Here is a 56,753-nt window from a genome sequence, read left to right as displayed (position 1 = left end):
GTCTCTGGCTGCGTTCTCTCGCCTTCAATGGGGGCTGGTACCTGGGCTCGACGGTCCTTGCGATCGTCGGCATGCCGCTGCTGCTCGCGCCGCGCCGCTGGGTCGTCGCCTGGGCGCGGCTGTGGATCGCCTTCGTGCTGTGGTGGCTGCGCGTGACCGTCGGTCTCACGCACCGGGTGGTCGGCGCCGAGAACCTGCCCAAAGGGCCGGTGATCATCGCCTGCAAGCACCAGTCGAGCTGGGAGACGCTCGCCTTCACGTTGCTGTTCGATGACATCGCCGTCGTGCTCAAGCGCGAGCTGCTGTTCATCCCGGTCGTCGGCTGGGCGATGGCGCGTGCCGGCAACATCGCGGTGGCGCGTGGCGACGGCGCGGCGGCGCTGCGCGGCATGGTCAAGCAGGCCAAGGCGGTGATCGCCGGGGGCCGCTCGATCGTGATCTTCCCCGAGGGCACGCGGGTGGCGCCGGGCGACCAGCGGCCCTACCAGGTCGGCACCGCCGCGCTCTACCGCCAGCTCGGCGTGCCGGTGGTGCCGATGGCGTTGAACTCGGGCCTGTTCTGGGGGCGCCGCAAGTGGGTCAAGCGGCCGGGCACGCTCACGCTCGAGATCCTGCCGCCGATCCCGCCCGGCCTGCCGCGCGACGCCTTCATGGAGAGGCTGCGCGGCGAGATCGAAGGCGCGACGGCGCGGTTGGTGGAGAATCCCTCGCAATTATCCCCTTGACGCATGTAGCCCCAAGGACTAGATAGATGGGTATGGCCAAGCCGAAGCCCATGACCATCCGCCAGTTCTTCGCGATCTACCCGGATGACGACGTTTGCCTCGATCATGTGATGCGCGCCCGCTACGGCGAGCGCCACATCTGCGACCGCTGCAAGAAGTCGGCGCACTACTACCGGATCAAGGCGCGGCAGGCGTACGAGTGCGAATACTGCGGCCTGCACCTGTACCCGTGCGTCGGGACGCCCTTCCACAAGTCGCGGACGCCCCTGCAATATTGGTTCTTCGCCATGTACCTGTTCTGCGCCTCGCGGAACGGCGTGGCGGCCAAGGAGCTGCAGCGGCAGTTGGGCGTGACCTACAAGTGCGCCTTCCGCATGGGCCATAAGATCAGGGAGTTCATGGCGGAGGCGGACGGCAACGCGCCGCTCGGCGGGCTGGGCAACATCGTCGAGGCGGACGAGACGTTCATCGGCGGCAAGGACAAGCTGGGCGAGGACGACAAGCACATCGTGATCGGCGCGGTCGAGCGCGGCGGCGAAGTCCAGACCGACGTGGTTCCGGATCGGCGCGGCATGACCGTTCTGCCGAAGCTGCGCCGCATGCTGGTTCCGGGCGCGCGAGTGGTGACGGACGACAATGCGATCTACGACGCGCTGCCGACCAACGGCTACCCGCATGCGTCGGTCAACCATTCCAAGGGCGAGTACGTTCGCGGCCCCATCCACACGAACACCATTGAGGCGTTCTGGGCGCAGCTTAAGCGCGGGATCAACGGCACCTACATTCATGTGTCGCAGAAGCACTTGGACAAATACCTCGGTGAGTTCGAGTACCGCTTCAATCTTCGGAAGCAGCCTTACGTGATGTTCGAGATTTTGCTTTGGGCTTTTCGCCGGCCGTCCCTAGTGCCATCGCGCGTGTGAGGCGCTGAAAGCGCTCGCTGGCATCGTCGCGCGTCGGCGTTTCGTCCCGCTCGCGCATGAAGTGGTCCAACCGTTTCTTCTTCCGTGCGTCACGTAGGTTCATTGCTGCGGATAATCCCGTTCGATTTCTTGGAGGGCGGCAATTAGGTCTTCTCGCTTAACGCGGGGCCTCACGTATTCCAATCCTTGCTGGTCCCACGCGCTCCAAAGCACCGTGGCGTCGTCGCGAAGGACGTTTACTGTTGCGTTGCCCGCGACTATCACGCCGTTATTATCGCCACCAACCGCAGCGCTCTGAGAGCCCGACGCAACTGTTGCCGCTCCGCTAGCCAGATCGTGGCGCTGGGCCCGTCCAAAAAAGTAGAGAAGGGCCGCGGCGAGCAGCAGGCACAGCGCTGTGCCAAAGCCGCCCCACATCACCCATGGCCACAGCCATTCCCATTTCGGCCCGGTTAGCAATTGCTGCGCTCCCAAGCCGCCGGCCCCGATGAGGACACTGATAGTCGTTGCGAAGGGGAATGCCCGCATCTGCCTATTGTAGGCCAAATCCGCCTACATGTCCCTAGGGGATAACTGCGGAATCCCTAGGGCGGGAACGAAAAAAGAACACTTGTTGAAAACCGGCGATTCCGCCTATCTTTAGGGGATGGATTGGGCACCGATTTCCCAGCGCATCTGGGACATGAAATACCGGTTCCGCGATGGCTCGGGGGTTGGCGATGCCGATCTCGAAGGCACGTGGTGGCGGGTCGCCCGCGCGCTGGCCACACCCGAGCGCGACCCCGAGACCTGGGCCGCGCGGTTCCACGAGGCCCTGCAGGGCTTCAAGTTCCTGCCGGCCGGGCGGGTGATCGCCGGCGCCGGCACCGGCCGCACCGTCACCCTGTTCAACTGCTTCGTCATGGGGTCGATCCCCGACGACATGGCCGGCATCTTCGAGAACGTGAAGGAAGCCGCGCTGACCATGCAGCAGGGCGGCGGCATCGGGCACGACTTCTCGACCCTCCGGCCTATGGGCGCGCCGGTGAAGGGCGTCGGCGCCGACGCCTCGGGGCCGCTCAGCTTCATGGATGTCTGGGATTCGATGTGCCGCACCATCATGAGCGCGGGCAGCCGCCGCGGCGCGATGATGGCGACCTTGCGCTGCGACCATCCCGACATCGAGGCCTTCGTCGACGCCAAGCGCGATCCGAAGCGGCTGCGCATGTTCAACGTCTCGGTGCTGGTCACCGACGCCTTCATGCAGGCGGTCAGGGACGATGCCGACTGGGACCTCGTGTTCGGCGGCAAGGTCTACAAGACGGTCAAGGCGCGCGCCCTGTGGGAACGCATCATGCGCGCCACCTACGACTATGCCGAGCCCGGCGTGATCTTCATCGATCGCGTGAACAAGCGGAACAACCTCTACTATTGCGAATCGATCCAGGCGACCAACCCGTGTGTCACGGCCGAAACCTGGGTGCATACGACTGATGGGCCGCGCCAGGTGCGCGATCTCGTCGGCCGGCCTTTCGTCGCCCGGGTCGACGGTAAAGGTTTTGCCGGCGCGATCGACGGCTTCTTTTCGACCGGCCTGAAGTCCGTGGTGCGGCTGCGCACCAAGGAAGGGTATGGCCTACGCCTCACGTCCGACCATCGCGTGCGCAGAGTCGCGCAGCTGACGCGTTGGACGAAGGAGCTTGAATGGGTCGCGGCCGGCGAACTTCGAGCGGGCGACAAGATCGTCCTGCACGATCACCGCGACGCCGCGCAATGGTCAGGACCTCGAAATGAGTCCGAAGGTTATTTGCTCGGTCTGCTGTTGGGCGACGGCACATTGAAGGATGACAAGGCGGTCATCAGCGTCTGGCGACCGGCGCAGGTCGCCAACGGCGATGTCGGCCGCGCCGGCGTCGATGGCGTGATGGAAGCGGCCATGGCCGCTGCCTGGACGCTCCCGCATCGAGCGGACTTCACAGGATGGATCGAGGTCAAAGGGCGCAACGAATGGCGGTTGGCACTGGGCGCGGTGAAGGCCCTGGCGCGCGACGTCGGCATGGCTCCCGGACGGAAGACGATCACGTCCGCGATTGAAGGGACCTCTTCGAATTTCCATCGTGGCTTCTTGCGAGGGTTGTTCGACAGCGACGGATCGGTGCAGGGCACGCAAGCCAAAGGCGTCAGCGTTCGCTTGAGCCAGAGCGATCTGGCCGTGCTTGAAGCGGTTCAGCGCATGCTATTGCGCCTGGGGATCGCTTCGACGCTCTACCGCGAGCGCCGTCCGGCCGGTCAACGGCCGATGCCGGATGGAAAGGGCGGTCTGCGTCTCTGCGAGATTGCCGCTCAGCATGAACTGGTGATTTCGGGTGAAGGAGTCGGATTGTTCGCGGAGCAGATTGGATTTGCCGATCACGACAAGGCATGTGGCCTGCAGGCTTTGCTGACGGGATACCGGCGCAAGCTCAATCGCGAGAGGTTCGTCGCTGAAGTCGAAGCGGTCGAACCGGATGGCGAGGCCGAGGTCTACGATGTCCAGATTCCGGGCATCAACGCGTTCGATGCCAATGGCCTCTACGTCCATAACTGTGGCGAGCAGCCGCTGCCGCCGTATGGCGCCTGCCTGCTCGGCTCGATCAATCTGGGCGCGCTGGTCAAGGATCCGTTCACGCCGCAGGCCAAGCTCGACATGGAGGCGCTGGAGAAGCTGGTGCCGGTCGCCGTGCGCATGATGGACAACGTGGTCGACGTGTCGCGCTTCCCGCTGCCGGCGCAGGAGCGCGAGGCCAAGGCCAAGCGCCGCATCGGCCTCGGCGTCACCGGCCTCGCCAATGCGCTGATCTTCTGCGGCGTGCGCTACGGCTCGACCGAGGCGGTGCGGCTGACGCGCCAGTGGCTGGCCGCGGTGCAGCGGCTGTCCTATCTCGGCTCGGCCGACATCGCGGCGGAGAAGGGCAGCTTCCCGATGTACGACCGCGCGCGCTATCTCGCCGGCGAGACGGTGAAGGCGCTGCCCGAGGAGGTGCGCTCGGCGATCGCGCGCTACGGCATCCGCAACGCGCTGCTCAATTCGATCGCGCCGACCGGCACGATCTCGCTGCTCGCCGACAACGTCTCGTCCGGCATCGAGCCGGTGTTCGCCTTCAGTCACGTCCGCCACGTGCTGCAGCCCGATGGGACGCGGCGCGAGGAGAGCGTCGACGATCACGCTTTCCGCCTGTGGCGCAGGCTCAAGGGCACGGCCGAGCCGCCGGCCGACGTCTTCGTCGATGCCCAGACGCTCACGCCCAACGATCACCTCGCCATGCAGGCGGTGGCGCAGGAGTTCGTCGACAGCTCGATCTCCAAGACCATCAACCTGCCGAAGGACATCTCCTTCGAGGCCTTCAAGCACGTCTACGAGGAGGCCTACGCGACCGGCTGCAAGGGCTGCACGACCTACCGGCCCAACGAGGTGACCGGCGCCGTTCTCGAGGTGAAGCCCATCACCGCCGTGGTCGAGGCGCCGCGTGCGGCGCTGCCGGTGCCGGCGACGCACGATAGTGTCGCGAGCCGCGACTCGGTGGTCTACATCGCCCAGCCGCTCGACCGGCCGGAGGACCTGCCGGGCAAGACCTACAAGATCAAATGGCCGGGCAGCGACCATGCGATCTACATCACCGTCAACGACGTCATGCAGGACGGCCGCCGCCGGCCGTTCGAGATCTTCATCAACTCCAAGAACATGGAGCACTACGCCTGGACGGTGGCGCTGACCCGCATGATCTCGGCGGTGTTCCGGCGCGGCGGCGACGTGTCGTTCGTGGTCGAGGAGCTGAAGGCGGTGTTCGACCCGCGCGGCGGGCAGTGGATGGAGGGCCGCTACGTGCCCTCGCTGCTGGCCGCGATCGGCGGCGTGATCGAGCGCCACCTGATCGAGATCGGCTTCCTCAGCCCGGTCGATGCGCCGGGCATCGCGGAGGCGGCCGAGGCGCGGCTCGCGCTCGCCGCCGGTGCGCGCGAGCCGTCGGACGGATCAGGCGGACCCGCCGCGAAGATGGGTCAGTGCCCCAACTGCGGCGCCGCGGCGCTCACCCACCAGGAAGGCTGCGACATCTGCCTCAACTGCGGCTACTCGAGGTGTGGTTAACCGATCTCGAGCGAGATGCCGGCGTCCTTGCTGACCTTGGTCCAGATCGCGGCGAAGGCGCCGACGAAGGTGGCGTACTCGGCCGGCGTCATCGGCTTGTCCTCGGGCAGCAGCACGACCTCCTTGAAGCGCTCGGTGACGTCGGGCGCCTGGTAGGCCTTCAAGAGCTCGGCATGCAGCTTGGCGACAACCTCAGGGGCAAGACCCTTCGGTCCCGAGACGCCGACCCAGGTCGAGGTGGTCATCTAAACCCTGCTCGGCGAAGGTCGGGGCGTCGGGATACATCGCGATGCGCTTCTCCGAGCTGATCGCCAGCACCCGCACCTTGCCGGCGTTGATGTGCGGCACGTTGGTGGTGATCGGGTCGAACATCGAGGGGATGTTGCCCGCCAGCATGTCCTGCAGCGACGGCGCCGAGCCCTTGTAGGGCACGTGCTTCCGCTTCATCCCGGCCAGCGCCGAGAGCTGCTCGCCCATCAGATGGGTGTTGGAGCCGATGCCCGAGCTGCCGAAGGCGATCTCGTCGGGCCTGGCCTTGGCCGCAGCCAGGTAGTCGGCCAGCGTCTTCCAGGGCGAGGCGGCCGGCACGATCAGGACGTTGGGCGTGTGGCCGATCAGGCTGATGTGGCTGAAGTCCTTGACCACGTCGTAGGGCAGCTTTGGGTAGATTCCGGGCGCGATGCCCAGCGGCGAGGCATGGGAGATCACCAGGGTGTAGCCGTCCGGCGCCGCTTTGGCGGCGAGGTCCGAGCCGATGGTGCCGCCGGCGCCGGGCTTGTTCTCGACCACCACCTGGGTGCCGAGCGCCGCCGACAGCTTGGGCGCCAGGATGCGGGAGATCGTGTCGGCCGTGCCGCCCGGCGGGAAGGTGGCGATCAGCCGGATGGTGCCCTTGGCCGGCCAGCCGGGGCTGGCCCTCACCGTCGTGGAAGCTGCCGGGGCCGCCAGGCTCGCGGCTGCGGCGACGAGGACCGTACGGCGGGTGAATTTCATGGCAAGCACTCCCCTTATGATTGGCTTGCCGGGGGCTGCTGCAATGCATATGCCAGCCGGACGGACAATGGCGGAGGCGTGATGCGTCGGGGCGTGATGGCGGCGGTGCTGGCGGTGGGGCTCGGTCTCGGGCTCGTCCCGGCTGCAGGGGCACAGCCGTTGCCGACCAGCCGCAGCGACCTCGCCTACTCGTTCGCCCCGGTGGTCAAGAAGGTGTCGCCGGCGGTCGTCAACATCTACACCACGACCACCGCCCGGGTGCAGCGCCGTCTGCCGTTCCCCTTCCCGGGCATGCCGCAGGACGGCCAGCGGGTGCAGAACTCGCTGGGCTCGGGCGTGCTGGTCAAGGCCGACGGGCTGATCGTCACCAACGCCCATGTCGTGAAGGGTGCCGACGAGATCCGCGTGGTGCTGTCCGACCGCCGCGAGTTCGACGCCAAGCTGGTGACGCAGGACGAGCGCTACGACCTCGCCCTGCTGCGCATCGATACCATGGGCGACAAGTTCCCCCACATCGAGCTGCGCGATTCCGATTCGATCGAGGTCGGCGACGTGGTGCTGGCGATCGGCAACCCGTTCGGCCTCAACCAGACGGTGACCAGCGGCATCATCTCGGCGCTCGCCCGCTCGGCGGGCGGCGTCAACGATTCGAGCTTCTTCATCCAGACCGACGCGGCGATCAATCCGGGCAACTCGGGCGGCGCGCTGGTCAGCCTCGACGGAAGGCTGATCGGCATCAACACCGCGATCTACTCGCAGAGCGGCGGCTCGGTCGGCATCGGCTTTGCCACGCCGTCGAACATCGTGGCGCGCATGGTGGCGATCGGCGAGAACGGCGGGCGCATCGTACGGCCGTGGCTCGGCATCTCGATGCAGCGCGTCACCGCCGATATCGCCGCCGGCCTGAACCTGCCGCGGCCCGCGGGCCTGGTGGTCAAGGATGTCTATGCCGAGGGCCCGGGCGAGACGGCGGGCTTCAAGCGCAACGACGTGATCGTCGCCCTGCGCGAGATGCCGATCGACGACGAGGCGAGCCTGCGCTTCCGGCTAGCGACGCTGGCGGCCGGCGAGCGGGTGCCGGTCAAGGTGATCCGCGCCGGCAAGGAAGTGATCCTCGAGGTCGAGCTGGCGGCGCCGCCGGAGAAGCCGCTGCGCGAGCGCTCGGCCCTCGACGGCCGCCAGCCGCTGTCGGGCGCGACCGTGGTCAACATGTCGCCGGCGGTGGCCGACGAGATGGGCCTGGTCGAATGGAAGCCGGGCGTCGCGGTAATCGAGGTGCAGCCCGGCTCCTATGCCGCGCGTTTCCTTCGAGCGGGTGACATGGTGAGCGCGATCAACGGCCAGGACGTGAAGAACGTCGCCGACCTCAAGCGGCGCATCGCCGCCGGCGTCCAGAGCATGGGCGTCGCCCGCGACGGCATGGTCTCGACCATCCAGTTCCGGTGAGTACACCTCACCCTGAGGAGGCCCGAAGGGCCGTCTCGAAGGGTGGCAACGCGAAGGACCGATGAAGGAAGAGCCTGGCGCCCACGTCTACATGCTTCGTCGTTCCGACGGCAGCTACTACGTTGGCTCGGCGCGTCTCGGACTGGAACGTCGTGTCGGCGAGCACAACCAAGGTGTCTACGGCGGGTACACTTCGACCCGTCGGCCGGTCGTTCTTGTTTGGGCGGAGCAGTTCGAGGCCATCACCGATGCGATCGCTTTCGAACGTCAATTAAAGGGTTGGTCGCGAGCGAAGAAGGAAGCTCTTATTCGTGGAGACTTCGCCGTGATCCAACTTCTGTCGAAGAGAAAGACACCGCATGCACCAGCTTGACTGGTCCCACCCTTTGAGACGCGCCCTGCGGGCGCTCCTCAGGGTGAGGGGTAGGGTGTAATGGCTGAGCTCTTTGCCTCGCTTGCCCCGACGCCTTTGGCCGAGCGGTTGCGGCCGAGGTCGATTGAGGATGTGCTGGGCCAGGATCATCTGCTCGGGCCCGAGGGGCCGCTCGGGCGGATGCTGGCGGCGAAGAAGCTCGCGTCGTCGATCCTGTGGGGCCCGCCGGGATGCGGCAAGACGACGATCGCCCGCCTGCTCGCCGAATCGGTCGACCTGCATTTCGAGCCGCTGTCGGCGGTGTTCTCCGGCGTCGCCGACCTGCGCAAGGTGTTCGAGGCGGCGCGCCAACGGCGCAAGGACGGCAAGGGCACGCTGCTGTTCGTCGACGAGATCCATCGATTCAACAGAGCGCAGCAGGATGGATTCCTGCCGTACGTCGAGGACGGCACGGTCACGCTCGTGGGGGCGACCACGGAGAACCCGTCGTTCGAATTGAACGCCGCGCTGCTGTCGCGCTGCCAGGTTCTGGTGCTGCGCCGGCTCGACGATGCGGCGCTCGATATCGTGCTCGAGCGCGCCGAAGAGGCGCTGGGCAGGAAGCTGCCGATCGACGCGCAGGGCCGGCAGGCGCTGTTCGCCATGGCCGACGGCGACGGCCGCTACCTGATCACGCTGGCCGAGCAGCTCGCGCAACTGAAGGAGAAGGGGCCGCTGCCGCCGGCGCGGCTGGCGACGCTGCTGCAGAAGCGCGCGCCGCTCTACGACAAGGCGCAGGAGGCGCACTACAACCTGATCAGCGCGCTGCACAAGTCGCTGCGCGGGTCGGATGTCGATGCGGCGCTCTACTGGTTCGCGCGCATGCTCGATGGCGGCGAGGATCCCAAGTACATCGCGCGCCGCCTGGTGCGCTTCGCGGTCGAGGACATCGGCATGGCCGATCCCAATGCGCTGACCCAGACGCTCGCGGCGTGGGACACCTACGACCGGCTCGGCTCGCCCGAGGGCGAGCTCGCGATCGCCCAGGCGGTGATCTATCTCGGGACGGCGCCGAAATCGAACGCGGGCTATGTCGCGTTCGGCGCCGCCAAGCGCTCGGCCAAGGAGCACGGCTCGCTGACGCCGCCGATGCACATCCTCAACGCGCCGACCAAGCTGATGAAGGAGATCGGCTACGGCAGCGGCTACCAGTACGACCACGATGCCGAGGAAGGCTTCTCCGGCCAGAACTACTTCCCCGACGGCATGGCGCGCGAGGCGTTCTATCAGCCGGTCGAGCGTGGCTTCGAGCGCGAGATCCTCAAGCGCTTGGAATACTGGAAGAAATTGCGGGACAAGCGGCGCACGAACTCGTGACTAAGTCGCAATCGCATTGACAGTGTAGTGCGAATCATTCTTAAAGGCAGGGTTCCTTGCTAGGGAGAACTCGCTCAATGATCCGCATCGTCATTGCCGCCGTCGTGGCGGCCGCGCTTCCGACCGCCGCTTTCGCCGGGGCCAACTGCAAGGCCAATCCGAAGGCCGAGTGGATGAGCGAGGCCGACGCGCAGGCCAAGATCGTCGCGCAGGGCTACAAGATCGACAAGTTCAAGATCGACGGCAACTGCTACGAGATCTACGGCAGCAACAAGGACGGCAAGAAGGTCGAGATCTACTTCGACACCAAGACGCTCGAAGTCGTGAAGGCCGAGATCAAGGGCTGACCTTGCCGGCCTGGGACCCGGTCGTCCGGCTGTGCCACTGGACGCTCGCGGGCCTCGTCATTTTCGATCTCGTCTACGATGACGGCGGCTACGCCCATCGCATGGTGGGCTATGGAGCGGCCGTCGTCGTCCTGCTGCGGCTCGGCTGGGCCGCGCTCCGCGGCCATAGCCTGAAGCCGTCGATCGCCGAGACGCGCCTCTATGTCCGCCAGCTCCTTGCCGGCAAGCCGCCGCGCTCGCATGGCCACGATCCGCTCGGCCTCTGGATGGTGTGGCTGCTCTGGATCCTGGTGCTGCTGCTGATGGTAAGCGGCTGGATGAGCCGGCTCGACATGTTCTGGGGCGACGAGCGGATCGAGGAGGTCCACACCGTGCTCGCCGACCTGCTGATGACCGCCGTCGCCGTGCACGTGCTTGCCGTCGTGGCCATGAGCGTGATCTGGAAGGAGAACCTGCCGGCCGCCATGGTCAGGGGCCGCAAGCGGCCCCTCTGAGCGTCAGTCAGGCTGTGGTTAAGCCCGGGCGACCCTCATTATGGGCAATGGAACGGGATTCGCGCCCTGATTTCCGGGCCGAAAATTCGCGAGGGGCGGGCGCGGCTGCGGGGGGGGTGGCAGGAATGGGCAAAAACGTTGGCCTGCCTGATACGAAGCGCTGCCAGTCTGATTGGCAGCCGGTGGCAGTCCGGTCGGTGCCTGGAGCATATTCCGTTCGGCTGGAATCAGCCGAACGGAATATGCCTGCTGCAACGACAACCCCCGTGCGCGCATTTCCGAGCAGATGGAACCGCGAGCGGTTCCATCTGCTCGGAAATCGCTCTAGCTGCGCGGCTTGGCCATCGCGGCGACGACCCGACGGTCGCGGCCGTAGACGTCGTCGCGGAACACAGCCGCGCCGTCGCTGCCGATGCCGACCGTGCGATAGGTCACGTGCAGGGGCACCGATTCGGGGAAGCCATAGTGCGCCTGCTGGCCCGCCGCGATCACCTGCTGCACCCGCGCCTTGTCGAAACCCGGCCGGCCCTTGAACACCTTCTCGGCGAAGTCGAGCGGGTTCTGCAGGCGGATGCAGCCGTGGCTGAAGTTGCGGCTGCCCTCGGTGAACAGCCAGCGGTTCGCCGTGTCGTGCATGTAGATGCCGTACTTGTTGGCGAAGCCGAAGAAGATGTAGCCCAGCGCGTTGCTCGCGCCCGGCTCCTGGCGGATGCGGTAGGGGAAGGCCTTGGCATGGATGCCGTTCCAGTCAACGCTGCCGGGATCGAGCTCGGAATCGTTGTCGCTCCAGCTCGAGAAGATCTTGAAGCCGCCCCTGGCGAGCGCCGTCGGATCGCGGCGCAGCAGCGGCAGGTACTCCTCGCCCGCGATCGACTGCGGCACCGTCCAGTAGGGGTTGGTCTGGAAGCCGTACATCGTCGACTGGATCTCGGGCGTCGGATCCTTGGGCGTGCCGACGATCACCAGGCTCTCGAACACCTTCTGGCCGCCGTCGACGAACACCATCGAATAGTCGCCGGCATTGACCAGCACGTAGCGGCTGCCGAGGTCCTCGGGCAGCCAGCGCCGGCGCTCGAGGTTGGCGATCACCTGCTGGATGCGGTCGTCGAGCGAGGTGTTGAGCGAGCGCGTGGTGTTGACGCCGATCACGCCGTCCACGGTCAGCCCTTTGGTCTCTTGGTAGGTCTTCACCACCGTCGCGAGAGCATCGTCGTACAGCTCGGCGACCGCGCCGGCTGGCAGCTCCGGCACCGTGAGGCCGAGCTCGCCGAGCCGCTTGCGCAATACAGGCACGCGGGCGTCGATCATGCCAGGCTTCAGCAGGTCGCCGCCGGGCAGCGGCGTGTAGGCCGCCGAGGCGCGCTGCTTGCGCAGGTCGGCCAGCGCCTTCTGCAACGCCGGGTAGTCGCCCTTCGGCGCCAGCGCGGCGAGGTACGCCGCGAAGTCGGGCGCCGCGGCGGCAGCCTTCAGTAGCTCATCGCGCGAGACCTTGCGCTGCTGGATGTCGATGTCCTTGTCGACGCGGTTGGCGTTGACCCGGCCGGTCGAGAGGTCGCTGGCATAGAGCACGAAGGCGTCGTTCAGCACCGTTTCGTTGCCGGCGGCGCCGGCCTTCTCGACCAGCTCGGGATTGTACCAGTCGGGCTCGAGCCCGTGGTCGCCGGCCGCCCGAATCGCCTGCAGGAGCGCAGCGGCTCGCGGCGCGGTCCAGAAAGGGTCGTCGGCGGCAAAGGAAGGAAGGGCTCCCACCAGGGGAGCGAAAAGCGCCACGAGGGCGCTGAAAAGTACCACCCGCATCACGCGAAAGACTCTAGCCGCGATGCCGGCCGGACTCACGCCGAGACGATATCGTCCTCGCGAATCGCCGCGGGCTGTGGCGGTTTTGTCACGCCGAATCCGTGGGTCGAAAGGAAGGCCAGCAGGTCGGCGGTGGCGCGGCCCTTGAGCGCCGCCGTGCCGCCGCCGGCGCGGGCGCCGCGGGTGACACAATGGATACGTGCCCAGGCTTGGTATTCCGGTTCGGCCATGGCGCGGCCGGCGGCGATCACGAAATGGCGACCGTCGTCCTCGATCCAGTTGTTGCAGCACGACCAGTTCTCGGCGTCGCGGATATCGAACACCGGGCCGAGCGATTCCCAGCCGTGATGGGCGCCGCTATAGACCTTGACCCTGATCCGCCGGTTGCCGGCCGCGCGCATGCGCTCGGCGTATTCCAGGGCGAGCGGCGCCGGCGTGTAGTCGTCGCGGCCGGCCAGCATGAAGTAGATCGGCCGGCCGTGGGTGGTCGGGTCGCGGTGCTGGGCGGTGGCGCCGGGGCAGATCGCGACATGCAGGTCGAACAGGTGCGCGAAGCCGGCACGCCAGCGCTGGCGCACGGCGATCGCAGTGGCGAGGGTCGCACCGCCGCCCTTGGAGACGCCCATGACGCCGATCCGCGCCGGATCGATTCGCGGGTCGGCGCGCAGCAGCGCCAGCGCCGCGAAGGCATCGCCCTCCATCTGCGCCGCCGAGACCAGGGTTTGATCAGCCACCGTGCGGCGCACGCCGCGGCCGGTGAAGCTGTCGACGATCAGGGCGGCGACACCCGCGTCATTGAGCGCCTGTGCATAATAATGCTCGCGATGGCGTTGCACGCCGGCGCTGCTGGTGAGGATCACCATGCAGGGAAAAGGTTGATCTGCCTGCATCGGAAGATGCAGCGCGCCCGACACGCGCGCAGGCCGGCGCGCCGCCGGATGGTCGAAGGTGAGCGTGTCGAACGACACCGATTCCATGGACGCTTTTTACCTTGTCCCTTAGGTTCAGCGCCATGAGCGCTGCCTCATTCCCCCTCCCCCGTCTGACGGGGGAGGGTACGGGAGGGGGAAAGAGCGAAATGTCTGTGAGGCCAACCCCCTCCGGCCTTCGGCCACCAATGCGCTTTTGGCCGCTTCGCGGCCAAAACGCCAACCCGTATGACGGATGCGGGAGTGCGGCGCTATGAGCGACTCTCCGCGGGTCCAGACGCGCGCCGTGTCGGGCGACGAGGCCGGCTTGCGGCTCGACCGCTGGTTTCAGCGCCATTTCCCCGAGCTCAGCCACGGCGCTCTGCAGAAGCTGCTGCGCACCGGCCAGGTCCGGCTCGACGGCAAGCGGGCCGAGGGCAAGGATCGGGTCGAGCCCGGCCAGACCGTCCGCCTGCCGCCCGGCGTCACCGCCACGCCGGCGCCAAAACCGAAAGCCGCGCCGAAGCTTTCCGCCCGCGACAGCGAGGAGATCCAGAGCCTGGTGATCCATCGCGACGACTGGGTGATCGCCCTCAACAAGCCCTCGGGCCTCGCGGTGCAGGGCGGCTCGGGCACCGAGCGCCACGTCGACGGCCTGCTCGACGGCCTGCGCTTCGGCTTCGACGAGCGGCCGCGGCTGGTCCATCGCCTGGACAAGGACACGTCCGGTCTGCTGCTGGTCGCCCGCACCGGCCAGGCGGCCAAGCGGCTGTCGGAGTCCTTCCGCGACCGCGAGACCGAGAAGCTCTACTGGGCGGTCGTGGTCGGCGTACCGCCGCGCGCGGAAGGCGCGATCGACCTGCCGCTTGCCAAACGCCCCGGCGCGCGCGACCTCGAGACCATGCAGGTCGATCACGAGGAGGGTCAGAAGGCGCTGACCCATTTCAGGGTGCTCGACCGCGCCGCCAACCGCGCTGCGCTGCTGGCGCTGTGGCCGCGCACCGGCCGCACCCATCAGTTGCGCGTGCATTGCGCCGAGATCGGCTGCCCGATCCTGGGCGATCGCAAGTACGGCGGCGAGGAGGCGCTGTTGTCGGCCGTCGCCGATTCGCGGCGGCTTCACTTGCACGCGCGGCGGCTGGTGCTGCCGCATCCGTCGGGCAAGGGCACGCTCAAGCTGCAGGCCGAGCCGCCGGCGCACTTCAAGCGGACGCTCGAGTCGTTCGGTTTCTCGACGGCGGGTGATCGGGCGTGAAGCTCAACGTCCACATCCCCTGGCGGCGTGTCCTCTGGATCGTGGCGATCCTGGTGCCGGTGGCGGCGGTCGGCACGATCCTGTGGCTCAGCACCCGCGACCTGTCGCGCTACCAGGCCAAGCTCACCGACCAGATCCGCAAGGTCACCGGGCGCGAGCTGAAGGCGAAGGTGCCGCTGTCGGTGAAGCTCGGCAAGGAGCCGGCGCTGGTCGCCGAGGGCCTCACGCTCAGCAATGCGGAATGGGCGAAGCGGCCCGAGCTCGCCAGGGTGCGCCGCATCACCATGTACCTCGACCCGTTCTCGCTGTTCCTCGGCGAGGCGAAGGTCTCCCGGGTGATCCTGGAAGGCGCCGACATTCTGGTCGAGCAGAACGAGGCCGGCGACACCAACCTCGAGATGCTGCCGCCGCCCGACGGCTCGGGCCCGCATGCCGGCGAGAACCGCTCGCTGCGCATCAAGACCAACCCGGCCTTTCCCTGGATCAACACCATCGAGGTGCGCGATTCGACGCTGACCATCAACGAGGGCCAGGGCCGCCCGTTGGTGACGCTCGACGTCGCCAGCGCCAGCTTCAAGTCGAACGCGCCCAACCAGCCGCTCCAGGTCGAGGCGAAGCTCGGCGCGCCGCGCGCCACGCCCTTGGAGATCGCCGGTACTCTGGGCTCGTTCGACGGTTGGCTGCGCGGCCTGCCGGGCAATATCGATGTCCAGGGCGGCTTCGGCGGCGGCAAGATCGCGATCAAGGGCAGCGTCGGCAGCAAGGGCACCAACCTCCAGATCACCAGCGAGGGGCCGGACGTTGCGGCGTTCGGGCCGTATGTCCGCCTGCCGCTGCCGAGCGGCGGCCCCTATGTGCTCAGCAGCAAGGCCTCGACCCAGCGCAGTGGTCTCAAGGTCGAGGTGCTGCAGCTCAAGGTCGGCCAGTCCGACCTCACGGGCGAGGCGCTGTTCCGCGTCGACCGCAGCGGCACGTCGACCATCACGGTCAATGTTGACGTCAACAAGATCGACCTCGCCGGCCTGAAGGCGGCCCCGGCGCCGGCAGCACCGGCGGGCGCGGTGCCGGCCTCGCGGCGCGTGCTGCCGTCGACGCCGTTCACGGCGAGCTGGCTCGGCCGCAACACCCTCTCGGTCACCGCGCGCGTCGGCGAGCTGTCGGGCCTGTCGGCCAAGGTCGCCAACGGCTCGGTGACGCTGACCTCCGGCGAGAAGCGATTCACCTTCCGCGGCGCCGCTTCGATCGGCAACGGCTCGGCGAGCTTCGATCTCGTCTACGATCCGGCCGGACGTTACGGCATGACGACGCTGACCGGCAGCGCGACCCGTGTGCCGATGAACGACCTCGGCGCGCTGCTGGGCTTCGATCTCGGGCTGAACGATGCCGTCGGCGACATCGATCTCAAGCTGCGCGGTGGCGGCCGCAGCGCCGCGGCGGCGCTGAACGGCGCCAGCGGCACGATCGAGTTCGGCTTCGCCAAGGGCACCTGGCCGGCCGACGGATTGACCGGCTGGCCCGGCGAGCCGATGCGCCTGCTCAATGCGAACGAGGGCGGGGCGGCGTTCAACTGCCTGGCGGGCCGCTTCGAGGTCGGCGCCGGCGTCGCCAACCTGCGGCGGCTGGTGGTCGACACGCCGCGCGCGACCTGGATCGGCGGCGGCTACCTGTCGCTGCGCAACGAGGGCTGGGAGTTCATCGTCGCCCCCGAGGCGCGCGATGCGCACGGCGTGCCGCTCGCCACGCCGATCCGGCTCAAAGGCGGCACGGGCCGTGCGGTTTCCGGCGCGCTCGATCCCGGCCTTTCCAAGCTGCTGATCGGCGCAGGCGCCGTGCCGAGCCTGACCGGCAGCTACAACCAGATCGCCAAGCAGCAGCCCAGCGCCAATGCCTGCGCCCTGTTGGCGCCGCGGGTCGACGGTATGCGGCCCGGCCTGCGCGCGCAGTTGCCGACACCCACCAACCCCGAGCGCGAACGCGCCAACCGGCGGGCCCAGGGGGCCGCGCCGTCGCGCTAGGCCCCTTCCGCCCGCGCGCAGCGGCGTGTAAGGCGTTCGGCCGATGAAGCGGTTCTACAAGGAAACAGCGGTCGATACCGGCGACGGCGGCTTTCGCGTGCTGCTCGACGGCCGGCCGATGCGCACGCCCGCCAAGGCGGTGCTGGTGGTGCCGACCGAGCCGCTGGCCGGCGCGATCGCTGGCGAATGGCGCGACGTGCCCGAGAAGGCCGAGATCAACGTCACGCACCTGCCGCTGACGCGGCTCGCGGCGACCGGCCTCGATCGGGTGACCAGCCAGCGGACCCAGGTGGTCAACGACACCGCCAAGTACGGCGCCTCCGACCTGCTGTGCTATCGCGCGACCGATCCGTCGAGCCTGGTGCAGCGCCAGGATACCCACTGGCAGCCACTGCTCGACTGGGCGCGCGAGCGCTACGGCGCCGAGCTCGCGGTGGCGAGCGGCACCACCTTCGTGACGCAGCCGCATGCCGCCCTCGCGGCGCTGCGCGGCGCGGTGGCGGCGCACGGCGACCTCGCGCTGTCGGCGCTCTACAACCTCACGCATGTCGCGGGCTCGCTGGTGATCGCGCTGGCGGTATCGGAAGGCCGGCTGTCGGCGGCCGATGCGTTCAGCACCGCGCAGCTCGACGAGCTGTTCCAGATCGAGCGATGGGGCGAGGACCCGATCGCGACCCAGCGGCACGACGGCATCCGCCGCGACCTCGATGCCGGGGCGCGCTTCCTCGCGCTGCTCGGCGACGCACGACTGAGAGGATGAGCATGGGCACTGGTACGGGCATGGGCACGACGTTCCGGGAGATCCTGGGCAAGAAGGGACTCGTCGAGGCGATGGCGGCGCACAGCCCCTTGTCGGCGATGCTGGTCGCCGAGGCGGGCTTCGATGCGATCTGGGCCTCGGGCTTCGAGCTGTCGGCGATGTACGGCGTGCCCGATGTCAGCGTGGTGTCGATGACCCAGCATCTCGACATGACGCGCGCCATGGCCGAGCGCTCGGGTATCCCGGTGGTGGCTGACATCGACACCGGCTTCGGCAATGCGATCAACGTGCTCTATGCGGTCGAGCAGTATGAGCGCGCCGGCGCCGCCGCGATCGTGATGGAGGACAAGAGCTTCCCCAAGGTCACGAGCCTGATCGCCGGCGGCCGCCAGGACATGGTCCGCATCGAGGAATTCCAGGGCAAGATCGAAGCCGCGCGCTCCGTGCGCAAGGACAAGGACTTCGTGATCGTCGCGCGCACCGAGGCGCTGATCGCAGGCCTCGGCCAGGACGAGGCGCTGAAACGCGCGCGGGCCTACGAGGCCGCCGGTGCCGACATGATCCTCGTCCACTCCAAGCAGAAGACGCCCGACGAGATCGAGGCCTTCGTGAAGGCGTGGGACGGCAAGGCGCCGATCGCGCTGGTGCCGACGGCGTATCCGCAGATGACCGTGGCGCGCGTGAAGGAGCTCGAGAAGATCGGCCTGCTGATCTGGGGCAATCACGCGATCCGCGCCTCGGTCGGCGCCATGCGCAAGACCTTCGCGCAGATCCGCAAGGACGGCGGCATCCATGGTGTCGAATCGCAGATCCCGACGGTCGACGAGGTGTTCGACCTCCAGGGCATGGGGAAGGTCAAGGACGACGAGAAGCGATTCCTGCGCTAGAACGAATAGCAACGATCCGGGAACCGACAGATGCAAAAGATGCTGGAAGAGCTGGAGAAGCGCCGCAACGCCGCGCGGCTGGGCGGCGGGCAGCGTCGCATCGAGGCGCAGCACGCCAAAGGCAAGCTGACGGCGCGCGAGCGCATCGACGTGCTGCTCGATCCCGGTTCGTTCGAGGAGCTCGACATGTTCGTCGAGCATCGCTCGACCGATTTCGGCATGGAGAGCCAGAAGGTCCCCGGCGACGGCGTCGTGATCGGGCACGGCACGATCAACGGCCGGCTGGTCTATGTCTTCAGCCAGGACTTCACGGTGTTTGGCGGCGCGCTGTCGGCCATGCATGCGACCAAGATCTGCAAGGTGATGGACGCGGCGATGAAGGTCGGCGCGCCGGTGCTGGGCATCAACGACTCGGGCGGCGCCCGCATCCAGGAGGGGGTCGATTCGCTGGCGGGCTACGCCGACGTCTTCCAGCGCAACGTCATGGCCTCGGGCGTGATCCCGCAGATCTCGATGGTGATGGGGCCGTGCGCCGGCGGCGCGGTCTATTCGCCGGCGATGACCGACTTCATCTTCATGGTGAAGGACAGCTCGTACATGTTCGTCACCGGTCCCGACGTCGTGAAGACGGTGACCCACGAGACGGTGACCCAGGAAGAGCTGGGCGGCGCGCTCACCCATACCCAGAAGTCGGGCGTCAGCGACCTCGCATTCGAGAACGACGTCGAGGCCTTGCTGCAGCTCCGCCGCTTCGTCGATTTCCTGCCGGCCAGCAACCGCGAGAAGGCGCCGGTGCGCATCACCCACGATCCGGTCGACCGCGACGATGCTTCGCTCGACACGCTGGTACCGGACAATCCCAACAAGCCCTACGACATCAAGGAGCTGATCCTGAAGGTCGTCGACGAGGGCGACTTCTTCGAGCTGTCGCCCGAATATGCCGGCAACATCGTGGTCGGCTTCGGCCGCATGGACGGCAAGACGGTGGGCTTCGTCGCCAACCAGCCGATGGTGCTGGCCGGCTGCCTCGACATCGATTCCAGCCGCAAGGGCGCGCGCTTCGTGCGCTTCTGCGACGCCTTCAACATCCCGATCGTGACCTTCGTCGACGTGCCGGGCTTTCTGCCGGGCACCGCGCAGGAATACGGCGCGATCATCAAGCACGGCGCCAAGCTGCTCTACGCCTATGCCGAGGCGACGGTGCCCAAGGTGACCGTCATCACCCGCAAGGCCTATGGCGGCGCCTACGACGTCATGGCGTCCAAGCACCTGCGCGGCGACGTCAACTATGCCTGGCCGGGCGCGGAGATCGCGGTGATGGGCGCCAAGGGCGCGGTCGAGATCATCTTCCGCTCCGACATCGGCGACGCTGACAAGATCGCGGCGCGCACCGAGGAATACCGCCAGAAGTTCGCCAATCCGTTCGTCGCCGCCAACCGCGGTTTCATCGACGACGTGATCATGCCGCACGGCACGCGGCGGCGGATCTGCCGGGCGCTGAAGACGCTGGAGAACAAGCGCCTCGACAATCCGTGGCGCAAGCATGGCAACATCCCGCTGTGACGGTGTGGTGATGGCGATCAGCCCCGAAGAGCGGTTCCGTCGCCGGAGGTCGGTGCGGCTGCACGTGATCGTCGCGATGTTCACGCTGATGGTGCTGATTGCCGTCAACGCCCTCTTCACGCGCGCGTATCCGTGGTGGCTTTGGGTATTGATGGTCTGGATGCCGATCATCGCTGGCCATACGGCCTGGTCGATGGGCCTCTTTGACCGCAACAAGGAAGGCTCATGAGCAAGCTGTTCGACAAGATCCTGATCGCCAACCGCGGCGAGATCGCCTGTCGCGTGATCCGCACGGCCAAGCGGCTGGGCATCAAGACGGTCGCGGTCTATTCCGAGGCCGATGCCGACGCCTTGCATGTGCGCCAGGCCGACGAGGCGGTGTTCATCGGCCCGCCGCCCGCGACGCAGTCCTACCTGCTGGTCGACAGGATCGTGGAGGCCTGCAGGAAGACCGGCGCGCAGGCGGTGCATCCGGGCTACGGGTTCCTGTCGGAGAAGCAGGAATTCCAGAAAGCGCTGGCCGATGCCGGCATCGTCTTCATCGGGCCCGACGCGCATGCGATCTACGCCATGGGCGACAAGATCGAGTCCAAGAAGCTCGCGCAGGCCGCCGGCGTCAGCACCGTGCCGGGCCATCTCGCGGCGATCCCCGATGCCGACGAGGCCGTGAAGATCGCGCAGAAGGTCGGCTACCCGGTGATGATCAAGGCTTCGGCCGGCGGCGGCGGCAAGGGCATGCGCATCGCCTACAACGACACCGAGGCCAGGGAAGGCTTCGTGTCGGCGACCAACGAGGCCAAGTCGTCGTTCGCCGACGACCGCGTGTTCATCGAGAAATACGTCGAGGAGCCGCGCCACATCGAGATCCAGCTGATCGCCGACGGCCACGGCAACTGCGTCTACCTCTGGGAGCGCGAGTGCTCGATCCAGCGGCGGCACCAGAAGGTGATAGAGGAGGCGCCGAGCCCGTTCCTCGACGCCAAGACCCGCAAGGCGATGGGCGAGCAGGCGGTCGCGCTGGCCAAGGCCGTGCAATACAAGAGCGCCGGCACTGTCGAGTTCATCGTCGACAAAAACCGGAACTTCTACTTCCTCGAGATGAACACCCGCCTGCAGGTCGAGCATCCGGTGACCGAGCTGATCACCGGCCTCGACCTAGTCGAGCTGATGATCCGCGTCGCCGCCGGCGAGAGGTTGCCGTTCGCGCAGAAGGACGTGAAGCTTGAGGGTTGGGCGGTCGAAGCGCGCGTCTATGCCGAGGATCCGTTCCGCAACTTCCTGCCGTCGACCGGCCGGCTGGTGAAGTACCGCGAGCCGATGCCCGGCTCGGACGTACGCGTCGACACCGGCGTGTACGAGGGCGGCGAGATCTCGATGTTCTACGATCCGATGATCGCCAAGCTCTGCACCTACGGCAAGGACCGGCCTGATGCGATCGACCGCATGCGCCGCGCGCTCGACGAGTTCTACGTTCGTGGCGTGTCGCACAACGTGCCGTTCCTGGCCGCGCTGATGGCCCATCCGCGCTTCCGCGAAGGCAGGCTCACCACAAACTTCATCGCCGAGGAGTTCAAGGGCGGCTTCACTGCCAAACACCTGCCGCCGCGCGACCCCGCGGTGTTGGCCGCCGTCGCCGCCGTGGTCGAGCGCGTACGCGACGAGCGCAGCGGCGTGACCCAGGACACGCGCACGGTGATGCTGAACCGCGAGCCGGTGGCGCTCAATGTCACCGGCAAGGACGGCAACTTCACCGTCAAGGTCGGCGATCGCAGCATCGGCATCCAGACCGGCTGGGTGCCGGGCGAGCCGCTGCTGCACGGCAAGATCGACGGCCAGGACGTGGCGGTGCAGGTCGATGCCGTGGGCTCGGGCTGGCGCCTCGTCCATGAGGGCGGCCAGGCCGACGCGCTGGTGCTGACGCCGCGCCAGGCCGAGCTCTATGCCCTGATGCCGGTCAAGGCGGCGCCCGACACCTCGAAGTTCCTGCTGTCGCCGATGCCGGGCCTGCTGGCCTCGGTCGCGGTGACCGAGGGGCAGGAGGTCAAGGCCGGCGAGCCGCTTGCCGTGGTCGAGGCGATGAAGATGGAGAACGTCCTGCGCGCGGTGCAGGACGGCACGGTCAAGACCCTGCACGCCAAGGCCGGCGACAGCCTCAAGGTCGATCAGAAGATTATCGAGTTCGCCTGAGCCGATGGCATTGCAGGCCCGCCTCACCATCAGCGGCCGGGTGCAGGGTGTGGGCTATCGCGACTGGGCGATCGACACCGGCCTGCGGCTCGGCCTCACCGGCTGGGTGCGCAACCGCCGCGACGGCGCCGTCGAGGCGCTGATCGTCGGCGAGGAAGACGCTGTCGGCCAGATGATCGAAGCCTGCCGCCGCGGCCCCTCGCTCGCCCGCGTCGACGAGATCGACGTCGAGCCGGTCGACCTCGACATCCTGCCCGCAGGCTTTACGCGGCTGCCGACGGAGTGAGGCTCAGTGGACCGCGGGCTTCCAGCCCGCTCATGAGCGCGCAAGATGCACGCGGTCCACGGAAAGCGCTCAGGACGACAATTGGAGCGATTTGCTCTCTGCCGGAGCGCCGAACACCTCGTCGAAGGTCTCGGCCAGGGCCATGTCGAGGTCGGTCATCGTGACCGGCAGGCCGAGATCGACCAGCGAGGTCACGCCGTGCTGCGAGATTCCGCAGGGCACGATGCCGCCATAGTGCGACAGGTCGGGCTCGACGTTGATCGACAGGCCGTGGAACGAGACCCAGTGGCGGATGCGCACGCCAATCGCGGCGATCTTGTCCTCGCGACCGTCGCGCGCGACCCAGACGCCGACCCGGCCGTCCCGCCGCTCGGCGCGCACGTTGAAGCGGGCGAGGGTGCGGATGGTCCAGTCCTCGAGATCGGACACGAAGCGCCGCACGTCCTGCCGGCGGCGGCGCAGGTCGAGCATGGTGTAGACCACCCGCTGACCGGGCCCGTGATAGGTGTACTGGCCGCCGCGGCCCGCGACATGGACCGGGAAGCGAGCCTGCAGCAGATCCGAGGGCCTGCTGCTCGTGCCGGCGGTATAGAGCGGCGGATGCTCCAGCAGCCAGATCAGCTCCTCGGCCCGGCCGGCGCGGATGTCGGCGACCCGTGCTTCCATGGTCGCCAGGGCCTCGTCATAGGGGACGAGCCCGTCCGAGATTCGCCATTCCGGCCGCATCATTGTGCCAAAATCGGTATTTATCGCCGCGGGCGCAAGGGCAGGGGTATCGCTGCGTCTCTCTGTCTTGCCACTCAGGGGGCTATTTGGTATCCCCCGCCGCATCGAACCGGCGCGGCCATGGCGGAATTGGTAGACGCGCTAGCTTGAGGTGCTAGTGCCGCGAGGCGTGGAAGTTCGAGTCTTCTTGGCCGCACCAAACTCGCCGGTTCGATCGAAAAGGTAATGGAGAAGCCGCCCCTCACCGGGGCGGCCCTTTTTGTCTGTTGGGGACGGGTGGAGGCGAGCTTGGCGGATGAGTTGACCGACGGCGCGCTTCGCTATCACCGCATCCCCCGCCCCGGGAAGATCGAGGTCGTCCCGACCAAGCCGCTGGCCACCCAGCGCGACCTGTCGCTTGCCTATTCCCCCGGCGTCGCCGCGGCCTGCAACGAGATCGTGCGCGATCCGGCGACCGCGGCTGAACTCACGGCGCGTGCGAATTTGGTCGGCGTGGTGACCAACGGCACCGCCGTGCTGGGCCTGGGCGCGATCGGCCCGCTCGCCGCCAAGCCGGTGATGGAAGGCAAGGGCGTGCTGTTCAAGAAGTTCGCCGGCATCGACGTCTTCGACATCGAGCTGAACCAGCCCGACCAGGAGAAGCTGGTCGAGGTCATCGCCGCCCTCGAGCCGACCTTCGGCGGCATCAACCTCGAGGACATCAAGGCGCCCGAGTGCTTCTACGTCGAGCAGAAGCTGCGCGAGCGCCTGGCGATCCCGGTGTTCCACGACGACCAGCACGGCACCGCGATCATCGTCGGCGCCGCCATGCTCAACGGCCTGGCGCTGGTCGGCAAGGACATCGCCAGGGTAAAGCTGGTGGTGTCCGGTGCCGGCGCCGCGGCGCTGTCGTGCCTCGGTGTGCTCGAGAAGCTCGGCCTGCCGCGTGAGAACATGTGGGTGACCGACATCGCCGGTGTGGTCTGGAAGGGCCGCAACGAGCTGATGGACCCGTGGAAGGAGCGCTACGCCCGCGACACCGCGGCGCGCACCCTCGGCGAGGTGATCGAGGATGCCGATATCTTCCTCGGCCTGTCGGCGGCCAACGTGCTGAAGCCCGAGATGGCGGCGAAGATGGCGAAGAAGCCGCTGGTCTTCGCCCTGGCCAACCCGAACCCCGAGATCACGCCCGAGGCGCTCGCCGGCGTCCGCGACGACGCCATCATGGCGACCGGCCGCAGCGACTATCCCAACCAGGTCAACAACGTCCTTTGCTTCCCCTACATCTTCAGGGGCGCGCTCGATGTCGGCGCCACCACGGTCAACGACGAGATGAAGATCGCCTGCGTGCGCGCGATCGCCGAATTAGCCCGCAAGGAGCCGTCGGAAGTGGTCGCCCGCGCCTTCGGCGAGACGGTGGGCGGCTTCGGTCCCAACCAGATCATCCCCAAGCCGTTCGACCCTCGCCTGATCGTCGAGCTCGCCCCCGCCGTCGCCAAGGCGGCGATGGATTCGGGCGTCGCGACCCGGCCGATCGCCGATTTCGACGCCTACCGCCAGCAGCTCAGCCAGTTCGTCTTCAAGTCCGGCCTGGTGATGCGGCCGGTGCTCGAGCAGGCGCGCGCCAATCCCAAGCGCGTGATCTTCAGCGCCGGCGAGGACGACCGCGTGCTGCGCGCCACCCAGGTCATCCTCGACGAGAAGGTCGCCCGCCCGATCCTGATCGGCCGGCCGGAGATCATCCGCCGCCGCGCCGAGCGCCTGGGCTTGCGCTTCCGCCCGGGCACCGACTGCGAGCTGATCGATCCGTCGAGCGACGCCCGCTACGACACATACTGGGGTGCCTACCACGCGCTGATGGAGCGCCGCGGCGTCACCATCCCGACGGCGCGCAACCTGGTGCGCTCCAGCCCGACCCTGATCGCCGCGCTCGCCGTCCATCTCGGCGATGCCGACGCCATGATCGCCGGCGCCTATGGCCGTTTTCGCACGCATTTCAATCATGTCCGCGACGTCATCGGGCGGCGCGAGGGCACCAAGCACATGGCGGCGCTCAGCATGCTGGTCATGCCGACGCGCTCGCTGTTCATCGCCGATCCGTACGTCAACGTCGATCCCGACGCCGAGACGCTGGCCGAGATCACCCTGCTGGCCGCCGACGCCGTGCTGCGCTTCGGCATCCAGCCCAAGGTGGCGCTGATCTCGCACTCGCTGTTCGGCAGCTCCGAGCAGCCCTCGGCGGTCAAGATGGCCGAGGCCGTGGCGATCCTGCACAAGCGGGCACCGGCGCTCGAGGTCGACGGCGAGATGCACGGCGACGCCGCGCTCGATCCCGAGATCCGCGACAGCGTGTTCCCCAACTCCCGGCTCAAGAGCGCGGCCAACCTGGTGATCTGCCCCAGCCTCGACTCGGCCAACATCGCCTTCAACCTGCTGAAGAGCGCGGCCGACGGCCTGCATATCGGCCCGATGCTGCTCGGCACCGCGCGGCCCGCCCACGTGCTGACGCCATCGGTGACGGCGCGCGGCATCCTCAACATGACGGCGCTCAGCGTCGTCGAGGCGCAGCGCCTGGCCGAGGCGCGCGAATGAGCAGCGAAGGCGATGCGCTCGACGAGGTGACGCCGGACCTGGTCCGGCAAATCGCGGAAGCGCTCGCCGAGGGCGGCAACCACCAGGCCAAGCATCTGCTGGAGGAGCTGAGCGCGGCCGGCCAGGCCGCCGTGCTCGAGCAGGTCTCCGAGCCGGAGCGCGAGGCGCTGGTCGCCCTGCTGCGGCGCGATCTCGATCCCGAGGTGCTGACCGAGCTCGACGAGACCGTGCGCGACGAGGTCCTCGAGCAGCTCGACAGCAAGGAGATCGCGGCCGCCGCCCGCAACCTCGAGACCGACGACGCCGCCCACCTGCTCGAGGATCTGCCCGACGAGGAGCGGCGGGAGATCCTGGCCGAGCTGACCGCGGAAGAGCGCGACGAGATCGAGACCGCGCTCGCCTATCCCGAGGACAGCGCCGGCCGCATGATGCAGCGCTCGCTGGTCAAGGTGCCGCAGAGCTGGAGCGTCGGCCAGGTCATCGACTACTGCCGCGAGGCCGAAGACCTGCCCGAGGACGTCTACGACCTGTTCGTGGTCGACCGCAGCGGCCGGCTGAAGGGCTCGGTGCCGCTCGGCCGCATGGTGCGCAGCAAGCGTCCGGTGCCGGTGATCGACATCGTCGATCCCGACATCCCGTCGGTGACGGTGACGGCCGACAAGGAGCACGTCGCCCACCTGTTCCGCGACCAGAACCTCGTCTCCTGCCCGGTCGTCGACGACAAGGGCCGCCTGCTCGGCGTGATCATGGTCGACGACGTGGTCGACGTGATCGACGAGGAGGCCGAGGAGGACCTGCTCAAGATGGGCGGCGTCGTCCACGACGACATGCATGCCAACACGGTGCGCACGGTGCGGCTGCGCGGCCTGTGGCTGGCGGTGAACCTCTTGACCGCGGTGATTGCCTCGCTGGTGATCGGCCAGTTCGAGGGCGCGATCGAGAAGATCGTGGCGCTCGCCGTGCTGATGCCGATCGTCGCCTCGATGGGCGGCAATGCCGGCACCCAGACCGTCACCGTGGCGGTGCGGGCGCTCGCCATGGGCGAGCTGACGCCGGCCAACGCGCTGCGCTTCATCGCCAAGGAGATCGCGGTCGGCGGCATGAACGGCATGATCTTCGCCCTGATCATGGGCGCCGCCGTGGTGCTGTGGTACCACGACTGGCGGCTCGGCGCGGTGATCGGCGCGGCGATGATCTGCAATCTCGTCGCCGCGGCGCTGGCCGGCACCCTGATCCCGATCGGGCTGCAGAAGTTCGGCGTCGATCCCGCCGTCTCCTCGACGGTGTTCCTGACGACGGTGACGGACGTGATCGGCTTCCTCGCCTTCCTCGGCTTGGCGACGCTCTTCCTGCTATAGGACTTCCAACGGACTTCCCACGGACTTCCCACCGACGGATCAGCGCGCGAGGGCGAGGCGGTCGTCGGCCGTCGCCGCGCCAGGCCAGCAGCACGGCGCGGGTGGCTGCCGGCAGCGGCGAGCAGGCGGGTCGCCTCGTCGTGCTCGCAATCGACGCAGGATGCGTTTCCGATTGGCGGGAGCGCGGGCGCTTCCCGCCAATCGGAAACCGCTCTATCGTCGCCCGCGGGGGACGGACGATGACGGCGGTCGTGCGAGGAGCACTGTTGCTGCTGCTGCTGGCGGTGCCGGCGTGGGCGCAGAACCAGGTGCCCGCGCCCAAGCCGCTGGAAGCGCTGGTGAAGGCCACGTTGATGACCTTGAACGACGCCAACCTGACCGGCGACTACCGCGTCTTCCATGCGCGGCTGAGCGGGCCGTTCCGCCAGCAATTCACGCCGGATCGCTTGAAGCAGAGCTTCCGCGAGTTCAACGAGAAGAACGTCGACATCGACATCGTCTGCGCGCGGTCGCCGGTCTGCGGCCAGCCGCCCTTCGTCGATCCACAGGGCAAGCTCGTCCTGCGTGGCCTGTTCCCGACCGACCCGACCCGGGTCAGCTTCGAGATGGACTTCGTCGCCTGGGACGGCGACTGGAAGCTGATCAGTATCACCGTCCGGGTGGCGCCGTCGGCTGACGGCCCGCCGGTGCCCGAGCGGCCCCCGTCTGAAAGAGGCAAGAAATCATGATCCCCAATGCCATGCCGCCGTTCGACTTCGGCCTCGGCGAGACCGCCGACGCGCTGCGCGAGCAGGTCCAGCGCTTCTCGGCCGACCAGGTGGCGCCGATCGCGGCGGAGATCGACAAGACCGACCGCTTCCCGCGCGAGCTGTGGCCCAAGATGGGCGAGCTCGGCCTGCATGGCATCACCGTGGAGGAGGAGTATGGCGGCGCGGGGCTGGGCTATCTCGAGCACGTCATCGCCGTCGAGGAGGTGAGCCGCGCCTCGGCCGCGGTCGGCCTCAGCTACGGCGCGCACTCCAACCTCTGCGTCAACCAGATCCGGCGCAACGGCACCGACGACCAGAAGAAGCGCTTCCTGCCCAAGCTGATCTCCGGCGAGCATGTCGGCAGCCTGGCGATGAGCGAATCGGGGGCCGGCTCCGACGTGGTGTCGATGAAGCTGCGCGCCGACAAGAAGGGCGACCGCTACGTGCTGAACGGCACCAAGATGTGGATCACCAACAGCCCCGACGCGCAGGTGATCGTGGTCTATGCCAAGACCGATCCCAGCGCCGGCTCGCGCGGCATCACGGCGTTCATTGTTCCCACCGACGTCAAAGGCTTCAAGGTGGCCCAAAAACTCGACAAGATGGGCATGCGCGGCTCGTCGACCGGCGAGCTGGTGTTCGAGGATTGCGAGATCCCGGCCGAGAACGTGCTGGGCGCGGTCGGCAAGGGCGTCAACGTGCTGATGAGCGGTCTCGACTACGAGCGTGCGGTGCTGGCGGCCGGGCCGATCGGCATCATGCAGGCGGCGATGGACATCGTCGTGCCGTATGTCCATGAGCGCCGCCAGTTCGGCCAGCCGATCGGCGAGTTCCAGCTCGTCCAGGGCAAGCTCGCCGACATGTACACCACGATGAACGCCTGCAAGGCCTATGTGTACGCCGTCGCCAAGGCCTGCGACCGCGGCCAGACCACGCGCAAGGATTCCGCCGGCGCGATCCTCTACGCCGCCGAGAAGGCGACGCTGGTGGCGCTCGACGCCATCCAGCTGCTGGGCGGCAACGGCTACATCAACGACTACCCGACCGGCCGCCTGCTGCGCGACGCCAAGCTCTACGAGATCGGCGCCGGCACCAGCGAGATCCGCCGCATGCTGATCGGCCGCGAGCTGTTCGCCGAGACGGCGTAGCTGGGACCGCGCCACTCCCGTGGCGCTCATGGCATACTCAGCCAATGAAGAAGTTACATTCGTCTCGCCTCAACGTTCTCATGAGCGCCACGGGAGTGGCGCGCTCCCAGCCGTGACGGTTGCTCTGGGCACTTCCATTCGGCACGAATGGGGCCTCGACCCCGATTTCCTGACCGTCAACCACGGCTCTTACGGCGCCACGCCTCTCGCCGTGCGCGCCGAGCAGGATCGCTGGCGCCAGCGCATGGAGGCGCAGCCGACGCGCTTCTTCTTCCTCGAGCTGCCGGGCGCGTTGCGCGAGGCCGCCACGGCACTGGCGCATTTCCTCGGCGCCGACCCGGAGGGCGTCGCGTTCTCGCCCAATGCGACGAGCGGTGCGAACGCCGTGCTGCGATCGATGCGCTTTGCGGCGGGAGACGAGGTCCTTCACGTCAGCCATGTCTACAACGCCGTCCGTAACACCATCGCCTACGTCGCCGAGCAGGCCGGCGCGAAGGCGGTGATCGCCGACATCCCGTTTCCGCGTCCCGAGCCCGCTTCCATCGTGAAGAGCATCGAGCGGGCGATCACCAGGCGCACCCGCATCGCCGTGATCGACCACATCACCTCGCCCAGCGGGCTGGTGCTGCCGGTCGAGGATATCGTCCGGCTGTGCCATGCCGCCGGCGTGCCGGTCCTGATCGATGGCGCTCATGGGCCGGGCCAGGTTCCGCTCGATCTGCAGGGGCTCGGCGTCGACTGGTACGTCGGCACCTGCCACAAATGGCTGTGTGCCCCGAAGGGCTGCGGCTTCATCTATGCTCGCGCCGACCGCCGGGACGACCTGCATCCGGTGACCATCTCGCACGGCTACGGCGGCGGCTTCACCGCGGAGTTCGACTGGACGGGCACGATGGATCCGTCTGCCTTCTTGTCGCTGCCGGCCTCGATCGCCTTCTACGAGAAGCTGGGCGGTGCGGCGTTGCGAGAGCGCAATCGCAAGCTTGCGGCCGAGGCGGCGACGCTGGTCGCCGGCGCCTTGAAGACCGAGGTCGGCGCATTGCCCGAGATGGCGGGCAGCATGGGGCTCGTCCGCTTGCCGATCGCGCTCGCATCGAAGCGGTCGGAGGCGGTGAGGGTGCGGCAGGCGCTTCAGGCGGCCAGCACCGACGCGCCGGCCCATCCGCTGGATGGAGCGCTGTGGCTGCGCCTGTCGGCCTACGCCTACAACGAAATCGGCGACTACGAGCGCCTCGCGGAATTGCTGCCGGAAGTGCTGAAGCGATTGGGCGATTGACGCTGGCGGTCTTTCGGTACACGCTGTGTATCAAAGATCATGCCCCGTTACCTCACTGAGCAGGACATCGCCGACTTTCGCAACGAGTTGTGCAAGGTCGCCACCGAGCGGTTCGCGCGCCACGGCTACGAGGGCGTCACCATGCGCCAGCTCGCCGAGGCGCTGGGCTGCAGCCCCAAGACGCCCTATCGCTACTTCAAGGACAAGGCCGACATCCTGGCGACGGTGCGGGCACAGGCCTTCGCCAAGTTCGCCGACGCGCTCGATACGGCGGCCAAGGGGCCGGCCGATGGCCGCGGGCGGCGCATCGTCGAGGCCTATATCGGCTTTGCGCTCAAGAACCCCCATGCCTATCGCATCATGTTCGACATCGACGCGCCGATCGACGAATCGCATGCCGAGCTGCACGGCGCGGCCGAGCGGGCGGCGCGCTTCATCACCCGAGGCGCCGAGGAGATGGCCCAGGCCGGCATCATCGACGCCGATCCGGTGCTGTTCGGCTACGCCCAGTGGGCGGCGCTGCACGGCATTGTCATGCTGCACCAGTCGGGCATGCTGGAGCACGGACCGGACTACAAGAAGCTGGCGGCGTTCCTCGGGCCGACGCTGGTGAAGGGAGCAAAGGGCAGGAAATGACCGGCGTCACCTCGGGCGAGCGTTTCAGAAACTGGACGGAGATCGCGGCCAATGCCGCGCGTGCGGCTGGCGGCTTCGCAGGCCTAGGCATCGGCGAGGACGACAGCGTGGCGCTGATGCTGCGCAACGACTTCGCGACCTTCGAGGTCAACATGGCGGCGGGCCAGCTCGGCGCCTACGCCGTGCCGATCAACTGGCATTTCACCGCCGAGGAGGCGGGCTACATCCTCGGCGACTGCCGCGCCAAGGCGCTGGTCATCCATGCCGACCTGCTTCCGCAGGTCGCGGCCGGCGTGCCGGCGGGCACCAAGGTGCTGGTCGTGCCGACGCCGATCGAGATCTGCGACGCCTACGCCGTGCCGACCGAGAAGCGCGGCGCCCCCGAAGGCGTCGAGCTGTGGGACGCCTTCGTGGCGCGCAGCGCGCCCAACACGGCGCCGCCCAAGGCCTCGCGCGGCAGCATGATCTACACCTCGGGCACGACCGGCCGGCCCAAGGGCGTCAAGCGAGAGCCCTCGACCCCCGAGCAGCAGGCCAAGGGCGCCGCCGAGATCGGCAAGCACTGGGGCCTGGTGAGCGATCCCTCGACGGTGGTGATGATGAACGGGCCGATGTACCACTCCGCGCCCGCCGCCTATGGCATGCAGAGCGCGCGGCTCGGGCTGCACATCGTGCTGCAGCCGCGCTTCGAGGCCGAGGACATGCTGCGGCTGATCGCCCGGCACAAGGTCAGCCACATGCACATCGTGCCGACGATGTTCGTGCGGCTGCTGCGCCTGCCCGCCGAGGTGAAGGCGAAGTACGACCTGTCGTCGCTGCGCTGGATCACCCATGGCGCCGCGCCCTGCGCGCCGGCGGTGAAGCGGCAGATGATCGATTGGTGGGGATCGGTGATCAACGAGTACTACGGCGCCACCGAGACCGGCATCGTGGTGTGGCACGATTCGGCCGAGGCGCTGAAGAAGCCCGGCACCGTGGGCCGCGTCGTCGCCGGCGCCACTATGCGGATCGTCGACGAGCAGGGCCGCGACGTGAAGCCGGGGGAGGTCGGCGAGATCTACCTGCGCGGGCCGCTCTACAGCGAGTTCACCTACAACAACGACGACGCCAAGCGGCGCGAGATCGCGCTGGGCGACCTCGTGACCGTGGGCGACATGGGCTACCAGGACCAAGACGGCTACCTGTTCCTGTGCGACCGCAAGCGCGACATGATCATCTCGGGCGGGGTCAACATCTATCCGGCCGAGATCGAATCCATCCTGATCCAGATGCCGGGCGTGCGCGACTGCGCGGTGTTCGGCATCCCCGACGAGGAGTTCGGCGAGCAGATCTGCGCCCATGTCGAGCCGCTGCCGGACGCGGCACTCGACGCGGCGGCGGTGCGCGGCTACCTCGGCCAGCACCTGGCGCGCTACAAGGTGCCGAAGGTGGTCGAGCTCAGCGCCAGCCTGCCGCGCGAGGATTCGGGCAAGATCTTCAAACGCAAGCTCCGCAGCCCATATTGGGAGAAGTCTGGAAGGTCGATCTAGCGAATCACTTCCTCCCCTTCGCGGAATCCGCGAAGGGGAGGAGAGCTGATAGAGGTTCTTCAATGGCGGACGACGACGTCACCCTGTCGGGCGAGCTCAAGGACAAGCTGATCGACAGCAAGCAGAAGTGGGCGGCCGACGGCCGGCTGCTCACCGGCACGACGGCACTGCCGTCCGAGCGCCTGCCGCCCGGCCAGCGGCTGGTCGAGACCTGGCCGGTGCTCGACCTCGGCATCCAGCCCGAGATCCCCCTGCATGCTTGGCGGCTGTTCGTCGACGGTGATGTCGAGAACCCGGCCACCCTGAAATGGGAGGAGTTCAGGGCGCTGCCCAAGGTCGAGCTGACGACCGACATCCACTGCGTCACGGCGTGGTCGCGCTACGACAACAAGTGGGAAGGCGTTTCCGCGCGCACGCTGATCGACCGGGTCAAGCCCAAGGCCGACGCGCAGCACGTGATCTTCCATTCCTACGACACCTACAAGACCAACGTGCCGCTGGCCGATTTCGCGACCGACGACGTGTTGCTGGCCTGGAGCTGGAACGGCCAGCCGATCAGCCGGGAACACGGCGGACCGCTCCGCGTCGTTCTCCCGAAGCTCTATTTCTGGAAGAGCGCCAAGTGGATCAAGCGCGTCGAGTTCTCGGTGCTCGACAAACCGGGATTCTGGGAAGTGCGCGGCTACCACAATTACGGCGATCCCTGGCGCGAGCAGAGATACGACGATGAGGCCTCAGAAGGCCTATAGGAGATGTGACATGGCATCGGCGCACGATTTCACCTTCCCCGGCATCGACCACAAGCCGATCGACCTCAAGCAGTACAGGGGCCGGCCGGTGCTGGTGGTCAATGTCGCCTCGTTCTGCGGGTTCACGCCGCAGTACAAGGAGCTGCAGAAGCTGCACGAGACCTACGGACCCAAGGGGCTGGTAGTGCTCGGCGTGCCGTCGAACGACTTCGGCGCGCAGGAGCCCAAGACCGAGCCCGAGATCGCAAAGTTCTGCGAGACCAACTACGGCGTCAGCTTCCCGATGACGGCCAAGCAGAAGGTGGTCGGCGCCGATGCGCACGGCCTCTATCAGTGGATCTCGGGTGAGGCGGGAGAGGCGGCGGCGCACCGGTGGAACTTCCACAAGTACCTGATCGACAAGGAGGGCAAGCTCGCCGGCTCCTGGCCGAGCAAGGTCAGCCCGACGTCGTCGGAGATCACCGGCCAGATCGATATGATGCTCGCAGGCTGACGGGACGTCCTCTCGCCTGGAGCGAAATTGGTCTCGTTGGAATCGCGCGAAGCAACCCTCCCCATTCATATGGGGAGGTGTTGGCGTCTTAGGCCGACGGAGGGGTCATAGGCAGCAGTTGCATTGTCGCCCGTGACCCCTCCGTCGCCAACGCGTTTTCGAACTCCGTTCGAAAAGGCGCAGACGGCGCCACCTCCCCATATGAATGGGGGGAAGGCCTTGCTTCGACTTCAGATGATCGCGCCCTAATGCCCGGCGAGCGCCCGCCGCATGTTGGTGCGGGCGGGCTGCTCGAACCGCTCGAAGAACCGGTCGGTCGCGAACAGGCGCGGCTTGGCCAGCATGGTGGTGTAGAAGGCGTTGCGCGCCTGCCAGAAGGCGGCCTCGTCGGCGAACAGGTGCAGGTACTCGCGGCGAATGCCCAGCGCGTACCGGCAGAAAGCCTCCCACGGCGCGGCGAGCCGCCACAAATCGAGATCGCAGACCCGCGCGGCTTCGGCGGGCGGCGGTTCGGCATGGGTGGTCGCCTCGATGATGCGGGCGGCGCGCTCGAGGACGGACTCGGCGAGCGCGAGATCGGGGTGGTCGAGCGCCAGCGTGTCCACGGTCGCGGCCATCAGCGCCGCCGACTTCCGTTCGTTGTCGCCGCGGGGCGCGCCGGGCACGTACACGGCGTCGTGGAACAGCAGCGCGAGCTGCTCGGCCTCGTCGAGATCGGGCGTGTGTTCGCGCGTGAGCGCGATCAGCTCGTCGAGATGGGCGGCATTGTGATAGGCGCGATGCGGCTGCGCGTAGTGCAGGCGCGCGGCGTCGACGAGGGTACGGTGCGCGAGCAATCTCATGACGCTCACCTCGATCACACGGTCCGAGCGCGGATCATACCGGCACCCGAGCGCGGTCAGTCAATAGCCTCGCGGATCGCCGGCCTGGTCACGGCGCCAGGATGTTCCGGATCGTCCTGAAGACGTCGTGGAACATCGCTGTGGTCAGCCGCCCGGTGTTCGTGTTGTAGCGCGAGCAATGATAGCTGTCGGCGAGATGCAAGCCGGTCGGCAGCTCGTGCAGGCGGCCGTGGATGAAGGGATAGCTGCCGGCCGGCCGCACCGTCAGCGCGCGCAGGATCTGGTCATGCGCGCCCTTGCCGAGCGCCAGCAGCACCTTGACGTTCGGCATCGCCGCCAGCTCGGCCTGCAGGAAGGGCCGGCAGGCGGTGAACTCGACCGGCAAGGGCTTGTTCTCCGGCGGCAAGCAGCGCACGGCGTTGCAGATGCGGGCATCGACCAGACGCAGGCCGTCGTTGGGATCGGCCTTGTAGGTGCCCTCGGCGAAACCGAACTCGAGCAGCGTCGAATAGAGCAGGTCGCCCGCATAGTCGCCGGTGAACGGCCGCCCGGTGCGGTTGGCGCCCTTCATGCCGGGCGCCAGGCCGACGATCAGCAGCCCGGCGTCGATCGAGCCGAACGAACGGACGGGCGCGTTGTTCCAGTCAGGATACTTGCCCTGCAGCGCGTGGCGGAAGGCCACGAGCCTGACGCAGCGCGGACAATCGAGAGGCGGTTCCTCGAACGGCGAGACGGCCACTTGTCGGACAGGGGGTCGATCAGGCCGTCCGCATCAGCTGGCCGGTGATGTCCTCGGTGCCGGCGTCGCCTTGGCCGGCGGGGCGCGGCGTGCGCTCGCCCGGATTGCGCGCGATCAGCGGCGCCAGCTCGGCGAGCTCGATGAAGTCGTCGGCCTGGCGGCGCAGCTCGTCGGCCACCATCGGCGGCGAAGACTTGATGGTGCTGACCACCGAGACGCGCAGGCCCCGGCGCTGCACCGCCTCGACCAGGCGGCGGAAGTCGCCGTCGCCGGAGAACAGGATCACATGGTCCAGATGCTCGGCCATCTCGAGCACGTCGATGGCCAGCTCGATGTCCATGTTGCCCTTGAGTTTGCGGCGGCCCATGGCGTCGGTGAATTCCTTGGTCGGCTTGGTGACCATGGTGTAGCCGTTGTAGTCCAGCCAATCGATCAGCGGCCGGATCGGCGAATACTCCTGATCCTCGACCAGCGCGGTGTAGTAATAGGCGCGGACCAGGCGGCCCTTCTCGCGGAACACCTTCAGCAGCCGGCGATAGTCGATGTCGAAACCCAGGGAGCGCGCGGCGGAGTAGAGGTTGGCGCCGTCAATGAACAGGGCCGTGCGCTCATTTTCGTAAAAATTACCTTTCATGACGTAATTGTCCTTTTCGATTTATATACAGAGGGGGCGAAAAATTATTATTGAGCAGTAGGAACCCAGTAACCCACACCCTTCCTACTGCGCATGAAGTCTAGGCCGCTATTACATTGATTACAAGGGGTTGCCGGAATCTTTGCATGCATAACTCAATATTCCTAGGCGCAGGGGCAAATCTTCCGCACGAGCGCTACGGCTCGCCCCGCCAGACCCTGGAGGCGGCCTTTGTGGAACTGGGCCGGCGGGGGGTGCGGACGGTGCGCCGGTCACCCTGGTACCGCACAGCGCCGGTGCCGGCGTCGGACCAGCCGTGGTTCTGGAATGCCGTCGTCGAAGCGGCTTCGGACCTGCCGGCGGATGCGCTGCTGGCCGAGCTGCATGCCGTCGAGGCGGCGTTCGGCCGGGCGCGGACGGTGCCCAACGCCGCCCGCCCGATCGACCTCGATCTGCTGGATTATTGCGGGGAAATCGCCCCGGGCGGACCGGGGAAGGCAACCCTGCCGCATCCGCGCCTGGCCGGCCGCGCCTTCGTGCTGCGGCCGCTGGCCGATCTGGCGCCGGACTGGCGCCATCCGGTCACCGGACAGGCGATCGCGGACCTGCTGGCCGCTTTGCCAGCTGACCAGATCGCCGAGCGCGCGGGATAATTGCACTCTCTCGTCCGGCGCATCCGGACATGTCCGGATGTGTCCGGCCTGGGGGGTGGGGCCGGATTCCCGGATTCTCGACGAAAACCCTTATAGAATCGGTATTGGACGCGTCCGGCCGTCCGCCGAATCCGGGCGTGGGCGGCCCCGACGAAGAGGCCGGTCGTAAAACACGTTCTGGGGCGGGCGCGCGGGCTGGGAAAGCCGGGATAAGCCCTTGAGGACACAGCGCAAAGCATCCCTCTAAATTGCCTTCCCAAGGCCTTCTTGGCCGCGTATAACCCGCCGCTTCCGCGAAACCCGAGGTCTTGAATGGCGCGCGTCACCGTCGAGGACTGCATCCTGCAGGTGCCCAACCGTTTCGAGCTGGTCATGTATGCCGCCCAGCGCGCGCGTGACATCTCGGGCGGCAGCCAGATCACCATCGATCGCGACCGCGACAAGAACCCGGTCGTGGCGCTGCGCGAGATCGCCGAGGTCAAGCTCGACCAGGACGTCCTCAAGGACAAGCTGATCTCGGGCATGCAGAAGCACGCCGACATTGACAAGCCCGAGGAGGTCAACGAGATGGCCGAGCTCGAGCAGGAGCTTGCCGCGGCGCTGGCGCAGGGCGGTGCGGAAGCCGCTCAGCCCAAGGCGCTGCCGATGGCCGAGGAAGACGACATCACGGAGTAGCGCTCGGTACGCTCGTAATAGCAGGGCTCAGCCCTGCTATTCGCGCATTGTGCGTGGAGCGGAAGCAATCGTCCCCATATAATCGACGATTGCCATGATTCGTCAGTTCGAACTCGTCGAGCGCGTGCATTCCTACGATCCGGATGCGGACGAGGACATGCTGAACCGCGCCTACGTCTACGGCCTGAAGAAGCACGGCACCCAGCTCCGCGCCTCCGGCGACCCCTATTTCTCCCATCCGGTGGAGGTCGCGGGCATCCTGGCCGAGATGCGGCTGGACACCTCCTCGATCGTCACCGGCCTGCTGCACGACACGCTCGAGGACACCGACGCCACCCGCGAGGAGCTTGCGCGCCTGTTCGGCGAGGAGATCGCCAAGCTGGTCGACGGCGTCACCAAGCTCTCCCGCCTGGAGGTCCAGTCCGAAACCACCAAGGAAGCCGAGAACCTGCGCAAGCTGGTGCTCGCCATGTCGACCGACATCCGCGTCCTGCTGGTGAAGCTCGCCGACCGGCTGCACAACATGCGGACGCTGCAGCACATCAAGGAACCGGCGCGCCGCCGGCGGATCGCGCGCGAGACCATGGACCTCTACGCACCGCTGGCCTCGCGCATCGGCATGGAGAGGGTGAAGCGCGAGCTGGAGGAGCTGGCCTTCGCCGAGCTCAATCCCGACGGCCGCGCCTCGGTGCAGGCGCGGCTGGGCTACCTGCGGGAGAAGGGCGAGCAAATCGTTCCGCAGATCGAAGCGGAGCTCACCAGGACCCTGAAGGACGGCGGGCTCGACGCCCAGGTCTCGGGCCGCGAGAAGACGCCCTATTCGATCTGGCGCAAGATGCAGCAGAAGAACGTGTCATTCGAGCAGCTCGCCGACATCATGGCCTTCCGCATCATCGTCGCCGACACGGCGCAGTGCTACCAGGCGCTCGGGCTGCTGCACGGCCGCTACCAGATGCTGCCACAGCGCTTCAAGGACTACATCTCGGTCCCCAAGCCCAACGGCTACCGCTCGCTGCATACCGGCGTGATCGGCCCGCACGGCCAGCGCATCGAGATCCAGATCCGCACCGCCGAGATGGCCGAGCAGGCCGAGCGCGGCGTCGCGGCGCACTGGATCTACAAGCAGGGCGGGCCGTCGACCGACGCGCCGCAGTATGCGTGGCTGCGCTCGCTGATGGATATCCTCGACAAGGCGCCCGACGCGGCGGAGTTCCTCGAGCACACCAAGCTCGAGATGTTCCAGGACCAGGTGTTCTGCTTCACGCCCAAGGGCAAACTGATCTCCTTGCCGCGCGGCGCGACGCCGATCGACTTCGCCTACGCGGTGCACAGCCAGGTCGGCGACACCTGCGTCGGCGCCAAGATCAACGGCCGCATGCTGCCGCTGCGCACCCAGCTGCAGAACGGCGACCAGATCGAGATCGTGACCTCCAAGGCGCAGACGCCGTCGCCGACCTGGGAGCGCTTCGTCGTCACCGGCAAGGCCAAGGCCGCGATCCGCCGCTTCATCCGCGTGCGCCAGCGCGAGCAGTACCTGCAGCTCGGCCGCTCGCTGCTCGACAAGACCTTTCACGAGGAAGGCTACGAGGTCACCGACAAGGGCCTCGAGGGCGTCAAGGCCAACTTCAAGCAGGCGAGCGTCGACGACCTGATCGCCAATGTCGGGGCGGGCCTGACCGGCTCGCGCGAGGTGCTGACCGCCGTCTATCCCGGCCTCAAGCAGCCGCGCAAGCAGGGCGGCGCCGACATCGTCCCGATCAGCCGCGCCCGCAGTAAGGCCGGCAAGGCGCGCGAGGCGGCCAAGAAGGACAACGGCCAGCGCCAGATCGCGCTCACCGGGCTGATTCCCGGCATGGCGGTGCATTTCGCGCGCTGCTGCCATCCGCTGCCGGGCGACCGCATCGTCGGCATCATCACCACCGGCAAGGGCGTCACCATCCACACCATCGACTGCGCCACGCTCGAGAGCTTCTCCGACACGCCGGAGCGCTGGATCGATGTCGGCTGGGACTCGGTGAGCGACAGCGGTGGCGGCGCCTATACCGGCCGGCTCAAGATCACCGTCTCCAACCAGCCGGGCAGCCTGTCGAGCCTCTCGACGGTCATCGCGCGGCACGAGGGCAACATCTCCAACCTGCGCATCGTCAACCGCTCGATGGACTTCTTCGACATGGTGATCGACGTCGAGGTCGCCGACGTGAAGCACCTCGCCGACATCACCGCGGCGCTGCGCGCCACTCCCGCCATCAACGCCGTCGAGCGCGCGCGCAACTAACCAGAGTAGCCAATGGCCCAGTCCCTGCGTCTCGGCGTGAACATCGATCACGTCGCCACTGTCCGCAACGCGCGCGGCGGCAAGCTGCCCGACCCGCTGCGCGCCGCGGCACTCGCCACCAAGGCCGGCGCCGACGGCATCACCGCCCATCTGCGCGAGGATCGCCGTCACATCGTCGACGCCGACATCGAGGCGCTGATGCGCGAGCTCACCATACCGCTCAACTTCGAGATGGCGGCAACCGAGGAGATGGTCCGCATCGCGCTGCGCCACAAACCCCATGCCGCCTGCATCGTCCCCGAGAAGCGCGAGGAGCGGACGACCGAGGGCGGCCTCGACGCCGCCGGCCAGCACAATCACCTGAAGCCGATGGTGGCGCGGCTGCGCGACGCCGGCATCCGCGTCTCGCTGTTCGTCGAGGCCGACGAGCGCCAGCTCGAGGCCGCCGTCACGCTCGGCGTACCAGTCGTCGAACTGCACACCGGCCGCTATTGCGAATTGGAAGGCGCGGCGCAGAAAGCCGAGCTCGAGCGGCTGCGCAGGGGCGCGGCGCTGTGCGGCAGGCTCGGCCTCGAATGCCACATGGGGCATGGGCTGAGCTACGCCGATGTCGGTCCGGTCGCCGCCATTCCCGAGGTGCGCGAGCTGAACATCGGCCATTTCCTGGTCGGCGAGGCGATCTTCGTCGGCCTCGAGGTCGCGATCCGCGAGATGCGCCGCCTGATCGACGAAGCGCGCAAGGGCTCGACGTGATCCTGGGCCTCGGCAACGATCTCTGCGACATCCGCCGCATCGAGAAGTCGCTCGAGCGGTTCGGCGACCGTTTCATCCAGCGCATCTTCACCGAGGTCGAGCAGAAGCGCTCGGAGGGCCGCGCCACCCGCGCCGCGAGCTACGCCAAGCGCTTTGCCGCCAAGGAGGCCTGCGCCAAGGCGCTCGGCACCGGCCTGCGCCGCGGCGTGTTCTGGCGCGACATGGGCGTGATCAACATGCGCGGCGGCAAGCCGACGATGGCGCTGACCGGCGGCGCGCTCGCCCGCCTGCAGGAGATCACGCCGGCCGGCATGACGGCGCAGATCGACCTCACCTTGACCGACGAGTATCCGCTCGCCCAGGCGATCGTGATCATCTCGGGCGTGCCCGCGTGAGCGAGCCCGCGCCGCCACCGCCCGTCGCGCCGGTGCCACCGTCGCGCCGCCGGCGGCTCTGGATCGTGCTGGTGCTGATCGTCGCCATCCCGGTCGTCACCTTCATGGTGCTCGCCGGCACAGCCGTGCAGCTTGCCGGCTGGCGGGCGTTCCACATGGCGTCCGGCGGGATGTTGCCGAGCCTGCTGCGTACCGATCAGTTCTTTGTCGATCTCAACGCCTATGCCGACGGTCGGCAGCCGGCGCGCGGCGACCTCATCGTCTACCGGGTGCCGGACAACGCCGGCAGCCTTTCGACTTTCGGCGGTCGCCGTGCCGAATTCGTGCAGCGAGTGATCGGTCTGCCCGGCGAGCAGATCGAAATGCGCAAAGGCGTTCCGGTCATCAATGGACGGCCTGCTGTCCAGGAGCGCGTGGGCGAATTTGCAGCCGACCGCCCGGGGCTTCCCGGACGCGCGGCGACTCGCCTGCGCGAGCGTTTCGCCGACGGCGCGACGTTCGAGATCATCAAGTACTCGCGAAACGGCCCGGCGGACGAGGGCGGCCCGGTCACGGTCCCTGCCAGCAGCTATTTCGTGATGGGCGACAATCGCGACGATTCGCTCGACGGCCGCGCCGGCTGGTGGTTCGTGCCGGCCGATCATCTGGTCGGCCGTGCCAATTACATCTACTGGTCCGGACTCGAGCAACTGGGTCGCATGGGCACCGCCCTGAAATGACCAATTTGCACCCCTTCCATGCGACGGCCGGACGGGAGACATTGTGTTACCGCCCTGCTATAGGCGCAGCACTTGTAAACTGGTACGGCGATGACGGACGTGGTTGAACGTCGCAAGCGGGGACAGGAAAAGGCCGGCGGTCTGGCGGAGACCATCCGGACCGTCGTTTATGCGGTGCTGATCGCACTCGTTGTGCGGACATTCGCCGTCGAGCCGTTCAACATCCCGTCGGGCTCGATGATCCCGACGCTGCTGGTCGGCGACTATCTGTTCGTCTCCAAGTATTCCTACGGCTACAGCAAGCACTCCTTCCCGTTCTCGCTGGGCTTCTTCTCGGGCCGCATCTTCGCCCACGACCCCGAGCGCGGCGACGTCGCCGTCTTCAAGTATCCCGGCGACCAGGGCCAGGGCCCTAACCGCACCGACTACATCAAGCGCATCGTCGGCCTGCCGGGCGATGCCATCCAGGTCACCGAGGGCATCCTCCAGATCAACGGCAAGCCGGTCGAGCGCATCAAGGTCGGCGACTACGCGCCGAGCGGTGGCGGCGCCTATCGCACCGGCACGTTGTACGACGAGGTGCTGCCCAACGGCCGCCGCCACGAGATCGTCGAGACCACCGACAACGGCCAGTCCGACAACACGCCGAAGTTCGTCGTGCCGCCCGGCCACTTCTTCATGATGGGCGACAACCGCGACGACTCGCTGGACAGCCGCACCGCCCTGCAGCTGAGCGGCGGCCAGGCGGCGGCGCAGCTCGGCTGGTACGTGCCGGCGGAGAATCTGGTCGGCCGCGCCGAGTTCATCTTTTTCTCGCACGACCCGACGGCGGCGAACTGGTACGAGCCGTGGAAATGGCCAGCCGCGATCCGCTTCAGCCGCTTCTTCAAGGCGATCCGCTGAAGCCCACCCTGCCGGATACCTTGCCAGATCTGGGGCATGACTTCGCGTGCCCCGAGCTTCTCGCCGAGGCGCTGACCCATCGCAGCGCCCTCGATCGCCAGCCCGACCTCAAGGCTGCCTTCCCGCACGGCAACGAGCGGCTGGAGTTCCTCGGCGACCGCGTCTTGTCGCTTGCCATGGCCGACCTGTTGATGCGCCGCTTCCCGCACGAGCACGAGGGCGATCTGGCGCGCCGCTATTCGGCGCTGGTGCAGGCCTCGACCCTGGCCGAGATCGCGGCGTCGATCGGCCTGGGTGCCGCGCTCAGCCTCGGCGATTCCGAGCGCCACGAGGAGGGCGTGCGGCGGACCATCCTCGCCGATGCCATGGAGGCGGTGCTCGGCGCCTTGTTCCTCGATGCCGGCTTTGTCGTGGCCGCCGCGGCGATCGAGCGGTTGTGGGGTGAGCGCCTGAGCGCGACCTTGGCGGCGCCGCGTGACGCCAAGACGAGCCTGCAGGAATGGGCGCAGGCGCGCCGCCTGCCGCTGCCCAGCTACCGCGAGATCGGCCGCGAAGGCCCAGCGCACGCGCCGGTGTTCGTGGTCGACGTCTCGATCAAGGGCCACGAGCCCGGCCGCGGCCGCGCCGGCAGCAAGCGCGAGGCCGAGCGGCTGGCCGCGGCGGCATTGCTCGAGCAGCTGGGGGCGTCATGACCCGCGCCGGTTTCGTCGCCATCGTCGGGGCGCCCAACGCGGGCAAGTCGACGCTCGTCAACGCCCTGGTCGGCTCCAAGGTCAGCATCGTCTCGCCCAAGGTGCAGACGACGCGGATGCGCGTCATCGGCATCGCCATGGCCGACTTGGCCGGCGGCGACCGCGCACAGGTCGTGCTGGTCGACACGCCCGGCATCTTCCGGATCGCCAAGCGAAGGCTGGAGCGCGCCATGGTCGCCGCCGCCTGGCAGGGCGCCGAAGATGCCGACGTGGTGGGGCTGATGGTCGATGCCGAACGCGGTGTTGGCCAGGAAACCCGAGCCATCGTCGAGCGGCTGAAGCAGAACCGGGCGCCGCGATACCTGATCCTGAACAAGATCGACCTGGTGCCGCGCGAGCAGTTGCTGGCGCTGACCGCCGAGCTCAACGCCCTGGTGCCGTTCGAGCACACCTTCATGGTGAGCGCGCTGAAGAGCGACGGTGTCGCCGACGTGCTGGCCGCGTTCGCCGCCGCGGTGCCGGCAGGGCCTTTCCTCTATCCCGAGGACCAGGCCGCCGACCTGCCGATGCGCCTGCTCGCCGCCGAGGTGACTCGCGAGCAGGTCTTCCTGCAGCTTCACCAGGAGCTGCCCTACGAGGCCGCGGTCGAGACCGAGAAGTGGGAGGAGCGCGGTGACGGCTCGGTGCGCATCGAGCAGATCATCCACGTCCAGCGCGAGGGCCAGCGCGCGATCGTGCTCGGCAAGGGCGGGGCGCGCATCAAGCAGATCGGCGCGCGGGCACGCCATGAGCTCACGACCATGCTCGAGCGGCCGGTCCATCTCTTCCTGCATGTCAAGGTGAGCGAGCGCTGGGCCGACGACCCGGCGCATTACCGCGCCATCGGGCTGGACTACGAGCCCAAGTAATGGAGTGGAGCGACCAGGGCATCGTGCTCTCGAGCCGGCCTCACAGTGAGACCGGGCTGGTCGCCTCCCTACTGACACACGCGCACGGCCGTCACGCCGGCTTCATCCATGGCGGCGTCTCGCGCAGGTCGAAACCGATTTGGCAGCCGGGCAACGTGGTCGAGGTCGCCTGGCGGGCGCGGTTGACCGAGCAGCTCGGCAACTTCACCGGCGAATTGCGCGAGCCGCATGCGGCGCGGGCGCTGGACGATCCGATGGAGCTGGCGGGCCTGGCTGCCGCCTGCGCCATGGTCGACGCCGCGCTCCCCGAGCGTGAGCCGCATCCGGCGATGTACGAGGGCTTTCACGCTTTCCTGGGCGTGCTCGGCCATGACGGCTGGCCCGCGATCTACGTCCGCCTGGAGCTCGGCCTGTTGCAGGAGCTGGGTTTCGGCCTCGCTCTCGAGAAATGTGCGCTGACCGGCGCGACCGAGGACCTGGCGTTCGTGTCGCCCAAGACCGGGCGGGCGGTGTCGCGCGCGGCCTCCGAGCCCTACCGTGACAAGCTGATTGCGCTGCCGGCTTTTCTATCCACCGGCGGCCTGCCGGCCGATGCAGCCGAACTGCGACAAGGCCTCGATTTGACGGGCTTTTTCCTTGAGCGCCACGTCTTCTGGCCACACAACAAGCCCTTGCCCGGCGCGCGGGCGAGATTTATGGAGACGCTGCTCCGCCAAGAACAACAATGACGGCCGGTTGCGGTCGTTTCCCTCTCTAAGAGCCAAATGGCCAAACGCAGCACCAACGTCGTCCCGCTCGCCGTCGTCAAGCCGGTGCCCTTCGGGCAAGCGCTCCAGGAGCGCTACCTGTCCTATGCCCTCAGCACGATCATGGCGCGCTCGCTGCCGGACGTGCGCGACGGCCTCAAGCCCGTTCATCGCCGCCTGCTGTACGCGATGCGCCAGCTCCGGCTCGATCCCAACAGCGCCTTCAAGAAGAGCGCGCGCGTGGTCGGCGACGTGATCGGCCAGTACCATCCGCACGGCGACCAGTCGATCTACGACGCCCTGGTCCGCCTCGCCCAGGAATTCTCCGTCCGCTATCCGCTGATCGAGGGCCAGGGCAACTTCGGCAATATCGACGGCGATAACCCGGCCGCCATGCGCTACACCGAGGCGCGCCTCACCGAGGTCGCCGAGGCATTGCTCGCCGGCATCGAGGAGAACGCCGTCGACTTCCGCCCGACCTACGACGCCGCCGCCGAGGAGCCGATCGTCCTGCCCGGCGGCTTCCCGAACCTGCTGGCCAACGGCGCCGCCGGCATCGCGGTCGGCATGGCGACCTCGATCCCGCCGCACAATGCCGGCGACCTGTGCGATGCGCTGCTGCACCTGATCAAGACGCCCAACGCGCGCATCGACACCATCGTCGACCTGGTGAAGGGCCCGGACTTCCCGACCGGCGGTATCCTGGTCGAGCCGCGCGAATCGATCGTCGAGGCCTACAAGACCGGCCGCGGCGCCTTCCGCCTGCGCGCGAAGTGGGAGAAAGAGGAGCTGCCGCGCGGCCAGTACCGCATCATCGTCACGGAGATCCCGTACCAGGTCCAGAAGGGCAAGCTGATCGAGCGCATCGCCGAGATCATCAACGCCAAGAAGCTGCCGATCCTCGAGGACGTGCGCGACGAGTCGGCCGACGACGTGCGCATCGTGCTCGAGCCGCGCACCGGCAACGTGCCGGCCGAGCTGCTGATGGAGCAGCTCTTCAAGCTGACCGACCTCGAGATCCGCTTCCCGCTGAACCTCAACGTCCTCGACCGGACCAACACGCCGCGGGTGATGGACCTGCGCGAGGCGCTGCAGGCCTGGCTCGACCATCGCCGTGAGGTGCTGATCCGGCGGTCCAACTTCCGGCTGGCCGAGATCGTGCGGCGGCTCGAGATCCTCGACGGCTACCTGATCGCCTATCTGAACATCGACAAGTTGATCAAGATCATCCGAGAGCAGGACGAACCCAAGCCGGTGATGATGCGGACGTTCAAGCTGAGCGATCTGCAGGCTGAGTCGATCCTCAACATGCGCCTGCGGGCCCTGCGCCGGCTGGAAGAGTTCGAGATCAAGGGCGAGCACAAGAAGCTCAGCGCCGAGGGCAAGGAGTTGCGCGCGCTGCTCAAGGACGAGAAGCAGCAATGGGGCAAGATCGCCGACGAGGTCCAGGAGACCAAGGCGAAGTTCGGCGCCAAGACCAAGATCGGCAAACGCCGCACCGAGCTCGCCGATGCGCCGGTCGAGGTCGAGCATGCGATCGAGGATTTCGTCGAGCGCGAGCCGGTCACCATCCTGCTGTCGGCCAAGGGCTGGATTCGCGCCGCCAAGGGTCATCTCGACGACAAGCAGGCGGCCGAGCTCAAGTACAAGGAAGGCGACGAGGCGAAGTTCAGCCTGCACGCCCAGTCGACCGACAAGGTGCTGATCTTCGGCACCAACGGCCGCTTCTACACCCTGGGCTGCGACCGCCTGCCGAGCGCGCGCGGCCACGGCGAGCCGGTGCGCCTGATGATCGAGCTCGGCAACGAGCAGGACATCATTGACCTCGAAGTGCTGAAGAGCGGCCGCAAGTTCCTGGTCGCGTCGGACGCCGGCCGCGGCTTCATCGTGCCGGAAGACGAGGTCGTGGCGCAGACCAAGAACGGCAAGCAGGTCCTGAACCTCGCCGACAAGGAAAAGGCGCAGGCCTTCGGGATCGTGCCCGAGCGTGCGGACTCGATCGCCGCGCTGAGCGAAGGCCGCAAGCTGCTGATCTTCCCGATCGAGCAGGTGCCGGAGATGGGCCGCGGCCGCGGCGTCACCCTGCAGAAGTCGAAAGCGGACCGGCTGTCCGATGCGCAGGCCTTCACGCTGGCCGACGGTCTGCCGTGGGGCAATCGCGTGATCCCCGCAAACGAGCTCAAGTTCTGGCGCGGCGAGCGCGCCCAGGCCGGGCGCATGCCGGAAAAGGGCTGGCCCCGGGCGAAACGCTTCAAGGATTGATCGTATGGATCTCGCGCTGCTCCTGAAGACCATCGTCATCGGCATCGTCGAGGGCGTCACCGAGTTCCTGCCGGTCTCGTCGACCGGCCACATCCTGCTGGCCGAGGAGGTCCTTCACTTCGAGGGGCCGCAGGGCAAGGTGTTCGAGATCGTGATCCAGGCCGGCGCGATCCTTGCCGTCTGCCTCCTCTACTGGCGCAAGATCCTCGCGACCGTCGGCGGCGTGATGCGGCGCGAGCCGACGTCGATCCGCTTCGCGACGGCGGTGATCGTGGCCTTCCTGCCGGCCGCCGTGATCGGCGTGCTGCTGCACAAGTACATCAAGATGATGCTCGATACGCCGATGGTGGTGCCGATCGCCTTCATCGTCGGCGGCATCGCCATCCTGGTGATCGAGCACTACGCCCAGCGCCCGCGCATCAAGTCGGTCGACGAGATCGACTGGAAGACGGCGCTGTTCATTGGCTTCTGCCAGTGCCTCGCCATGATCCCCGGCGTCTCGCGCTCGGGCGCTACCATCATGGGCGCCCGGGTTTTTCGCGTGGATCGTGCGACTTCGGCGGAGTTCTCCTTCTTCCTCGCCATCCCGACCATGCTGGGGGCGACGGTCTACGACCTCTACAAGAACTGGAAGACCCTGGACTGGCAGGGCGGCGGGCTGATCGCCATCGGCTTCGTCGTGGCGTTCCTGTCGGCCCTGGTTGTGGTGAAGCCGTTCCTGCGCTTCGTCAGCCGCCATGGCTTCGGCGTGTTCGCGTGGTATCGTATTGCAGTGGGTGCATTGGCGCTCGTCTTCCTCGTCATGCGTTGAGTCTTCTGCAGTTCCGGGTCGCGTGCCATAAGCCCGCGCAAGCAAGATCGGATTTTCCGGAGAACCTGCATGCAACGTCGCAAATTCATCCGTACGGCCGGCATCGGCACCGCCGTAGCGGCCGCTTCGGGCGCGGTGGCCGCGCCCGCCATCGCGCAGTCGGCGCCCGAGCTCAACTGGCGCATGACCTCGAGCTTCCCCAAGTCTCTGGACACGCTCTATGGCGGCGCCGAGCACTTCGCCAAGCTCGTCGCCGAGGCGACCGACAACAAGTTCCAGATCCGCACCTTCGCGGCCGGCGAGATCGTTCCGGGCTTGCAGGTGCTCGACGCGGTGCAGAACGGCACCGTCGAGATGGGCCAGACCGCCTGCTACTACTTCTTCGGCAAGGATCCCACCTTCGCGCTGGCGACCACGGTCCCGTTCGGCCTCAACACGCGCCAGATGAATGCGTGGCTGACCCAGGCCGGCGGCGAGCAGATGCTCAACGACTTCTTCAAGGGTTACAACGTGGTCGGCATGGTCGCCGGCAACACGACGGCGCAGATGGGCGGCTGGTTCCGCAAGGAGATCAAGACCCTCGACGACCTCAAGGGCCTGAAGATGCGCATCGCCGGCCTCGCGGGCGACGTCATGACCAAGCTCGGCGTGGTGCCGCAGCAGATCGCCGGCGGCGACATCTATCCGGCGCTCGAGAAGGGTACCGTCGATGCCGCGGAGTGGGTCGGCCCCTATGACGACCAGAAGCTCGGCTTCGTGAAAGTCGCGCCGTACTACTACTATCCCGGCTGGTGGGAAGGGAACGCGGCGCTGCACATGCTGATCAGTGTCGACAAGTTCAACGCCCTGCCCAAGGCCTATCAGGGCATCCTGCGCATGGCCGCGGCCGAGACCAACAACTGGACCGCCGCCAAGTACGACGCCGACAACCCCAAGGCGCTGCGCTCGCTGATCGCCAACGGTGCCAAGCTGCAGCCGTTCTCGCAGCAGATCCTTGAAGCATCCTTCAACGCGGCCAACGAGGTCTATGCCGACCTCACCGCCAAGAACGCGAACTTCAAGAAGATCTGGGACTCGCAGACGGCGTTCCGCAAGGACGGCGTGCTGTGGTTCCGCGTCGCCGAGAACACCTACGACAACTTCATGGCGCGCCAGTCGGCTGCCAACAAGCTCTAGAACCGGCCTCGCTGACCGTGCGAAAAACCCCGCTTTGCGGGGCTTTTCTATGCTTTTCACTCGCTGTGCGGCATGTCATACCCGGTCACTTCGAGTTTGGGGAAAATGACCATGCAACGTCGTAAGTTTCTGCGCACCGCCGGCGTCGGCAGTGCGGCTGTTGCCGCGAGCGCCACTCTCGCAGCACCGGCGATCGCTCAGTCGACGCCCGAGGTGAAGTGGCGCCTGGCGTCGAGCTTTCCCAAGTCGCTCGACACGATCTATGGGGCTGGCGAGGACCTCGCCAAGCGCGTCGCCGGTCTCACCGATAACAAGTTCCAGATCCGTGTGTTCGCTGCGGGCGAGATCGTCCCGGGCCTGCAGGTCGTCGACGCGGTGCAGAACGAGACCGTCGAGTGCGGCCACACCGCGGCCTATTACTATGTCGGCAAGGATCCGACCTTCGCCTTCGACACCGCGCTGCCGTTCGGCCTCAACACCCGCCAGCACAATGCGTGGGTCTATTACGGCGGCGGGCTCGAGCTGATGCGCGAGTTCTACAAGGACTACAACATGACTTCCTTCCTGATGAGCCACACCGGTGGCCAGATGGGCGGCTGGTGGCGCAAGGAGATCAAGACTCCGGAGGACCTCAAGGGCGTGAAGATGCGCATCGGCGGCTTCGCCGGCCAGGTGCTGCAGAAGCTCGGCCTGGTGCCGCAGCAGCTCGCCGGCGGCGACATCTATCCGGCGCTGGAGAAGGGAACGATCGACGCCGCCGAATGGGTCGGCCCGTACGACGATCAGAAGCTCGGCTTCAACAAGGTCGCACAGTACTACTACTACCCCGGTTGGTGGGAAGGCTCGGCGGCGCTGTCGCTCTATGTCGGCAACAAGGCCTACGACGCGCTGCCTGCCGCCTACAAGGAAGCGCTCGCGGCGGTGTGCGGCGAGATCACCGCACGCTCGGTCGCCAAGTACGACACGCAGAATCCCAAGGCGCTGCGCGAGCTGGTGGCCGGCGGCACCAAGTTCCTGCCGTTCCCGCAGCCGGTGCTCGAGGCCTGCTACAACGCCGCCGTCGAGCTCTACAACGAGACCTCGGCCAAGAACGCCAAGTTCAAGAAGATCTACGATTCGTGGAAGCAGTTCCGGAACGAGGAAGTGCTGTGGTTCCGCGTGGTCGAGAACACCTTCGACAACTTCATGGCTCGCCAGTCGGCGGCCAACAAGCTCTGACCGGTCGCCATGGACCAAGGAAAAGCCCCGCGTCGGCGGGGCTTTTTGTTTGCCCGGCCACCGCTTCGCGTGGCAGGATTCTTCCGCTGGGTGGAATGATCGCTCTGCAAACAAGAAGCCGTTCCCGGGAGGAACACATGCAACGCCGCAAATTCCTGCGTACCGCTGCGCTTGGCGCCGGTGGAGTTGCGTCCGTGAGTACGCTGGCCGCGCCGGCCATCGCCCAGTCGGCACCGACGCTCAACTGGCGCTTCACCTCGAGCTTCCCCAAGTCGCTCGACACCCTGTGGGGGGCGGGCGAGCGGATGACGAAGATCGTGGCCGACGCGACCGACAACAAGTTCCAGATCCGCACTTTCGCCGCAGGCGAGATCGTGCCCGGCCTGCAGGTGCTCGATGCCGTGCAGAACGGCACGGTCGAGATGGGCGGCACCGCGTCGTATTACTATTTCGGCAAGGACCCGACCTTCGCGCTCGGCACGGCCGTGCCGTTCGGGCTGAACACGCGCCAGTTCCAGGCCTGGCTCAAGTTCGGCAACGGCGACCAGCTGCTGAACGACTTCTACAAGACCTACAAGGTGTTCGGCATCGCCACCGGCAACACCGCCGGCCAGATGGGCGGCTGGTTTCGCAAGGAGATCAACAGCGTCGAGGACCTCAAGGGTCTCAAGATGCGCATCGGCGGATTCGCCGGCCAGGTGATGGCCAAGCTCGGCGTGGTGCCGCAGCAGATCGCCGGCGGCGACATCTATCCGGCGCTGGAGAAGGGCACGATCGACGCTGCCGAATGGGTCGGACCGTACGATGACCAGAAGCTCGGCTTCAACAAGATCGCGCCCTACTACTATTACCCGGGCTGGTGGGAAGGCAGCGCCATGCTGCACACCTTCATCGGTCTCGAGAAATGGAACGCGTTGCCCAAGAGCTATCAGGTGATCCTCCGCGCCGCCTGCGAGGATGCCGGTGTCTGGATGACGGCGAAGTACGACGCCGACAACCCGAAGGCGCTGCGCGAGCTCGTCGCCGGCGGCACCAAGCTGCTGCCGTTCTCGCAGGCGATCATGGACGCTTCGTTCGCCGCGGCGAACGAGGTCTATGCCGAGACCTCGGCCAAGAATCCGGAGTTCAAGAAGGTCTACGACTCGATGGCCGCGTTCCGCCGGGAAGAGGTCCTGTGGTTCCGCGTGGTCGAGAACACCTTCGACAACTACATGGCGCGCCAGTCGGCGGCCGGAAAGCTCTGACCGTCCATGCCGACCCCAGAAAAGCCCCGCTTCGGCGGGGCTTTTTATTTGCGCGGCCCGTGCGCGCCGTGGCAGGCTGATTCCGCCAAATAGAATTACTGTTCGGCAAACAAAAAGCCGTTTCCTTGGGAGGGAACACATGCAACGCCGCAAATTCCTGCGTACCGCCGCGCTTGGCGCCGGCGGAGTTGCGTCTGGGAGTACGCTTGCCGCGCCGGCCATCGCCCAGTCGATGCCGGAGCTGAAATGGCGCATGGCGTCGAGCTTTCCGAAGTCGCTCGACACGATCTATGGCGCCGGCGAGGTCTTCGCCAGGTACATCGACGAGATGACGGACCACAAGTTCAACGTCCGCATCTTCGCCTCGGGCGAGATCGTGCCCGGCCTGCAGGTGCTCGACGCCGTGCAGAACGGCACGGTCGAGATGGGCCACTCCGCCGGCACGTACTACGTCGGCAAGGACCCGACGCTCGCGATCGACACCGCCCTGCCGTTCGGCACCAACGCGCGCCAGCAAGAAGCGTGGATGAAGTGGGGCGGCGGCCGCGAACTGATCCAGGATCTCTACAAGGATTACAACATCCATCCGCTGCCGTGCGGCAACACCGGGGCGCAGATGGGCGGCTGGTTCCGCAAGGAGATCAAGAGCGTCGATGACCTCAAGGGTCTGAAGTTCCGCATCGCCGGCATCGCGGGCCAGGTGATCAACAAGCTCGGCGGCGTGGCGCAGCAGATCGCCGGCGGCGACATCTACCCGGCGCTGGAGAAGGGCACGATCGACGCCGCCGAATGGATCGGGCCGTACGACGACCAGAAGCTCGGCTTCAACAAGATCGCGCCGTACTATCTCTACCCCGGGTGGTGGGAAGGCGGGCCGCAGACCACGGCCATGATCAGCCTCAGCAAATGGAACGAGCTGCCGAAGAACTACAAGGCGGTGGTCGAGGCGGCCTCGGCCTATGCGCAGAACTGGATGCTGTCGAAGTACGACGCCGAGAATCCCAAGGCGCTGCGCGAGCTGGTCGCCGGCGGCACCAAGCTGGTGGCGTTCCCGCAGCCGGTGATGGAAGCGGCGTTCATTGCCGCCACGGAGCTCTACAACGAGCTCTCCGCCAAGAATCCCAAGTTCAAGAAGGTCTACGAGAACTGGCGGCTGTTCCGGAACGAGGAGATCCTGTGGTTCCGGGTCTGCGAAGGCAGCTTCGACAATTTCATGGCCCGCCAGTCGGCGGCCGGGAAATTGTAGGCGCCATCACGACCGCGCGAAAACCCCGCTCCGGCGGGGTTTCCTTTGCTTTTTTGTGCGCGGCCGCGCTTTCCAAGTTGCATTCCGCATGTCAGTCTCGTTGCGCTCAGGGGAACAGGTAATTTCCCCGTTTTGGGAGGAGAAACTGAATGCAGCGTAGGAAGTTCATCAAGACGGCAGGTGTGGGTGCGGCGGGGGTCGCGGCAGCCTCGGGTCTGGCAGCGCCTGCGATTGCCCAGAGCATGCCGTCGGTGAAGTGGCGTCTGACCTCGAGCTTCCCGAAGTCGCTCGACACCTTGTACGGCGGCGCGGAGCTGTTCTCGAAGATGGTCAGCGAGATGACCGACAACAAGTTCGAGGTGCGCGCGTTCGCGGCGGGCGAAATCGTCCCGGGCCTGCAGGTCGCCGATGCGGTGCAGAACGGCACCGTCGAGGCCGGCCAGACGGCAGCCTATTACTACTTCGGCAAGCATCCGAACTTCGTGTTCGAGACCGGCCTACCGTTCTCGGTCAACCAGCGCCAGCTCTATGCCTGGTTGCAGTTCGGCGGCGGCAGCCAGCTCATCAACGAGTTCTACAAGGAATACAATTTCCGCTCGTTCGTGTTCGGCGGCACGGGCTGCCAGATGGGCGGCTGGTTCCGCAAGGAAATCAAGTCGATGGACGACATGAAGGGCCTGAAGTTCCGCGTCGGCGGCTTCGCGGGCCTGATCCTGGAGCGCCTCGGCGTGGTGCCGCAGCAGATCGCCGGCGGTGACATCTATCCGGCGCTCGAGAAGGGCACGATCGACGCCTGTGAATGGGTCGGCCCGTACGACGACGAGAAGCTCGGCTTCAACAAGGTCGCCAAGTACTACTACTACCCCGGTTGGTGGGAGGGCTGCTCGGGCGGCTCGCTCTATATCAACAACGACGCCTGGGCGAAGCTGCCGAAGCAGTACCAGGCGGTCGTCGAGACGGCGGCCGGCCTCGTCACCTCGTGGATGGTGCCGAAGTACGACGCCAGCAACCCGGCGGCGCTGCGCCGCCTGGTGGCGGCCGGCACCGAGCTCAGGCCGTTCCCGCGCTCCGTGCTCGAGCCCTGCTTCAACGAGGCCTACAAGTTCTACGACGAGCTGTCGGCCAAGGATCCGAAGTTCAAGAAGATCTACGACAGCCTGAAGGCCTTCCGCGCCGACCAGAACCTGTGGTTCCGCGTCGCCGAGAACACCTTCGACAACTTCAACTTCTCGATGTCGGCCCAGGGACGTTAAACGGGCCGGTAGCCGAGAGACGCACTTCCACGGAAAAGCCCCGCCGGTCGCCCGGCGGGGCTTTTTCTTTGCCTCTTTGCCCGGCTACTTGAAGACGGGCGGGGCGGCGTCTTCCGACGGCGGCGCCTCGATCTCGATCTTGACCTTGCTCGGGTCGATGCCCGAGGGCTTGTCGAGGAAGTAGGTCACCGACTGCGGCAGCGCGATCACCAGCACCACCATGATGAGCTGCAGCAGAACCCACGGGATCGAGCCCCAGTAGATGTCCGAGCTCTTCACTTCCTTGGGCGCGACCGAGCGCAGGTAGAACAGCGCGAAGCCGAACGGCGGGTGCATGAACGAGGTCTGCACGTTGACGCAGATCATGACGCCGAACCAGATCAGCGCCGCGTCGTGGCCGACCACCGGCTCGAGGATCTTCTGCGCCACCGGCGCCAGCATCGGGATGATGATGAAGGCGATCTCGAAGAAATCGAGGAAGAAGGCGAGGAAGAACACGAACAGGTTGACGACGACCAGGAAGCCCCAGACGCCGCCCGGCAGGTTCGACATCAGGTGCTCGACCCAGCGATTGCCGTCGACGCCCTGGAAGGTGATCGAGAAGCAGGTCGCGCCGACCAGGATGAAGGCGACCATCGCGGTGATGCGCATCGTCGCCTGGAAGGCCTGGACGATCAGGTCGTGCAGCGCCCTGTCCTGCCAGGCCCGCCAGCACAGCCAGATGATCGCGGCGAACATGATCGTGAAGGCGACCTTGAAGGCGGGCGACTTGAAGGCAACCATGCCGATCAGGGCTCCGACGATGGCCGCGGAGCAGCCGGCGGCGAACATGCCCTTGTCGAACTTCGTCAGGGGCGCATTTCGCACCACCGCGAGCACGATCGCGCCGATCGTGCCCATCGCGCCGGCCTCGGTCGGCGTGGCGAGGCCCATCATGATGGTGCCGAGCACCAGAAAGATCAGCACACCGGCGGGGATGATGCCCCAGGCGCACTTGATCAGCAGCTCCTTGCCGAACAGCGTGCGCGGCACCCCCGGCAGCGCCTCCGGCTTCACGAGCGAGAGATAGAAGGTGTAGGCGGCGAACAGGGCGATCTGCAGCAGCGACGGCCCCCAGGCGCCGAGATACATGTCGCCGACCGAGCGGCCGAGCTGGTCGGCCAGCACCACCAGCACCAGCGACGGCGGCACCAGCTGGGTGATGGTGCCCGAGGCCGCCAGCACGCCGGTGGCGTAGCGCATGTCGTACTTGTAGCGCATCATCACCGGCAGGGTGATCAGCGCCATCGCGATGACCTGCGCCGCCACTGTGCCGGTGATGGCGCCCAGGATGAAGCCGACGATGATGGTCGAGTAGCCGAGGCCGCCGCGGATCGGGCCGAACAGCTGGCCCATCGATTCCAGCATGTCCTCGGCCAGCCCGCATTTCTCCAGGATGGCGCCCATGAAGGTGAAAAACGGGATGGCGAGCAGCAGCTCGTTCGACAGGATCGAGCCGAACACGCGGCCCGGGATGGCCTGCATGAACGGCATGGTGAAGTAACCGAAGTCGATCGACAGGAAGCCGAAGAAGAACCCGACCGCCGCCAGCGAGAAGGCCACCGGGTAGCCGATGATCATGAAGACCACCAGCCCGGCGAACATGAGTGGCGGCATCCACTCGAGAGGAATGATCATTGCGTCGGTCTCTCGTAGTGGGCTTCGAGACTTTCGACGGGATGACCGTTAAGGAAGGCCACGCGCTTGAAGAGCTCGGAAAGTCCCTGGAACGCCACCAGCACGAAGCCGACCGGCAGGACGATCTTGATCGGCCAGCGCAGCAGGCCGCCGGCGTTGGAGGAGTGCTCGTTGACGTTGAAGGCCTGCATGAAGAACGGCCAGCTGAGCCACGCCAGGATGAGGCAGGTCGGCAACAGGAAGATCAGCGTGCCCAGGATGTCGATCCAGAGCTGGCCGCGACGGCCGAGCGTCATGTAGAGCAGGTCGACGCGCACGTGCTCGTTGCGCTTCAGCGTGTAGGACGCGCCGAACATCACGATCACGGCGAACATGTACCACTGGACTTCGAGCCAGGCGTTCGAGCTCATGTCGTAGGCATAGCGCACCATGGCGTTGCCGCCGCTGACGATGCAGGCCAGCAGCACCAGCCAGTTGCAAACCACCCCGATCTTTTCGTTTATGACATCAATAACGGCGCTGAATTTCAGCAGTACACCCATCCGTTTCCCCGCAGCGAGTTGTTGTTTGTTCCGCCCCGTCTCGCGTCGGGGCCGCGCACTCCATAACGCGACGGCCAATTCCGCGCTAGGGTCTGCCAAGAATTCGATTGGGGCTGGGGTGCGTCAAGTCGCTCCACCCGGCGGAAGCTGCCCCTAAATCTGCCTACGCCGTGGGCAATTCCATCCAGCCTTCGGGCCCGAAGAATTCGAGCGGCCGGAAGGCGCGCTTGTAGGCCATCTTGCTGGAATCGGCGATCCAGTAGCCGAGGTAGACGTAAGGAAGGCCGCGCCGGGCGGCGGCGTCGGCCAGCCACAGGATCATGTAGGTGCCGAGGCCGCGCCGCGGGTCGGTCGGATCGAAGTAGCTGTAGACCGCCGACACGCCGCTCGACAGCCAGTCGACCAGGCAGGCGCCGACCAGGCGGCCGTCGGCGGAATCGTCGCGAAACTCGACGATTGCCGTTTCGACGGGGCTCTCCTCGACCATCGCGCGGTAGTCGTCGAAATCCATGTCGGCCATGTCGCCTTCACGATGGCGCGCCATCACGTAGCGCGAAAAAAGCGCGTACTGCTCGCCGGTCGCCAGCGCCTGCACCTCGGTGGCGTGGACGTGCTCGTTGCGGCGCAGGATGCGGCGCTGGACCCGGCTGGGATCGAAGTCGCGCACGCGGATGCGCACCGGCACGCAGGCGCGGCAGCCGTCGCACAGCGGCTTGTAGACGAAGTGGTGCGAGC

53 protein-coding genes, 1 tRNA gene and 1 pseudogene (2 of these 55 cut by a window edge) are annotated in these 56,753 nt (G+C 67.0%); 43 read left to right on the top strand and 12 right to left on the bottom strand.

Annotated features, from left to right (window positions below):
- Both J0J01_RS01105 and J0J01_RS01100 read left to right on the top strand, forming a co-directional pair.
- Nucleotides 1-725 carry the 3' portion of a lysophospholipid acyltransferase family protein gene (locus J0J01_RS01105; protein ID WP_296378281.1) on the top strand. The gene continues 13 nt to the left of window position 1, outside the view, so only the last 725 of its 738 coding nucleotides appear in the window; the start codon falls outside the window, past its left edge; the stop codon is at nucleotides 723-725.
- A gap of 32 nt (nucleotides 726-757) precedes the next feature.
- The gene (locus J0J01_RS01100) at nucleotides 758-1,648 is read left to right on the top strand and encodes an IS1595 family transposase (protein ID WP_296378280.1); all 891 of its coding nucleotides are present in this window, start codon (nucleotides 758-760) and stop codon (nucleotides 1,646-1,648) included.
- Nucleotides 1,649-1,747: 99 nt separating this feature from the next.
- Here the strand turns inward: J0J01_RS01100 and J0J01_RS01095 are convergent, their stop codons facing one another.
- Nucleotides 1,748-2,176, bottom strand: coding sequence for a hypothetical protein (locus tag J0J01_RS01095; RefSeq protein WP_296378279.1), 429 nt, complete (start codon nucleotides 2,174-2,176; stop codon nucleotides 1,748-1,750).
- A 118-nt stretch (nucleotides 2,177-2,294) separates the two neighbouring features.
- Here J0J01_RS01095 and J0J01_RS01090 point away from each other — a divergent pair, with 118 nt between their 5' ends.
- Complete coding sequence (locus tag J0J01_RS01090) at nucleotides 2,295-5,753, top strand: LAGLIDADG family homing endonuclease (protein WP_296378278.1); 3,459 nt, start codon at nucleotides 2,295-2,297, stop codon at nucleotides 5,751-5,753.
- Here J0J01_RS01090 and J0J01_RS01085 read toward each other — a convergent pair.
- Entirely contained in the window at nucleotides 5,750-5,998 is a 249-nt protein-coding gene (locus J0J01_RS01085) for a tripartite tricarboxylate transporter substrate-binding protein (RefSeq protein WP_296378277.1), read from the bottom strand. The genes J0J01_RS01090 and J0J01_RS01085 overlap by 4 nt on opposite strands.
- On the bottom strand, nucleotides 5,946-6,746 hold the full coding sequence (locus tag J0J01_RS01080; RefSeq protein WP_296378276.1) for a tripartite tricarboxylate transporter substrate binding protein: 801 nt from the start codon (nucleotides 6,744-6,746) through the stop codon (nucleotides 5,946-5,948). The genes J0J01_RS01085 and J0J01_RS01080 overlap by 53 nt, the downstream gene beginning before the upstream one ends.
- Before the next feature lie 81 nt (nucleotides 6,747-6,827).
- Here J0J01_RS01080 and J0J01_RS01075 point away from each other — a divergent pair, with 81 nt between their 5' ends.
- From J0J01_RS01075 to J0J01_RS01055, 5 genes are all read left to right on the top strand, one after another.
- Nucleotides 6,828-8,192: a Do family serine endopeptidase gene (locus J0J01_RS01075; protein ID WP_296378469.1), complete on the top strand. Its 1,365-nt coding sequence runs from the start codon at nucleotides 6,828-6,830 to the stop codon at nucleotides 8,190-8,192.
- A 61-nt stretch (nucleotides 8,193-8,253) separates the two neighbouring features.
- Nucleotides 8,254-8,565: a GIY-YIG nuclease family protein gene (locus J0J01_RS01070; protein ID WP_296378275.1), complete on the top strand. Its 312-nt coding sequence runs from the start codon at nucleotides 8,254-8,256 to the stop codon at nucleotides 8,563-8,565.
- A 60-nt stretch (nucleotides 8,566-8,625) separates the two neighbouring features.
- Nucleotides 8,626-9,921 carry a replication-associated recombination protein A gene (locus J0J01_RS01065; RefSeq protein WP_296378274.1) on the top strand — a complete coding sequence of 432 codons (1,296 nt, stop codon included), beginning with the start codon at nucleotides 8,626-8,628 and terminating at the stop codon, nucleotides 9,919-9,921.
- A 77-nt stretch (nucleotides 9,922-9,998) separates the two neighbouring features.
- Complete coding sequence (locus J0J01_RS01060; RefSeq protein WP_296378273.1) at nucleotides 9,999-10,268, top strand: PepSY domain-containing protein; 270 nt, start codon at nucleotides 9,999-10,001, stop codon at nucleotides 10,266-10,268.
- Nucleotides 10,269-10,270: 2 nt separating this feature from the next.
- Entirely contained in the window at nucleotides 10,271-10,762 is a 492-nt protein-coding gene (locus tag J0J01_RS01055; RefSeq protein ID WP_296378272.1) for a cytochrome b/b6 domain-containing protein, read from the top strand.
- Nucleotides 10,763-11,086: 324 nt separating this feature from the next.
- Here J0J01_RS01055 and J0J01_RS01050 read toward each other — a convergent pair whose 3' ends face one another.
- Both J0J01_RS01050 and J0J01_RS01045 read right to left on the bottom strand, forming a co-directional pair.
- The gene (locus tag J0J01_RS01050) at nucleotides 11,087-12,511 is read right to left on the bottom strand and encodes a L,D-transpeptidase family protein (protein WP_296378271.1); all 1,425 of its coding nucleotides are present in this window, start codon (nucleotides 12,509-12,511) and stop codon (nucleotides 11,087-11,089) included.
- Nucleotides 12,512-12,594: 83 nt separating this feature from the next.
- Entirely contained in the window at nucleotides 12,595-13,536 is a 942-nt protein-coding gene (locus tag J0J01_RS01045) for a dienelactone hydrolase family protein (RefSeq protein ID WP_296378270.1), read from the bottom strand.
- Nucleotides 13,537-13,741: 205 nt separating this feature from the next.
- Here J0J01_RS01045 and J0J01_RS01040 point away from each other — a divergent pair, with 205 nt between their 5' ends.
- From J0J01_RS01040 to J0J01_RS01005, 8 genes are read left to right on the top strand one after another with little or no spacing between them, the layout of a single operon-like run.
- Complete coding sequence (locus J0J01_RS01040) at nucleotides 13,742-14,722, top strand: RluA family pseudouridine synthase (protein ID WP_296378269.1); 981 nt, start codon at nucleotides 13,742-13,744, stop codon at nucleotides 14,720-14,722.
- Entirely contained in the window at nucleotides 14,719-16,737 is a 2,019-nt protein-coding gene (locus tag J0J01_RS01035; RefSeq protein WP_296378268.1) for an AsmA family protein, read from the top strand. The genes J0J01_RS01040 and J0J01_RS01035 overlap by 4 nt, the downstream gene beginning before the upstream one ends.
- Before the next feature lie 43 nt (nucleotides 16,738-16,780).
- Nucleotides 16,781-17,497, top strand: a complete 717-nt coding sequence (locus tag J0J01_RS01030; protein WP_296378267.1) for an ATP12 family protein — start codon at nucleotides 16,781-16,783, stop codon at nucleotides 17,495-17,497.
- A gap of 2 nt (nucleotides 17,498-17,499) precedes the next feature.
- Entirely contained in the window at nucleotides 17,500-18,384 is an 885-nt protein-coding gene (locus J0J01_RS01025; RefSeq protein WP_296378266.1) for a phosphonopyruvate hydrolase, read from the top strand.
- 30 nt (nucleotides 18,385-18,414) lie between these two features.
- Nucleotides 18,415-19,947, top strand: coding sequence for an acyl-CoA carboxylase subunit beta (locus J0J01_RS01020; RefSeq protein ID WP_296378265.1), 1,533 nt, complete (start codon nucleotides 18,415-18,417; stop codon nucleotides 19,945-19,947).
- A 10-nt stretch (nucleotides 19,948-19,957) separates the two neighbouring features.
- The gene (locus J0J01_RS01015; protein WP_296378264.1) at nucleotides 19,958-20,176 is read left to right on the top strand and encodes a 2TM domain-containing protein; all 219 of its coding nucleotides are present in this window, start codon (nucleotides 19,958-19,960) and stop codon (nucleotides 20,174-20,176) included.
- Between the two features lie 5 nt (nucleotides 20,177-20,181).
- Entirely contained in the window at nucleotides 20,182-22,134 is a 1,953-nt protein-coding gene (locus tag J0J01_RS01010; protein WP_296378468.1) for an acetyl/propionyl/methylcrotonyl-CoA carboxylase subunit alpha, read from the top strand.
- A gap of 4 nt (nucleotides 22,135-22,138) precedes the next feature.
- Nucleotides 22,139-22,420: an acylphosphatase gene (locus J0J01_RS01005; RefSeq protein ID WP_296378262.1), complete on the top strand. Its 282-nt coding sequence runs from the start codon at nucleotides 22,139-22,141 to the stop codon at nucleotides 22,418-22,420.
- A 69-nt stretch (nucleotides 22,421-22,489) separates the two neighbouring features.
- Here the strand turns inward: J0J01_RS01005 and lipB are convergent, their stop codons facing one another.
- A complete protein-coding gene (gene lipB / locus J0J01_RS01000; protein WP_296378260.1) occupies nucleotides 22,490-23,149 on the bottom strand; it encodes a lipoyl(octanoyl) transferase LipB in 660 nt (219 codons plus the stop codon).
- 111 nt (nucleotides 23,150-23,260) lie between these two features.
- Here lipB and J0J01_RS00995 point away from each other — a divergent pair.
- The 10 genes from J0J01_RS00995 (at nucleotide 23,261) to J0J01_RS00950 (ending at nucleotide 33,655) form a co-directional block, all read left to right on the top strand.
- Nucleotides 23,261-23,345: transfer RNA gene (locus J0J01_RS00995), tRNA-Leu, on the top strand.
- 26 nt (nucleotides 23,346-23,371) lie between these two features.
- The gene (locus J0J01_RS00990; RefSeq protein WP_296378259.1) at nucleotides 23,372-25,717 is read left to right on the top strand and encodes an NADP-dependent malic enzyme; all 2,346 of its coding nucleotides are present in this window, start codon (nucleotides 23,372-23,374) and stop codon (nucleotides 25,715-25,717) included.
- Nucleotides 25,714-27,075, top strand: a complete 1,362-nt coding sequence (gene mgtE / locus J0J01_RS00985; protein ID WP_296378258.1) for a magnesium transporter — start codon at nucleotides 25,714-25,716, stop codon at nucleotides 27,073-27,075. Before J0J01_RS00990 ends, mgtE begins: the two co-directional genes overlap by 4 nt.
- A gap of 239 nt (nucleotides 27,076-27,314) precedes the next feature.
- Nucleotides 27,315-27,803: a hypothetical protein gene (locus J0J01_RS00980; protein ID WP_296378257.1), complete on the top strand. Its 489-nt coding sequence runs from the start codon at nucleotides 27,315-27,317 to the stop codon at nucleotides 27,801-27,803.
- Nucleotides 27,800-28,972: an isovaleryl-CoA dehydrogenase gene (locus J0J01_RS00975; protein WP_296378256.1), complete on the top strand. Its 1,173-nt coding sequence runs from the start codon at nucleotides 27,800-27,802 to the stop codon at nucleotides 28,970-28,972. The genes J0J01_RS00980 and J0J01_RS00975 overlap by 4 nt, the downstream gene beginning before the upstream one ends.
- A 112-nt stretch (nucleotides 28,973-29,084) precedes the next feature.
- On the top strand, nucleotides 29,085-30,248 hold the full coding sequence (locus J0J01_RS00970) for an aminotransferase class V-fold PLP-dependent enzyme (protein WP_296378255.1): 1,164 nt from the start codon (nucleotides 29,085-29,087) through the stop codon (nucleotides 30,246-30,248).
- A gap of 39 nt (nucleotides 30,249-30,287) precedes the next feature.
- The gene (locus J0J01_RS00965) at nucleotides 30,288-30,884 is read left to right on the top strand and encodes a TetR/AcrR family transcriptional regulator (RefSeq protein WP_296378254.1); all 597 of its coding nucleotides are present in this window, start codon (nucleotides 30,288-30,290) and stop codon (nucleotides 30,882-30,884) included.
- Complete coding sequence (locus J0J01_RS00960) at nucleotides 30,881-32,413, top strand: acyl-CoA synthetase (RefSeq protein ID WP_296378253.1); 1,533 nt, start codon at nucleotides 30,881-30,883, stop codon at nucleotides 32,411-32,413. The genes J0J01_RS00965 and J0J01_RS00960 overlap by 4 nt, the downstream gene beginning before the upstream one ends.
- Nucleotides 32,414-32,475: 62 nt before the next feature.
- Nucleotides 32,476-33,162 carry a sulfite oxidase-like oxidoreductase gene (locus J0J01_RS00955; protein WP_296378252.1) on the top strand — a complete coding sequence of 229 codons (687 nt, stop codon included), beginning with the start codon at nucleotides 32,476-32,478 and terminating at the stop codon, nucleotides 33,160-33,162.
- 10 nt (nucleotides 33,163-33,172) lie between these two features.
- Nucleotides 33,173-33,655 (top strand): glutathione peroxidase, encoded by a 483-nt coding sequence (locus tag J0J01_RS00950; RefSeq protein ID WP_296378251.1) that lies wholly within the window; start codon nucleotides 33,173-33,175, stop codon nucleotides 33,653-33,655.
- A gap of 245 nt (nucleotides 33,656-33,900) precedes the next feature.
- Here the strand turns inward: J0J01_RS00950 and J0J01_RS00945 are convergent, their stop codons facing one another.
- The 3 genes from J0J01_RS00945 to J0J01_RS00935 form a co-directional block, all read right to left on the bottom strand.
- Entirely contained in the window at nucleotides 33,901-34,497 is a 597-nt protein-coding gene (locus tag J0J01_RS00945; protein ID WP_296378250.1) for a hypothetical protein, read from the bottom strand.
- Between the two features lie 88 nt (nucleotides 34,498-34,585).
- Nucleotides 34,586-35,236, bottom strand: a complete 651-nt coding sequence (locus tag J0J01_RS00940; RefSeq protein WP_296378249.1) for a uracil-DNA glycosylase — start codon at nucleotides 35,234-35,236, stop codon at nucleotides 34,586-34,588.
- 19 nt (nucleotides 35,237-35,255) lie between these two features.
- Complete coding sequence (locus J0J01_RS00935; protein WP_296378248.1) at nucleotides 35,256-35,870, bottom strand: NYN domain-containing protein; 615 nt, start codon at nucleotides 35,868-35,870, stop codon at nucleotides 35,256-35,258.
- Nucleotides 35,871-36,016: 146 nt separating this feature from the next.
- Here J0J01_RS00935 and folK point away from each other — a divergent pair, with 146 nt between their 5' ends.
- From folK to J0J01_RS00850, 17 genes and pseudogenes are all read left to right on the top strand, one after another.
- The gene (gene folK, locus J0J01_RS00930) at nucleotides 36,017-36,523 is read left to right on the top strand and encodes a 2-amino-4-hydroxy-6-hydroxymethyldihydropteridine diphosphokinase (protein WP_296378247.1); all 507 of its coding nucleotides are present in this window, start codon (nucleotides 36,017-36,019) and stop codon (nucleotides 36,521-36,523) included.
- Nucleotides 36,524-36,835: 312 nt separating this feature from the next.
- Nucleotides 36,836-37,150, top strand: a pseudogene (rpoZ, locus tag J0J01_RS00925) (DNA-directed RNA polymerase subunit omega); the annotation flags it as partial.
- Between the two features lie 142 nt (nucleotides 37,151-37,292).
- Entirely contained in the window at nucleotides 37,293-39,473 is a 2,181-nt protein-coding gene (locus J0J01_RS00920) for a bifunctional (p)ppGpp synthetase/guanosine-3',5'-bis(diphosphate) 3'-pyrophosphohydrolase (protein WP_296378246.1), read from the top strand.
- Between the two features lie 12 nt (nucleotides 39,474-39,485).
- Complete coding sequence (locus tag J0J01_RS00915) at nucleotides 39,486-40,226, top strand: pyridoxine 5'-phosphate synthase (RefSeq protein WP_296378245.1); 741 nt, start codon at nucleotides 39,486-39,488, stop codon at nucleotides 40,224-40,226.
- Entirely contained in the window at nucleotides 40,223-40,621 is a 399-nt protein-coding gene (acpS, locus tag J0J01_RS00910) for a holo-ACP synthase (protein WP_296378244.1), read from the top strand. Before J0J01_RS00915 ends, acpS begins: the two co-directional genes overlap by 4 nt.
- Nucleotides 40,618-41,340, top strand: coding sequence for a signal peptidase I (gene lepB / locus J0J01_RS00905; RefSeq protein ID WP_296378243.1), 723 nt, complete (start codon nucleotides 40,618-40,620; stop codon nucleotides 41,338-41,340). The genes acpS and lepB (J0J01_RS00905) overlap by 4 nt, the downstream gene beginning before the upstream one ends.
- Before the next feature lie 90 nt (nucleotides 41,341-41,430).
- Complete coding sequence (gene lepB / locus J0J01_RS00900; RefSeq protein WP_296378242.1) at nucleotides 41,431-42,243, top strand: signal peptidase I; 813 nt, start codon at nucleotides 41,431-41,433, stop codon at nucleotides 42,241-42,243.
- Nucleotides 42,195-42,935 carry a ribonuclease III gene (gene rnc / locus J0J01_RS00895; RefSeq protein ID WP_296378241.1) on the top strand — a complete coding sequence of 247 codons (741 nt, stop codon included), beginning with the start codon at nucleotides 42,195-42,197 and terminating at the stop codon, nucleotides 42,933-42,935. Before lepB (J0J01_RS00900) ends, rnc begins: the two co-directional genes overlap by 49 nt.
- Entirely contained in the window at nucleotides 42,932-43,843 is a 912-nt protein-coding gene (era, locus tag J0J01_RS00890; protein ID WP_296378240.1) for a GTPase Era, read from the top strand. Before rnc ends, era begins: the two co-directional genes overlap by 4 nt.
- The gene (gene recO / locus J0J01_RS00885) at nucleotides 43,843-44,571 is read left to right on the top strand and encodes a DNA repair protein RecO (protein WP_296378238.1); all 729 of its coding nucleotides are present in this window, start codon (nucleotides 43,843-43,845) and stop codon (nucleotides 44,569-44,571) included. The genes era and recO overlap by 1 nt, the downstream gene beginning before the upstream one ends.
- Before the next feature lie 36 nt (nucleotides 44,572-44,607).
- Entirely contained in the window at nucleotides 44,608-46,851 is a 2,244-nt protein-coding gene (gene parC / locus J0J01_RS00880) for a DNA topoisomerase IV subunit A (protein WP_296378237.1), read from the top strand.
- A gap of 4 nt (nucleotides 46,852-46,855) precedes the next feature.
- Nucleotides 46,856-47,662, top strand: coding sequence for an undecaprenyl-diphosphate phosphatase (locus tag J0J01_RS00875; protein WP_296378236.1), 807 nt, complete (start codon nucleotides 46,856-46,858; stop codon nucleotides 47,660-47,662).
- A 69-nt stretch (nucleotides 47,663-47,731) separates the two neighbouring features.
- The gene (locus J0J01_RS00870) at nucleotides 47,732-48,838 is read left to right on the top strand and encodes a TRAP transporter substrate-binding protein (protein ID WP_296378235.1); all 1,107 of its coding nucleotides are present in this window, start codon (nucleotides 47,732-47,734) and stop codon (nucleotides 48,836-48,838) included.
- Nucleotides 48,839-48,949: 111 nt separating this feature from the next.
- On the top strand, nucleotides 48,950-50,056 hold the full coding sequence (locus J0J01_RS00865) for a TRAP transporter substrate-binding protein (protein WP_296378234.1): 1,107 nt from the start codon (nucleotides 48,950-48,952) through the stop codon (nucleotides 50,054-50,056).
- 137 nt (nucleotides 50,057-50,193) lie between these two features.
- Nucleotides 50,194-51,300 (top strand): TRAP transporter substrate-binding protein, encoded by a 1,107-nt coding sequence (locus J0J01_RS00860; RefSeq protein WP_296378233.1) that lies wholly within the window; start codon nucleotides 50,194-50,196, stop codon nucleotides 51,298-51,300.
- A 139-nt stretch (nucleotides 51,301-51,439) separates the two neighbouring features.
- Nucleotides 51,440-52,546, top strand: a complete 1,107-nt coding sequence (locus tag J0J01_RS00855) for a TRAP transporter substrate-binding protein (RefSeq protein ID WP_296378232.1) — start codon at nucleotides 51,440-51,442, stop codon at nucleotides 52,544-52,546.
- 149 nt (nucleotides 52,547-52,695) lie between these two features.
- Entirely contained in the window at nucleotides 52,696-53,799 is a 1,104-nt protein-coding gene (locus tag J0J01_RS00850) for a TRAP transporter substrate-binding protein (RefSeq protein WP_296378231.1), read from the top strand.
- An 84-nt stretch (nucleotides 53,800-53,883) separates the two neighbouring features.
- Here the strand turns inward: J0J01_RS00850 and J0J01_RS00845 are convergent, their stop codons facing one another.
- The 3 genes from J0J01_RS00845 to J0J01_RS00835 form a co-directional block, all read right to left on the bottom strand.
- Nucleotides 53,884-55,473: a TRAP transporter large permease subunit gene (locus J0J01_RS00845; RefSeq protein WP_296378467.1), complete on the bottom strand. Its 1,590-nt coding sequence runs from the start codon at nucleotides 55,471-55,473 to the stop codon at nucleotides 53,884-53,886.
- Nucleotides 55,473-56,018, bottom strand: a complete 546-nt coding sequence (locus J0J01_RS00840; RefSeq protein WP_296378230.1) for a TRAP transporter small permease subunit — start codon at nucleotides 56,016-56,018, stop codon at nucleotides 55,473-55,475. Before J0J01_RS00840 ends, J0J01_RS00845 begins: the two co-directional genes overlap by 1 nt.
- Nucleotides 56,019-56,181: 163 nt before the next feature.
- A protein-coding gene (locus tag J0J01_RS00835) for an arginyltransferase (protein WP_296378228.1) crosses the window boundary here: on the bottom strand, nucleotides 56,182-56,753 show its 3' portion. It continues 163 nt past the right edge of the window; only the last 572 of its 735 coding nucleotides appear in the window; its start codon lies beyond the right edge, outside the window; it ends in the stop codon at nucleotides 56,182-56,184.

Source organism: Reyranella sp. (assembly GCF_017305915.1).
In the GTDB taxonomy this organism is placed as follows: Bacteria; Pseudomonadota; Alphaproteobacteria; order Reyranellales; family Reyranellaceae; genus Reyranella.
Note: the sequence above shows the minus strand (reverse complement) of the source record. Positions and strands in the feature narration are given on the sequence as shown.

Coding starts and splice junctions, on each gene's coding strand:
- J0J01_RS00980 (WP_296378257.1), top strand. CDS start 27,315: ATGACGGCGGTCGTGCGAGGAGCACTGTTGCTGCTGCTGCTGGCGGTG.
- J0J01_RS00990 (WP_296378259.1), top strand. CDS start 23,372: ATGGAGAAGCCGCCCCTCACCGGGGCGGCCCTTTTTGTCTGTTGGGGA.
- J0J01_RS01005 (WP_296378262.1), top strand. CDS start 22,139: ATGGCATTGCAGGCCCGCCTCACCATCAGCGGCCGGGTGCAGGGTGTG.
- J0J01_RS01085 (WP_296378277.1), bottom strand. CDS start 5,998: ATGACCACCTCGACCTGGGTCGGCGTCTCGGGACCGAAGGGTCTTGCC.
- recO (WP_296378238.1), top strand. CDS start 43,843: ATGGAGTGGAGCGACCAGGGCATCGTGCTCTCGAGCCGGCCTCACAGT.
- J0J01_RS01045 (WP_296378270.1), bottom strand. CDS start 13,536: ATGGAATCGGTGTCGTTCGACACGCTCACCTTCGACCATCCGGCGGCG.
- J0J01_RS01100 (WP_296378280.1), top strand. CDS start 758: ATGGCCAAGCCGAAGCCCATGACCATCCGCCAGTTCTTCGCGATCTAC.
- J0J01_RS00945 (WP_296378250.1), bottom strand. CDS start 34,497: ATGAGATTGCTCGCGCACCGTACCCTCGTCGACGCCGCGCGCCTGCAC.
- J0J01_RS00865 (WP_296378234.1), top strand. CDS start 48,950: ATGCAACGTCGTAAGTTTCTGCGCACCGCCGGCGTCGGCAGTGCGGCT.
- parC (WP_296378237.1), top strand. CDS start 44,608: ATGGCCAAACGCAGCACCAACGTCGTCCCGCTCGCCGTCGTCAAGCCG.
- J0J01_RS01060 (WP_296378273.1), top strand. CDS start 9,999: ATGATCCGCATCGTCATTGCCGCCGTCGTGGCGGCCGCGCTTCCGACC.
- J0J01_RS00950 (WP_296378251.1), top strand. CDS start 33,173: ATGGCATCGGCGCACGATTTCACCTTCCCCGGCATCGACCACAAGCCG.
- rnc (WP_296378241.1), top strand. CDS start 42,195: ATGGCCAGCCGCGATCCGCTTCAGCCGCTTCTTCAAGGCGATCCGCTG.
- lepB (WP_296378242.1), top strand. CDS start 41,431: ATGACGGACGTGGTTGAACGTCGCAAGCGGGGACAGGAAAAGGCCGGC.
- J0J01_RS01095 (WP_296378279.1), bottom strand. CDS start 2,176: ATGCGGGCATTCCCCTTCGCAACGACTATCAGTGTCCTCATCGGGGCC.
- lipB (WP_296378260.1), bottom strand. CDS start 23,149: ATGATGCGGCCGGAATGGCGAATCTCGGACGGGCTCGTCCCCTATGAC.
- J0J01_RS00915 (WP_296378245.1), top strand. CDS start 39,486: ATGGCCCAGTCCCTGCGTCTCGGCGTGAACATCGATCACGTCGCCACT.
- J0J01_RS01040 (WP_296378269.1), top strand. CDS start 13,742: ATGAGCGACTCTCCGCGGGTCCAGACGCGCGCCGTGTCGGGCGACGAG.
- J0J01_RS01080 (WP_296378276.1), bottom strand. CDS start 6,746: ATGAAATTCACCCGCCGTACGGTCCTCGTCGCCGCAGCCGCGAGCCTG.
- J0J01_RS01030 (WP_296378267.1), top strand. CDS start 16,781: ATGAAGCGGTTCTACAAGGAAACAGCGGTCGATACCGGCGACGGCGGC.
- J0J01_RS01020 (WP_296378265.1), top strand. CDS start 18,415: ATGCAAAAGATGCTGGAAGAGCTGGAGAAGCGCCGCAACGCCGCGCGG.
- J0J01_RS00840 (WP_296378230.1), bottom strand. CDS start 56,018: ATGGGTGTACTGCTGAAATTCAGCGCCGTTATTGATGTCATAAACGAA.
- J0J01_RS01025 (WP_296378266.1), top strand. CDS start 17,500: ATGGGCACTGGTACGGGCATGGGCACGACGTTCCGGGAGATCCTGGGC.
- J0J01_RS01075 (WP_296378469.1), top strand. CDS start 6,828: ATGCGTCGGGGCGTGATGGCGGCGGTGCTGGCGGTGGGGCTCGGTCTC.
- J0J01_RS00855 (WP_296378232.1), top strand. CDS start 51,440: ATGCAACGCCGCAAATTCCTGCGTACCGCCGCGCTTGGCGCCGGCGGA.
- J0J01_RS00955 (WP_296378252.1), top strand. CDS start 32,476: ATGGCGGACGACGACGTCACCCTGTCGGGCGAGCTCAAGGACAAGCTG.
- era (WP_296378240.1), top strand. CDS start 42,932: ATGACCCGCGCCGGTTTCGTCGCCATCGTCGGGGCGCCCAACGCGGGC.
- J0J01_RS00875 (WP_296378236.1), top strand. CDS start 46,856: ATGGATCTCGCGCTGCTCCTGAAGACCATCGTCATCGGCATCGTCGAG.
- mgtE (WP_296378258.1), top strand. CDS start 25,714: ATGAGCAGCGAAGGCGATGCGCTCGACGAGGTGACGCCGGACCTGGTC.
- J0J01_RS01090 (WP_296378278.1), top strand. CDS start 2,295: ATGGATTGGGCACCGATTTCCCAGCGCATCTGGGACATGAAATACCGG.
- J0J01_RS00850 (WP_296378231.1), top strand. CDS start 52,696: ATGCAGCGTAGGAAGTTCATCAAGACGGCAGGTGTGGGTGCGGCGGGG.
- J0J01_RS00975 (WP_296378256.1), top strand. CDS start 27,800: ATGATCCCCAATGCCATGCCGCCGTTCGACTTCGGCCTCGGCGAGACC.
- J0J01_RS01070 (WP_296378275.1), top strand. CDS start 8,254: ATGAAGGAAGAGCCTGGCGCCCACGTCTACATGCTTCGTCGTTCCGAC.
- J0J01_RS00935 (WP_296378248.1), bottom strand. CDS start 35,870: ATGAAAGGTAATTTTTACGAAAATGAGCGCACGGCCCTGTTCATTGAC.
- J0J01_RS01065 (WP_296378274.1), top strand. CDS start 8,626: ATGGCTGAGCTCTTTGCCTCGCTTGCCCCGACGCCTTTGGCCGAGCGG.
- folK (WP_296378247.1), top strand. CDS start 36,017: ATGCATAACTCAATATTCCTAGGCGCAGGGGCAAATCTTCCGCACGAG.
- J0J01_RS00965 (WP_296378254.1), top strand. CDS start 30,288: ATGCCCCGTTACCTCACTGAGCAGGACATCGCCGACTTTCGCAACGAG.
- J0J01_RS00870 (WP_296378235.1), top strand. CDS start 47,732: ATGCAACGTCGCAAATTCATCCGTACGGCCGGCATCGGCACCGCCGTA.
- J0J01_RS00960 (WP_296378253.1), top strand. CDS start 30,881: ATGACCGGCGTCACCTCGGGCGAGCGTTTCAGAAACTGGACGGAGATC.
- J0J01_RS01015 (WP_296378264.1), top strand. CDS start 19,958: ATGGCGATCAGCCCCGAAGAGCGGTTCCGTCGCCGGAGGTCGGTGCGG.
- J0J01_RS00860 (WP_296378233.1), top strand. CDS start 50,194: ATGCAACGCCGCAAATTCCTGCGTACCGCTGCGCTTGGCGCCGGTGGA.
- J0J01_RS00920 (WP_296378246.1), top strand. CDS start 37,293: ATGATTCGTCAGTTCGAACTCGTCGAGCGCGTGCATTCCTACGATCCG.